The organism is Psychrosphaera aquimarina (genome assembly GCF_032461525.1).
Lineage (GTDB): Bacteria > Pseudomonadota > Gammaproteobacteria > Enterobacterales > Alteromonadaceae > Psychrosphaera > Psychrosphaera aquimarina.
In genome coordinates, this window is the sequence record NZ_JAWCUA010000010.1 from 749,730 (window position 1) to 807,400 (window position 57,671).

45 protein-coding genes and 4 tRNA genes (2 of these 49 cut by a window edge) are annotated in these 57,671 nt (G+C 38.6%); 30 read left to right on the forward strand and 19 right to left on the reverse strand.

Annotated features, from left to right (window positions below):
* Positions 1–955, reverse strand: the 5' portion of a protein-coding gene (cmoB, locus tag RT723_RS15440; protein WP_315947978.1) for a tRNA 5-methoxyuridine(34)/uridine 5-oxyacetic acid(34) synthase CmoB. It extends 14 nt beyond the left edge of the window; only the first 955 of its 969 coding nucleotides appear in the window; its start codon is at positions 953–955; its stop codon lies off the left edge, out of view.
* Between the two features lie 24 nt (positions 956–979).
* Positions 980–1,702: a carboxy-S-adenosyl-L-methionine synthase CmoA gene (gene cmoA, locus RT723_RS15445; RefSeq protein WP_216054955.1), complete on the reverse strand. Its 723-nt coding sequence runs from the start codon at positions 1,700–1,702 to the stop codon at positions 980–982.
* 301 nt (positions 1,703–2,003) lie between these two features.
* Here cmoA and aspS point away from each other — a divergent pair, with 301 nt between their 5' ends.
* Both aspS and ruvC read left to right on the forward strand, forming a co-directional pair.
* Entirely contained in the window at positions 2,004–3,767 is a 1,764-nt protein-coding gene (aspS, locus tag RT723_RS15450; protein ID WP_315947980.1) for an aspartate--tRNA ligase, read from the forward strand.
* A gap of 139 nt (positions 3,768–3,906) precedes the next feature.
* Positions 3,907–4,431, forward strand: a complete 525-nt coding sequence (gene ruvC, locus RT723_RS15455) for a crossover junction endodeoxyribonuclease RuvC (RefSeq protein ID WP_216054953.1) — start codon at positions 3,907–3,909, stop codon at positions 4,429–4,431.
* 16 nt (positions 4,432–4,447) lie between these two features.
* Here the strand turns inward: ruvC and RT723_RS15460 are convergent, their stop codons facing one another.
* Positions 4,448–4,870, reverse strand: coding sequence for a hypothetical protein (locus RT723_RS15460; protein ID WP_315947982.1), 423 nt, complete (start codon positions 4,868–4,870; stop codon positions 4,448–4,450).
* 158 nt (positions 4,871–5,028) lie between these two features.
* Between RT723_RS15460 and ruvA the strand changes: the two genes are divergently transcribed.
* From ruvA to RT723_RS15530, 14 genes are all read left to right on the forward strand, one after another.
* The gene (gene ruvA / locus RT723_RS15465; RefSeq protein ID WP_315947984.1) at positions 5,029–5,637 is read left to right on the forward strand and encodes a Holliday junction branch migration protein RuvA; all 609 of its coding nucleotides are present in this window, start codon (positions 5,029–5,031) and stop codon (positions 5,635–5,637) included.
* Positions 5,638–5,664: 27 nt separating this feature from the next.
* The gene (gene ruvB, locus RT723_RS15470) at positions 5,665–6,678 is read left to right on the forward strand and encodes a Holliday junction branch migration DNA helicase RuvB (RefSeq protein ID WP_315947985.1); all 1,014 of its coding nucleotides are present in this window, start codon (positions 5,665–5,667) and stop codon (positions 6,676–6,678) included.
* A gap of 457 nt (positions 6,679–7,135) precedes the next feature.
* Positions 7,136–7,537 carry a tol-pal system-associated acyl-CoA thioesterase gene (ybgC, locus tag RT723_RS15475; RefSeq protein ID WP_315947986.1) on the forward strand — a complete coding sequence of 134 codons (402 nt, stop codon included), beginning with the start codon at positions 7,136–7,138 and terminating at the stop codon, positions 7,535–7,537.
* Positions 7,527–8,210, forward strand: coding sequence for a protein TolQ (gene tolQ, locus RT723_RS15480; RefSeq protein WP_216054948.1), 684 nt, complete (start codon positions 7,527–7,529; stop codon positions 8,208–8,210). Before ybgC ends, tolQ begins: the two co-directional genes overlap by 11 nt.
* 7 nt (positions 8,211–8,217) lie before the next feature.
* Positions 8,218–8,640 carry a protein TolR gene (gene tolR / locus RT723_RS15485; RefSeq protein WP_216054947.1) on the forward strand — a complete coding sequence of 141 codons (423 nt, stop codon included), beginning with the start codon at positions 8,218–8,220 and terminating at the stop codon, positions 8,638–8,640.
* Positions 8,640–9,602, forward strand: coding sequence for a cell envelope integrity protein TolA (tolA, locus tag RT723_RS15490; protein ID WP_315947989.1), 963 nt, complete (start codon positions 8,640–8,642; stop codon positions 9,600–9,602). The genes tolR and tolA overlap by 1 nt, the downstream gene beginning before the upstream one ends.
* 1 nt (position 9,603) lies before the next feature.
* Positions 9,604–10,956 carry a Tol-Pal system beta propeller repeat protein TolB gene (tolB, locus tag RT723_RS15495; protein WP_315947991.1) on the forward strand — a complete coding sequence of 451 codons (1,353 nt, stop codon included), beginning with the start codon at positions 9,604–9,606 and terminating at the stop codon, positions 10,954–10,956.
* A 24-nt stretch (positions 10,957–10,980) separates the two neighbouring features.
* Positions 10,981–11,547: a peptidoglycan-associated lipoprotein Pal gene (pal, locus tag RT723_RS15500; RefSeq protein WP_216054944.1), complete on the forward strand. Its 567-nt coding sequence runs from the start codon at positions 10,981–10,983 to the stop codon at positions 11,545–11,547.
* 19 nt (positions 11,548–11,566) lie between these two features.
* Positions 11,567–12,301 (forward strand): tol-pal system protein YbgF, encoded by a 735-nt coding sequence (gene ybgF / locus RT723_RS15505; RefSeq protein ID WP_216054943.1) that lies wholly within the window; start codon positions 11,567–11,569, stop codon positions 12,299–12,301.
* A gap of 159 nt (positions 12,302–12,460) precedes the next feature.
* Positions 12,461–12,536, forward strand: a tRNA-Lys gene (locus tag RT723_RS15510).
* A gap of 16 nt (positions 12,537–12,552) precedes the next feature.
* Positions 12,553–12,628: transfer RNA gene (locus RT723_RS15515), tRNA-Lys, on the forward strand.
* Positions 12,629–12,663: 35 nt separating this feature from the next.
* A tRNA-Lys gene (locus RT723_RS15520) sits at positions 12,664–12,739 on the forward strand.
* Positions 12,740–12,863: 124 nt separating this feature from the next.
* Positions 12,864–13,919: a quinolinate synthase NadA gene (gene nadA, locus RT723_RS15525; RefSeq protein ID WP_315947993.1), complete on the forward strand. Its 1,056-nt coding sequence runs from the start codon at positions 12,864–12,866 to the stop codon at positions 13,917–13,919.
* 183 nt (positions 13,920–14,102) lie between these two features.
* Positions 14,103–14,192 (forward strand) — tRNA-Ser (locus RT723_RS15530).
* Between the two features lie 93 nt (positions 14,193–14,285).
* Here the strand turns inward: RT723_RS15530 and RT723_RS15535 are convergent.
* From RT723_RS15535 to RT723_RS15550, 4 genes are all read right to left on the reverse strand, one after another.
* Positions 14,286–15,059 (reverse strand): GNAT family N-acetyltransferase, encoded by a 774-nt coding sequence (locus RT723_RS15535; RefSeq protein ID WP_315947995.1) that lies wholly within the window; start codon positions 15,057–15,059, stop codon positions 14,286–14,288.
* Positions 15,049–15,507 (reverse strand): DMT family transporter, encoded by a 459-nt coding sequence (locus tag RT723_RS15540; RefSeq protein WP_315947996.1) that lies wholly within the window; start codon positions 15,505–15,507, stop codon positions 15,049–15,051. The genes RT723_RS15535 and RT723_RS15540 overlap by 11 nt, the downstream gene beginning before the upstream one ends.
* Before the next feature lie 31 nt (positions 15,508–15,538).
* Entirely contained in the window at positions 15,539–16,168 is a 630-nt protein-coding gene (locus tag RT723_RS15545) for an NAD(P)H-dependent oxidoreductase (protein ID WP_315947997.1), read from the reverse strand.
* Between the two features lie 142 nt (positions 16,169–16,310).
* On the reverse strand, positions 16,311–16,907 hold the full coding sequence (locus tag RT723_RS15550) for a Crp/Fnr family transcriptional regulator (protein WP_315947998.1): 597 nt from the start codon (positions 16,905–16,907) through the stop codon (positions 16,311–16,313).
* A 269-nt stretch (positions 16,908–17,176) separates the two neighbouring features.
* Between RT723_RS15550 and RT723_RS15555 the strand changes: the two genes are divergently transcribed.
* Positions 17,177–18,559 carry an ATP-binding cassette domain-containing protein gene (locus RT723_RS15555; protein WP_315947999.1) on the forward strand — a complete coding sequence of 461 codons (1,383 nt, stop codon included), beginning with the start codon at positions 17,177–17,179 and terminating at the stop codon, positions 18,557–18,559.
* Between the two features lie 87 nt (positions 18,560–18,646).
* Here RT723_RS15555 and katG read toward each other — a convergent pair whose 3' ends face one another.
* From katG to RT723_RS15570, 3 genes are all read right to left on the reverse strand, one after another.
* Positions 18,647–20,842, reverse strand: a complete 2,196-nt coding sequence (katG, locus tag RT723_RS15560) for a catalase/peroxidase HPI (RefSeq protein ID WP_315948000.1) — start codon at positions 20,840–20,842, stop codon at positions 18,647–18,649.
* Positions 20,843–20,957: 115 nt separating this feature from the next.
* Positions 20,958–21,848, reverse strand: a complete 891-nt coding sequence (locus RT723_RS15565; RefSeq protein ID WP_315948001.1) for a patatin-like phospholipase family protein — start codon at positions 21,846–21,848, stop codon at positions 20,958–20,960.
* Positions 21,849–22,062: 214 nt separating this feature from the next.
* On the reverse strand, positions 22,063–23,331 hold the full coding sequence (locus RT723_RS15570; protein ID WP_315948002.1) for a pectate lyase family protein: 1,269 nt from the start codon (positions 23,329–23,331) through the stop codon (positions 22,063–22,065).
* A gap of 275 nt (positions 23,332–23,606) precedes the next feature.
* On the opposite strand from RT723_RS15570, the gene RT723_RS15575 reads away from it, so the two are divergent.
* From RT723_RS15575 to RT723_RS15595, 5 genes are all read left to right on the forward strand, one after another.
* Positions 23,607–26,546, forward strand: coding sequence for a TonB-dependent receptor (locus RT723_RS15575; protein ID WP_315948003.1), 2,940 nt, complete (start codon positions 23,607–23,609; stop codon positions 26,544–26,546).
* 91 nt (positions 26,547–26,637) lie between these two features.
* Complete coding sequence (locus tag RT723_RS15580) at positions 26,638–31,050, forward strand: hypothetical protein (protein WP_315948004.1); 4,413 nt, start codon at positions 26,638–26,640, stop codon at positions 31,048–31,050.
* Positions 31,051–31,243: 193 nt separating this feature from the next.
* On the forward strand, positions 31,244–32,773 hold the full coding sequence (locus RT723_RS15585; RefSeq protein ID WP_315948005.1) for a pectate lyase family protein: 1,530 nt from the start codon (positions 31,244–31,246) through the stop codon (positions 32,771–32,773).
* 36 nt (positions 32,774–32,809) lie between these two features.
* Entirely contained in the window at positions 32,810–34,177 is a 1,368-nt protein-coding gene (locus RT723_RS15590; protein ID WP_315948006.1) for a glycoside hydrolase family 28 protein, read from the forward strand.
* Between the two features lie 73 nt (positions 34,178–34,250).
* Complete coding sequence (locus tag RT723_RS15595) at positions 34,251–35,174, forward strand: 6-phosphogluconolactonase (protein WP_315948007.1); 924 nt, start codon at positions 34,251–34,253, stop codon at positions 35,172–35,174.
* A 706-nt stretch (positions 35,175–35,880) separates the two neighbouring features.
* Here RT723_RS15595 and RT723_RS15600 read toward each other — a convergent pair.
* Positions 35,881–38,598: a TonB-dependent receptor gene (locus RT723_RS15600; RefSeq protein ID WP_315948008.1), complete on the reverse strand. Its 2,718-nt coding sequence runs from the start codon at positions 38,596–38,598 to the stop codon at positions 35,881–35,883.
* A gap of 436 nt (positions 38,599–39,034) precedes the next feature.
* Between RT723_RS15600 and RT723_RS15605 the strand changes: the two genes are divergently transcribed.
* From RT723_RS15605 to RT723_RS15620, 4 genes are all read left to right on the forward strand, one after another.
* Positions 39,035–40,501 carry a glycoside hydrolase family 28 protein gene (locus RT723_RS15605; RefSeq protein WP_315948009.1) on the forward strand — a complete coding sequence of 489 codons (1,467 nt, stop codon included), beginning with the start codon at positions 39,035–39,037 and terminating at the stop codon, positions 40,499–40,501.
* A gap of 34 nt (positions 40,502–40,535) precedes the next feature.
* Positions 40,536–41,978: a glucuronate isomerase gene (uxaC, locus tag RT723_RS15610; protein WP_315948010.1), complete on the forward strand. Its 1,443-nt coding sequence runs from the start codon at positions 40,536–40,538 to the stop codon at positions 41,976–41,978.
* Positions 41,979–42,008: 30 nt separating this feature from the next.
* Complete coding sequence (locus tag RT723_RS15615; protein ID WP_315948011.1) at positions 42,009–44,510, forward strand: DUF4861 family protein; 2,502 nt, start codon at positions 42,009–42,011, stop codon at positions 44,508–44,510.
* A 78-nt stretch (positions 44,511–44,588) separates the two neighbouring features.
* Positions 44,589–45,527, forward strand: coding sequence for an alpha/beta hydrolase (locus tag RT723_RS15620; RefSeq protein WP_315948012.1), 939 nt, complete (start codon positions 44,589–44,591; stop codon positions 45,525–45,527).
* 339 nt (positions 45,528–45,866) lie between these two features.
* On the opposite strand, the gene RT723_RS15625 is transcribed toward RT723_RS15620, so the two are convergent.
* From RT723_RS15625 to RT723_RS15660, 8 genes are read right to left on the reverse strand one after another with little or no spacing between them, the layout of a single operon-like run.
* On the reverse strand, positions 45,867–46,844 hold the full coding sequence (locus RT723_RS15625; RefSeq protein WP_315948013.1) for a family 43 glycosylhydrolase: 978 nt from the start codon (positions 46,842–46,844) through the stop codon (positions 45,867–45,869).
* 8 nt (positions 46,845–46,852) lie between these two features.
* Positions 46,853–47,650: a rhamnogalacturonan acetylesterase gene (locus RT723_RS15630; RefSeq protein ID WP_315948014.1), complete on the reverse strand. Its 798-nt coding sequence runs from the start codon at positions 47,648–47,650 to the stop codon at positions 46,853–46,855.
* A complete protein-coding gene (locus RT723_RS15635) occupies positions 47,638–48,666 on the reverse strand; it encodes a LacI family DNA-binding transcriptional regulator (protein ID WP_315948015.1) in 1,029 nt (342 codons plus the stop codon). Before RT723_RS15635 ends, RT723_RS15630 begins: the two co-directional genes overlap by 13 nt.
* Before the next feature lie 58 nt (positions 48,667–48,724).
* On the reverse strand, positions 48,725–50,023 hold the full coding sequence (locus RT723_RS15640; RefSeq protein WP_315948016.1) for a TRAP transporter large permease: 1,299 nt from the start codon (positions 50,021–50,023) through the stop codon (positions 48,725–48,727).
* Positions 50,023–50,505, reverse strand: coding sequence for a TRAP transporter small permease (locus tag RT723_RS15645; RefSeq protein ID WP_216054922.1), 483 nt, complete (start codon positions 50,503–50,505; stop codon positions 50,023–50,025). The genes RT723_RS15640 and RT723_RS15645 overlap by 1 nt, the downstream gene beginning before the upstream one ends.
* A gap of 10 nt (positions 50,506–50,515) precedes the next feature.
* On the reverse strand, positions 50,516–51,478 hold the full coding sequence (locus tag RT723_RS15650) for a TRAP transporter substrate-binding protein (RefSeq protein WP_315948017.1): 963 nt from the start codon (positions 51,476–51,478) through the stop codon (positions 50,516–50,518).
* A gap of 12 nt (positions 51,479–51,490) precedes the next feature.
* On the reverse strand, positions 51,491–52,336 hold the full coding sequence (gene kduI / locus RT723_RS15655) for a 5-dehydro-4-deoxy-D-glucuronate isomerase (protein ID WP_315948018.1): 846 nt from the start codon (positions 52,334–52,336) through the stop codon (positions 51,491–51,493).
* Between the two features lie 43 nt (positions 52,337–52,379).
* Entirely contained in the window at positions 52,380–53,144 is a 765-nt protein-coding gene (locus RT723_RS15660; protein WP_315948019.1) for an SDR family oxidoreductase, read from the reverse strand.
* Positions 53,145–53,319: 175 nt separating this feature from the next.
* Between RT723_RS15660 and RT723_RS15665 the strand changes: the two genes are divergently transcribed.
* The 4 genes in view from RT723_RS15665 to RT723_RS15680 are tightly spaced (at most 10 nt apart) and all read left to right on the forward strand, a layout consistent with a single transcriptional unit that may run on beyond the window.
* Positions 53,320–54,777 carry a tagaturonate reductase gene (locus RT723_RS15665; RefSeq protein WP_315948020.1) on the forward strand — a complete coding sequence of 486 codons (1,458 nt, stop codon included), beginning with the start codon at positions 53,320–53,322 and terminating at the stop codon, positions 54,775–54,777.
* Positions 54,778–54,780: 3 nt separating this feature from the next.
* Entirely contained in the window at positions 54,781–56,271 is a 1,491-nt protein-coding gene (locus RT723_RS15670; RefSeq protein WP_315948021.1) for a UxaA family hydrolase, read from the forward strand.
* Positions 56,271–57,200, forward strand: a complete 930-nt coding sequence (locus RT723_RS15675; protein WP_315948022.1) for a sugar kinase — start codon at positions 56,271–56,273, stop codon at positions 57,198–57,200. Before RT723_RS15670 ends, RT723_RS15675 begins: the two co-directional genes overlap by 1 nt.
* A gap of 10 nt (positions 57,201–57,210) precedes the next feature.
* Positions 57,211–57,671 carry the beginning of a pectinesterase family protein gene (locus RT723_RS15680; RefSeq protein WP_315948023.1) on the forward strand. The gene runs 601 nt beyond the window's last position, so only the first 461 of its 1,062 coding nucleotides appear in the window; its start codon is at positions 57,211–57,213; the stop codon falls past the right edge of the window.

Genomic DNA, 57,671 nt, shown 5'->3' on the forward strand with positions numbered 1-57,671 from the left:
TAAATATGGCACGAAGGGGAGCAGGGTAACCTTCAATGGTTTTAGTTGGATCGTTCGGATCTAAAAAATCTTCTAACGATTCAGTATCTATCCATTCGGTTTTACGTTGTTCATCCAATGTGGTTTGGTCAATGTTAACTAAACGTACATTTTTAAAACCAACTTTCTCTAACCACTTAGTTAATGCTTGGGCGCTTGGGATAAACCAAACATTACGCATTTTTGCGTATCTGTCTTGTGGCACTAAAACGGTATTTTCATCACCTTCAATAATAAGCGTTTCTAATACCAATTCGCCACCAGGAGCCAATTGTCTTTTTAATTGCTGTAAAAAATCCATTGGTGATTTACGGTGATACAGCACGCCCATAGAGAATACGGTATCAAAGGTTTTTAATTCTGGTAGATCGTCTATACCAAGTGGTAACAAGTTTACCTCTGGATTTTGCATAAAGTGTTGCACAGCCCAAAATTGAGCTAAGAATAATTGTGTAGGGTCAATGCCCACGACAAACTTGGCACCAGCCCCTTTCATTCGCCATAAGTGATATCCACTGCCACAGCCAACATCTAATACATATCTTCCCGTTAAATCTGAGATATGAGGAATTAAACGATCCCATTTAAAATCTGAACGCCACTCGGTATCAACATGAATACCATGTAGGTGATAAGGACCTTTACGCCACGGTTTCATTTGCATCAAATGGTGTGTGGTTTTTTTCTGTAGACCTTGACTCATAGTGTCGGTGGAACCAACGGAAACTGAGCTTTCAATATTAATATCTGACGGGACTACTTGTGGTAATAGTTCTATGTTTTTAACCCAATCTTTAAACTCACCATGCAGGGAATCTCGATACCAAGTGTTTAATTGGTTTGGTAATACATCTAACCAATGGGCAAGTTTGTTGTTGGCGATAACACTATAAAAGGTATTAAAAAAATGGGTCATAAATAGTCTTTAGATCTCTCGTTATTACTTGATGGCGATAAATGAAGCAAAGTTAAAGCACTGAAACCAAATAGAATGTTGTTTGAAACCAGCCGTTGCTAGTCGCTCTATATGCATTTGCTCAGTGTCTATTTTCATTACATTTTCTATGGCGCTACGCTTTTGGCTAATTTCTAATTCACTGTAACCATTTGCCCGCTTAAAGTCTAAATGTAGGTCATTAATCGCATTGTTAATTCCGGTATTTTCCCAACGTAGTTTTTCAGAAACAATCAAAATACCACCAGGTAATAAACTGTCGTAAATCTTTTGTACTAATGCTGCACGTTGTTCAGGCTCGATAAACTGCATAGTAAAGTTCATTACTACGACAGAAGCATTTACTAAAGGATAGTTTTGTATGTCGCCTAGTTCAATTGAGACAGGTACGTCAGACACATATGCTTTTATATGTAGTCGACACTTGTCGACCATAGCTTGGGAGTTATCAATACCAACTATTTGACAGTTTGGTTTAGTAACCGATTTTCGCATAGATAAGGTTGCGGCACCTAACGAACAGCCTAAGTCGTAGATATTACTATCCGCCTGATGAAACTGTTCACATAACTTACCAATCGTACTGACAATAGTGGCATAACCTGGAACACTTCTTTGGATCATATCCGGGAAAACTTCTACAACGGATTTATCAAAGGTGAAGTCGTCAACTTGTTTATGTGGCTGTGAATATATCTCGTCACGCATAAGAAGGTACTTTTTTACAAACAGAATTAATGGCCTATTTTATCTTAAATTGTGAATAACTGGCTATGAATTTGTTGAGTTTCTTTTTCCCGACAAAACACAGCTTATTAAATGACTCGATAGAAAAACAGTTTGTAAACTAGGTGGTTGTGCTGATCGATTGATAAAGTTAGTGAGAAATACTTCTACTTTAAGCGGTGACTTTATCGCTCAAGTCTTTATAATAAGCGCCATTTTATTGGATGTTCACCATCAAGTGTGGCCATCTTTTGTACAGATTAATTACAGCATAGGTAGATAAATGCGTTCTCATTATTGTGGTCAGCTTAATAAAAGCTTAGAAGGTCAAGAAGTTACTTTGTGTGGTTGGGTGAATAAACGCCGTGATCTTGGTGGTTTAATATTTATAGATATGCGTGACCGTGAAGGGATTGTACAAGCGGTTATCGACCCAGATGAAAAAGCAATTTTTGAACCTGCTAATAAATTACGTAATGAATTTTGCATAAAATTAACCGGTATCGTTCGTGCTCGTCCAGACAGCCAAATTAATAAAGATATGGCGACGGGTGAAATTGAATTGTATGTAAAAGATTTAGAAATTCTAAACGCATCTGCTCCAGTACCTTTGGACTTCAACCAAGATAACTCTGAAGAACAACGTTTAAAATACCGTTATTTAGACTTACGTCGTCCAGTAATGAACGAGCGTTTACAGTTCCGTTCTAAAGTTACGAGTGCGGTAAGACGTTATATGGATGATCACGGCTTTTTGGATATTGAAACGCCAATACTAACTAAAGCAACGCCAGAAGGCGCACGTGATTATTTAGTACCTAGTCGTACGCACAAAGGTCAATTTTTTGCGTTACCGCAATCACCTCAGCTATTTAAGCAGCTATTAATGGTGGCGGGTTTTGACCGTTATTATCAAATTGTTAAATGTTTCCGTGATGAAGATTTACGTGCTGACCGTCAGCCTGAATTCACGCAAATAGATATTGAAACGACCTTTATGTCTGGCAAAGAAGTCATGGGCATGACTGAAGGCATGGTTAAGTCGGTATTTAAAGAATTGTTAGATGTTGACTTGGGTGAATTCCCGTCAATGACCTACTTAGAAGCAATGACGCGTTTTGGTTCTGATAAACCAGATTTACGTAACCCATTAGAATTAACCGACGTTGCTGATTTATTAAAAGACGTAGATTTTAAAGTATTTAGTGGTCCAGCTAACGATGAAAAAGGTCGTGTGGCGGTAATTAAAGTACCTACCGGCGCTTCTTTGTCTCGTAAACAAATTGATGACTATGCAGCATATGCTGGTAAATATGGCGCTAAAGGTTTAGCTTGGATCAAAGTAAATCAAGCTAACAATGGCCTTGAAGGTTTACAATCTCCAATCCTTAAATTCTTATCTGCAGATGTCGCGAAAGCTATTGTCGAAAGAACGGGCGCTCAAGATGGCGACATCTTATTGTTTGGTTCTGACACTTATAATGTGGTTACTGATTCATTAGGTGCATTACGTTTGAAACTAGGTGAAGATTTTGGCTTAGTTGAAGACAAATGGGCACCATTGTGGGTTGTTGACTTCCCAATGTTTGAAGAATTAGAAGGCGGTGCATTAACACCGCTTCATCACCCGTTTACGGCACCAAGTAATATGACTCCAGAAGAGTTAGCTGCTAACCCAGCAACGGCATTATCTGATGCTTATGACATGGTATTAAACGGTTGTGAGCTAGGTGGTGGTTCTGTTCGTATCCATAAACAAGATATGCAAGCCCAAGTATTTAAAATTTTAGGCATTAGCGATGAAGAAGCTGAAGAGAAATTTGGTTTCTTATTAGAAGCATTACAATATGGTGCTCCACCACATGCTGGTTTAGCATTTGGTTTAGACCGTATGCTTATGTTAATGGTTGGCGCAGAGTCAATCCGTGATGTTATGGCATTCCCTAAAACATCAACAGCGGCTTGTCCGTTAACATCAGCTCCAGGTTTTGCTAATCCTGCGGCATTAGAAGACTTAGGTATTAATGTAATTAAAAAAGCAGATTAACTGTTTAATTACATAATTAATTCAATTGGTATAATACAAAGCCAGTTATTTAGATATAACTGGCTTTGTTGTTTTTACACATGTGATAAGTTAATTTTGCAAAGGTTGCATATCAGTTCATGGCGAGTTTAAGGTAATAATGACAATAATTTTAGGTATCGATCCCGGCTCTCGAATTACAGGGTATGGGATTATTCAGCAGCAAGGTTCTAAATTTCATTACATTGGTAGTGGCTGTATTAGGACGCCGGATGCTGATTTGTCTATTAAACTGGATACGATTTTTGCAGGCGTATCAGAAATCATCAAACAATACACCCCTGACACTTTTGCCATTGAACAAGTGTTTATGGCGCATAATCCAGATTCAGCATTAAAGTTAGGTCAAGCTCGTGGTAGTGCGATCGTTGCCGCCACGCAAGGTAAGTTACCTGTGTTTGAATATTCTGCAAGGCAAATAAAACAAGCCGTTGTAGGCAGTGGTGCCGCGGATAAAAGCCAAGTCCAACATATGGTCCAGCAAATTCTTAAATTGGATGGTAAACCACAAGCGGATGCTGCAGATGCATTAGCTGTAGCGATTTGTCATGGTAATACTAATCAAAGTTTGATTAACATGGCAGGTGTTGCACGTAAAACGGTACGAGGGCGTTTACGAAGATAACAATAGATTCAGCGGCTTAATTGGGTTGATAACTTTTAAGGTACTCAGAAACAAACTGTTTTGCGTCTTCTAATTCATCAAACAACACATCGCTTAAAGGCTCTGTCACATTAATACTGTCCCTAAGCTTTTTTACTTGAGAAATGGCGATAGCTGATTTTAAAACATATGCAGATTTTACACAGCCTGCATTATGGAAGTTTTGGCCAACGATGAATAGCTCTTTTAACGCATCTGGCGTCGCGGCATCGGCTTGCTCTGAATAACTAACATATCCCCAATGTGGTGTTTTAATCTTAGTTAAAGCGACTTCGGAGGCTTTGATAAAGTAAGAGACTATTCCGCTGGAAATTGCCCCTTTAAACTGTGCGACCATAATATTATCTTCAATAGTGAGGCTAACACTTCCAAATTGGTTTTTATAAAAAAGCACAGACATGATTCTCACTAAATATAATATTTTGCAGCTAGATAACAACTTGATTAATTATACATCAAAAATAAACCGCGATAACTAAATCTTTTAGATTTACACTTTCAACTTCCCTGATAACTGGGTATATTTACAGTAATTGCGAATAAACAAAGATCAAACACATGATTGGACGATTAACCGGCGAAGTCGCTGAAAAACAAGCCCCTGATATACTGCTCGACGTAAACGGCGTTGGGTATGAAATTCAAATGCCATTAACTAGCTTTTATGAACTCCCCGATAAGGGCGGAAAAGCGACTATATACACGCATTTTGTGGTGCGTGAAGATGCACAGTTATTGTATGGATTTGCATCCAAACAAGAACGCAGTTTATTTAGATTATTAATCAAAGCAAATGGGGTAGGCCCTAAGTTGGGATTAACAATTTTGTCTGGCTTAACCGCCGAGCAATTTGTTACTTGTGTTGAACACGATGACGTGACCACGCTTGTTAAATTGCCTGGTGTTGGTAAAAAAACCGCAGAACGTTTGTTAATTGAAATGCGAGATCGGATCAAAGCGTTGGATGTTTCTCCTGAATTTATGCCAAAAATGTCAATGGAATCATCTTTATTAAAAAGTAGTCATTCAGAATTTGATGATGCAGTTTCTGCCTTAAGCTCATTAGGGTATAGTTCGCAACAAGCAAATAAAGCAGTAAAATCCGTTTATGTTGAAGGTGAAGACAGTGAAATGTTGATCCGTAAAGCACTTAAGAATATGTTGTGATGCAATTAACAGTAGTAAAGGTTTCTAATGATTGATGCAGATAGGTTAGTGGGTGCAGAAGCCGTTCGGGAAGATGAAGTCATTGACCGAGCCATTCGTCCTAAATTACTCGAGGATTATCAAGGTCAACCTCATGTGAAAGATCAAATGTCGATCTTTATAGAAGCCGCGACCAAACGCTCAGAAGCACTTGATCACTTGTTAATATTTGGACCTCCTGGTTTAGGTAAAACGACGTTAGCAAACATTGTGGCAAATGAATTAGGTGTGAGTATTAAAACCACCTCTGGACCAGTGTTAGAAAAAGCAGGTGATTTAGCAGCCTTGTTAACTAATTTAGATGAAAATGACGTTTTGTTTATTGATGAAATTCATCGTTTAAGTCCAGTTGTGGAAGAGATTTTATATCCTGCAATGGAAGACTATCAGCTAGATATCATGATAGGTGAAGGGCCTGCCGCACGTTCCATTAAATTAGACTTACCTCCTTTTACACTCATCGGTGCAACCACGCGAGCTGGCGCATTAACCTCTCCGTTAAGAGATAGGTTTGGTATTGTCCAACGATTAGAGTTTTATAAAATTGAAGACCTAGCAAACATCATCATGCGTTCGGCAAATGTACTTAATATGGAGATGTGCGAAGTGTCGGCGTTAGAAGTTGCTAAACGTGCTAGGGGAACTCCTCGTATTGCAAACCGTCTACTAAGGCGAGTAAGAGACTTTGCTGATGTAAAAAATGAGGGTGTGGTAACAGTAGAGATAGCTAAAGATGCACTTGAAATGGTCAATGTTGATAGCCAAGGTTTTGATTATATGGATAAAAAGTTATTACTTACCATGATTGAAAAATTTGATGGTGGACCGGTAGGATTAGATAACATTGCAGCCGCCATTGGAGAAGAACGTGACACCATTGAAGATGTAATAGAACCATATTTAATTCAACAAGGTTATTTACAACGTACACCAAGAGGCAGAATTGCATCACCTAGGGCTTATACTCATTTAGGTTTTGATTTACCAGACCGTGAAAGTTAAAGCGGTCTGAGTGTGTAAACACTGTTTAAGCTTAAGTTTGAGGCAAAAAAAAACCCATTCAATAAGAATGGGTCAAAAGGAATAAATTCCAGGGAACATGAATAGAAGAAGTTACATAAATTAGTTACTTCGATTCTGAGTGGCTAGGCCGCCTCAGAAGATGCGAGCATTATAGAGACTAGAGTAAATACTTCAAACTAGAAAAATTGTTTTTTTGCATTATAAAAACTAATGTCAAATTGAGTGGGTTGTTCTGTATAAGCAATGTATAAAGTAAAAAAATAAATTGTAGGCCTTTATTAATAGTGTGTTGAATTATTTGTTTAAATATTAAACGCGTTAGTAATACTAATAACAATTATATTTTTTAATAATGGTATTTACATCGAATGGATATTCAAAAATCAAAGTGTTTAACGGATATTTATGCATAAAATATTACTAAGTAGGAGTTAGGTTGGGCTTTCAATTTCCGATACGAGTGTATTACGAAGACACAGATGCTGGCGGTATTGTCTATCACGCCAATTATTTAAATTTCTGTGAAAGAGCGCGTACTGAATATTTACGGTATTTAGGTATTGAACAAGATAGATATCTTAAGCAGAATATAGCCTTTGTGGTCAAGACGATGGAAATTGACTTTCGTCACGCTGCAAGATTTAATGAAATGCTTACTGTTGAAACCAATATTGTCCGGCTAAAACGAGCAAGTGTTGAGTTTTTACAACAAGTGATAAATGAAAATGAGCAACTTGTTTTTGTCGCAAAAGTACAAGTTGCATGTATTAATTCTTCGGTTATGAAGCCTATGGCAATACCGGCAGATATTTTAGAGGTTTTACAAAGTGCAAGCTGATATAAGTTTTTTTGGATTGTTTTGGGAAGCAAGTTTTATTGTAAAGCTGGTGATGTTAACTTTATTAGGTTTATCTATCGCATCATGGGCTTTAATTTTTCAACGTAGAAATGTATTGGCAAACGCAGAAAAACAGTCTAAAGAATTTGAACAACGTTTTTGGTCAGGTGTTGATTTAGGCCGTTTGTATAGTGAAATTACCGCTAAAGCTAGTTCCACTGGTTTAGAGTCCCTATTTAAAGATGGATTTAAAGAGTTTGCACGCTTAAAGAAAAATAGCGTTGGTGGCGTTCAGGTTTATATGGAAGGCACACACAGAGCTATGCGTGTTCGCCTTTCAAAAGAAACCGAATCCCTTGAGAGTCATTTGAGTTTCTTGGCTACCGTAGGATCAATTAGCCCGTATATTGGTTTGTTTGGTACCGTTTGGGGGATCATGAATGCGTTTTTAGCATTAGGTCAAGTTCAACAAGCAACATTGAGTATGGTTGCACCAGGTATCGCTGAAGCTTTAATCGCGACGGCTATGGGACTATTTGCAGCTATACCATCAGTACTAGCTTATAACAGCTTTGCTCGTCGAGTTGAAATGTTAGAAACTAATTACATCAACTTTATCGAAGAATTCTCCAACCTTCTACATAGAGAAGTTACAGCAAACGTTGCGGTATAAATAAATTATGCAAATTATTCGAACTAAACGTAAACCTGTGGCCGAAATAAATGTTGTGCCATATATTGATGTTATGTTGGTGTTGTTGATCATATTTATGGTGACAGCACCATTGGTGACTCAAGGTGTCAAAGTCGACTTGCCAAAAGCGACAGCCGAACCTTTAGATCAAGATTCAAAACCACCTATGATTGCCTCTATTAATGCGAAAGGTGAATACTTTTTAGCAACAGGTAGTGATAAAAATGAACCTATGTCAGCAACCGATTTAGCTGTGGTGGTTGCTGCTCGCTTACAAGTTGATCCAGACACACCTGTTATTGTTAAAGCCGACCGTTCGATTGAATATAATTATGTGATTGAATTAATGACATTATTACAAAGAGCGGGTGCCCCTTCGGTAGGATTAATGACGGAGCCTAAACAATAATGCAAGTAGGTGAATATATCATTCATATAATCAAATCTTTTGGTGTTCATATTTTCTTTGGCGTTATTTTAGCGCTAAGTTTTAACTTCACCGCACCTGAGAAAGAACCTGAAGTTCCCGAAATTTCAGCTATTGATGCTGTCGTTATCGATCAGGCGTCTTTGGATAAACAAGTTAGTAAGATTAAACAACAAAAGTTAGATGCAAAAGCTGCAGAAGAAAAACGTGTTAAAGATCTTGAAGTGAGAGCTGAAGAAGCTAAAAGAAATTTACAAAAGCTTGAAAAGCAGAAAACCAATAGTGAACGTGCTGCAGCAGATGCCAAAAAGAAAGCCGCTGAAGAAAAGAAAAAAGCGTTAGCTGAAAAACGTAAAGCTGAAAATGCGACACAAGAACGTATTAAACGTGAAAAAGAAGCAGATAAAGCGCAAAAAGAAGCCTTAGCTGCAAAAAGAAACAAAGAAGCGCAAGAAAAAGCGGCTGAAGATGCGAAAAAGAAAAAAGAAGCAGAGCAAAAAGCATTAAAAGAAGCTGAAGCAGAACGCATAAGAAAAGAAGAAGAAGCTAAACGAAAAAAAGAACAAGAAATACAAGAGGCCAAAGAACAAGCCATCAGAGAGAAAATGATGCAAGAGCAACTGGCCCAAGAACAAAGTGCTCGGAATAAAATACGTCAAAAATATGTACTAACTGAAAAACAAAAGTACACTGCGTTAATTATGGGACGTATCCAACAGTATTTAATTGTTGATGATTCTATGAAAGGTCAATCGTGTAGTTTAAATATTAAACTTGCATTTAGTGGACTGGTGACAAGTGTTAACATCATTTCAGGTGATAACAAAGTGTGTAAAGCAGCCGAACGTGCGGTGCTAAAAGCGGAAACATTACCAGTTTCAAAAGAACCAGATGTATATCAAGAATTAAAAGACATCAGTCTTAAAGTGGAGCCAAAGTTATAATATGAATCGAATAGGTTTAGTCATTTTATCAATCATTTGTTTAGTGTGGACACAACCAACATTAGCAAAGTTAGAAATTGTTATTACAGAGGGCGTTAACACAGCTCGTCCAATTGCAATTGTACCTTTTAAATATAACGGCACAGCAACGTTACCTTTAAATTTAGCTGAAATTGTAGCTGCGGATTTAATGCGTAGCGGTAAATTTAACCCTATTAAACAAGAAGACATGCCACAACTACCGCAAACCGATGGCGAAGTGGATTATTCATCTTGGGTATCAACGGGCGTTGAAGCTATATTAGTGGGCACAATAGAGGACGATACGTTAGATCGTTTTACGGTCAATTTTGAATTGATTGATGTACTTCGTGGTCAGATAACGGGTGGGAAAGTACAAGCATTAAAAGATGGTCGGTTAATAGAAACAAAAGACCATATTATGTTTGAACGAAAAGTAATCATTGCCACAAGCCAATTTAGATTTTATGGTCATAGGATCAGTGATATCGTTTATGAACAATTAACTGGCGAACGTGGCGCTTTTTTAACAAAAGTAGCCTATATAACCATTGAATATGAAGACTTATACCCATATAAATTAGTCGTTGCTGATTATGATGGGGCAAACGAGATTGAATTAGTTAAGTCACCAGAGCCATTAATGTCTCCTTCATGGTCACCTGATGGTAAAAAGTTAGCATACGTTACCTTCGAAAATAACCGTTCTCAGGTGTATGTCCAAGATATCTATACAGGTAAGCGTGAGTTAGTGACGTCTTATGAAGGAATTAATGGCGCGCCTAAGTGGAGTCCAGACGGTCAAAGTTTAGCGATGGTGTTATCAAAAGATGGTAATCCAGAGCTGTATTTATTGCAGTTAAGCAATAAAACATTGACTAGATTGACTAATCATAGAGCAATAGATACAGAACCTAGTTGGGCTCCTGATGGAAAATCAATAGTATTCAGTTCAGAACGTGGTGGTAATGCGCAACTTTATAGCGTAAATTTAGCAACTAAGCGAGTGAAACGCCTAACATTTGATGGTGATATGAATTTAGGTGGGTCGATAACGCCGGATGGAAAACATCTAGTTATGGTAAATAGAACTCGTGGTAATTATCATATTGCCAAAACAGAATTAGAGTCAGGAAACTTTCAAGTACTGACAAAAACTAGGCTCGATGAGAGTCCTAGTGTAGCGCCAAATGGATCAATGATTATATATAGTACTATGCACGGCAGTGGACAAGTATTAGCATTGGTCTCAATTGATGGACGCTTTAAAGCGAGATTACCGGCTTCAAAAGGGCAAGTTAAGTCGCCTGCATGGTCGCCATTTTTAAATTAACAACGTTTTATAAGGGTATATACAATGCAATTCAGTGCAATTACCAAAGGGTTACTAATCGCTATTCCTGCTTTAGTTTTAACAGCATGTGGCGCAACATCTGATTCATCAGCTGGAAAGTCACAAACTACTAACGCAGAAGCGGAACAAGCGCAAACTGAGGGTATGGATACTCAAACTGGCACAGTAGATACTGTTCAAGTTGATACTTTAGAAGTTGCTAAAACGCCTGAAGAAATTCAACAAGAAAAGTACGATACTTTACGTCAGCAACAAACTGTTTATTTTGATTACGACACTGCAAGTGTTGATGGCGAATACATGGAATTGTTACAAGCTCACGCAGATTATTTAACAAAAAATCCTGCTGCTAAAGTAATGATCGAAGGTCACTGTGACGAACGTGGTACTCCAGAGTACAACATCGCACTAGGTGAACGTAGAGCAAAAGCTATTGTTCAATATCTACAAAGCTTAGGTGTTTCTGCTAGCCAAATGACAACTGTCTCTTACGGTGAAGAAAAGCCAATTGATTTGTCTCGTACAGACGCTGGTTTCTCTAAAAACCGTCGTGCTGTTTTAGTATATTAATAGGTAAAAACTACACAATATGAAATTCTCTTTAATTTCTTTACTTGTAGTGACTGGTGCAGCGTATTCTGCTGCACCAAACAACGATATTTCGACCTCTGCCATGGCCGAGCAACTTCAACAATTAAAACGGTTGATGCAAGCTCGTGGTGCGGCTCAAGTGAATCTGCAGCAACAAGTCATTGAGTTGCAAGATGAACTTAGTGCATTAAAAGGTGAGTCGGAAACCCATGCTCATAAATTAGATCAAATTGTTGAACGTCAAAGAGAACTCTATATAGAGATTGAACGTCGTTTAACTAATATACAAGCTCCCCAACAGGCTCCAGTTGCAGTTGTTGATACAACGTCTTCGGCTGAAAGTTCTTATGGTGTCTCGTTAAGCGAAAGTGAAGCGTATGACCAAGCGGTAAATTTGATTCTTAAAGAGCGTCGTTACGATGAAGCCATTCCTGAATTTAAACGTTTTATTAAAAGTTTCCCTCAATCTGTTTATATCGCCAACGCACATTATTGGTTAGGACAGTTGTTGTTTAATAAATCATTGTTTAGTGATGCTAAAACTCACTTTGAACAAGTTATTCGTTTCTATCCAGATTCAAGTAAACGAAGCGACTCTATGCTTAAACAGGCAACTGTAATGCAGAAATTGGGCGACCAAGCTGCGGCAAAAGCGCTTTTTGAGCAAGTTATCAGCGAATATCCAGATTCAACATCAGCCTCATTAGCCAAATCAAGATTAGCTGGTCTTTAAATAGATAATTGTATTTTTTGAGCAGTTTGATTAAAAATAAGGCTAAAAGCTCGATAATTAAAATATTTGCTAAAATAACTTGCACAGTAAATTTAAATAAGTATTATATGCGCCCGCACCAACAGGAAGATTAATCTTCTAAATTGATGCGGATAGAGTGGGTCATTAGCTCAGTTGGTAGAGCAGTTGACTTTTAATCAATTGGTCGATGGTTCGAATCCATCATGACCCACCACTCTTTTTCCTGATATGGGTCATTAGCTCAGTTGGTAGAGCAGTTGACTTTTAATCAATTGGTCGATGGTTCGAATCCATCATGACCCACCATCAGACAAAAGAGTAACAAGTAAAAGTATTAAAGTGGGTCATTAGCTCAGTTGGTAGAGCAGTTGACTTTTAATCAATTGGTCGATGGTTCGAATCCATCATGACCCACCACTTTAATATCCCTCTTTAGTATGCAAAATCCCGTTATAAATTCACAACATCAAATTTGTTATCTCAAGTGACTTTTGAGAAATATCCGGTATAATCCCGCAAAATTTCAAAACATCTACACGCCATGAATCATATAGAAACTGTGCAACAAGAATATCCATTTCCTGCTAAACCAGCAGTGTTAAATGAAATTGAAAAACAAGAGTACAGAGATCGTATTAAATCTTTATTAAAAGAAAAAAATGCGGTGTTAGTTGCTCATTATTATACAGATCCTGAAATTCAAGCTTTAGCTGAAGAAACGGGCGGTTGTGTAGCAGATTCATTAGAAATGGCTCGATTTGGTAATCAGCACGCCGCAGATACATTAATTGTAGCTGGCGTTAAGTTTATGGGTGAAACTGCTAAAATCTTAACACCAGAAAAAACGGTGTTAATGCCAACATTAGAAGCGACGTGTTCTTTAGATTTAGGTTGCCCAATTAAAGAGTTTTCTGAGTTTTGTGACCAACACCCTGATCATACAGTTGTAGTATATGCTAATACATCTGCCGCGGTTAAAGCTCGAGCGGATTGGGTGGTGACATCCAGTATTGCTTTAGACGTTATTGAATACATTGATGCGCAAGGTAAACCAATTATATGGGGTCCAGATCGTCATTTAGGCGGGTATATTAATAAACAAACTGGCGCTGACATGTTGTTATGGAACGGTGAGTGTATCGTCCATGATGAGTTCTCAGCAAAAGCGTTGTTAGATCTTAAAAATGTCTACCCTGATGCAGCAATCTTAGTTCACCCAGAATCTCCAGCATCGGTTGTTGAACTTGCTGATGCTGTTGGCTCAACATCACAGTTAATAGCTGCATCGACAAAAATGGAAAACGATACCTTTATTGTTGCCACAGACCGAGGTATCTTTTATAAGATGCAGCAAGCGAACCCTGAAAAAACCTTTATTGAAGCTCCAACGGGCGGTAACGGTGCAACGTGTAAAAGTTGTGCTCATTGTCCTTGGATGGCAATGAACGGCTTAAAAGCGATAGAAGAAGCACTTACTGATGCAACAGGGCATGAAGTCTTTGTTGCTGAAACGTTAGCTGAGCAAGCAATGAAGCCGTTAACTAAAATGCTTAACTTTGCCGCTGACGCTAAAGTAACCGTAAAAGGCAATGCGTAAGGAATATAGCTACGAGTATGTAGTGTCGAGTAATGAGATGCGAGCTCCGTGAAAAAAATGGTGTTAGCGTTGAGTTAGAGTGAAATATAACCAGTTGTTTAGACAGGTTAGATTTCTTCTTGTTATTAGCGCCGTAATTCAATATTATGGCGCCGCTTATTAAATCCTATTAATAAGCATTGCGGAGAGGTGGCTGAGTGGCTGAAGGCGCACGCCTGGAAAGTGTGTTTAGGGTAAAACCTAACGAGGGTTCGAATCCCTCTCTCTCCGCCATTTCAAAGCTTCTGTATTTTATATCCCTTATATCCAACTATCATTTAACCTCATATATCTTGTTTTATTAGCATTTAAATACGAATTCAGTACTTACTCTTTAATATAACTCCTAATTAAAAATTGTGTTTTAAAACCCAACTTATCATAGAGGGGTTTACCGGCTTTTGATGCTTGTAAAACAATGGAAGACGCGCCCCATGTTTTGCATAAGTAAATTAACTCTAGCATTAACAAACGTGCTATCCCTTTTCCTTGAAATTCGGTCGATACACCAACTTGATGCACCCCGATTATATTTTCCGTTTTATATAATAGGCCAGTCGCTACAGCTTGTTCATTGTAATAGGCCAAGTAGAACTGCATGTTTGGGTCATCAATTAAATTTGCAATCACGGACAGTTCAATTTTATAACCAAAGGCTTTACTAGCAATCGTAACCCACAAGTTAATTTCGGCAATCTTGTTGATCCTTTTAACAATAAAGTGGGGTTGTGATTGTTCAATGATCGATGAGCTAAATTTTTCGCGTGGTAAATACATCGCGGTTTGTTCAAGCTGACATTGCCAGTTGTGATTTATTAGATGTGTTTCTAATGGATTTTGATTTGTGATCCTCGGATTAATTTTATTTCCGTCAAATATTGGCCATACCGATAATATGGTTGATTTTTCCAATTTTGTTAACCAAGCATGATCATCCGAGCAGGTGTCGCTTTCTATCCAGCAGCGATGAGGCCAGCCATTGTTTATATGAATAGTCGATGAATAAGTGTTCGTTAAGCTTGTTTTTTGTTGCAGCTCGTTTGCACCGTATTTTTTCCATAATTGAGTAAGGTTAAAAATATTAGCTAGATCAATGTGCATATCCAGACTCCGAATTGATTAATAAAACGCTGATGATCAACAATGCAGCCCCAACTAATTTTTCAAAATTGATTGGTTTTTCAGGGAAGTTAAACCAACCGAAATGGCTGATTAACATGGCAAATAATATTTGACCTGCTAATGCAAAGGACATCATCGAGCCAACGCCAATTTTGGGAATTAAATAATAAAATACACCAACGCCAAATGCACTTAACATACCTCCGGTAAACCAAAGGTAAGTTGGAACGGCCTTAATATCTATTATGTTTGGGTATTGATTGCTGTTAGAAAACATAGCGGACACTGTAAAAATAAAAGCAACCAAAAAGGCGATGCTCGTGCCCAACATCGAATTTTTAAGTAATACGCCAAGTTGAGCATTCATTGTCGCTTGTACTGCAATAGCGGCCCCTGCAGTAAATGCAAGTAAGTATAAAATATTCATAATAACGCTCCGTCATCCATTGTGGATCCAATTAGCTTTTAAAGATCATCAGCTCATCAAAAGCGAACCTTACTTTTGGCATTGCGGCTTGTGCGTCGTCTTGGCTACGATAACCAATAGGGCAAATGACGGAGGCTGTTAGTCCTTCACTTTCTAACGCAAGAATGGAATCGTATTTTGTTGTGTCAAAACCAGTCATCGGGCAAGTGTCTATTTTCATTGCGGCTGCACAAGTTATAAAATTGCCCAGTGCTATATACGCTTGTTGATGCGCCCACTGCTGTTTTTGTTCATCGCTTTTTTGCTTTAATGCCATTTTCATATGATTGGCATACGGGGCTAATTGCTCAGACGTTGAATTGGTTATTTGATTATGTTTTGTAATATAGCGGTCAACGGTTGCATTACCTATTTCAGTTTGAGCTGCAAATATAATTAAGTGTGAACTATTTGCTACTTTATCTTGCCCGTATGAATAAGGCACTAGTTGCTGCCGGATAACGGCGGACTCAATAACGATTATTTTATAAGGCTGTAATCCATAAGAAGAAGCACTTAAACGAGTTAACTCTAGCAGTGTGTTTAGGTTCTGCTGTGAAACTTTTTGTTCGGAAAACTGTTTGACTGAATAGCGCCACTGTAATGCGTTTTCTAATTCCATCTTATACCTTCTTTATTTTGTTGTGTTAAATGCTCGGTAGTAAAGCCGAGAGGGCTTAACGACTCAGCGAAGAAACGCATATTAAAGAGGGCTTAAGTGAAACTCATTTACATAGGTTGATATTTAGATAAATAAGCAGAAGTTAAATGTTTTTTCTAATTCGACTTAATTGGGTAGGGGTAATACCTAGATGAGAGGCTATATGGTATTGCGGTAATCGATGGACAAGGTTGGAGTATTGTTCAACAAATTGTAAATAACGAGCTGTGGCATCACGTTGTACGATTTCTATTTCGCGTGCTTCTTTCGCTAATACCCAGTTTTTTTCTAAGTAATAGATTTGAAATAGTTTTAATTCGTGATTTTCAACAAGAAGTTTCCGATAGGCTTTAAAATCTATTTCAATAATTAATGAATCTTCCAACGCCTCACAAGCTAACATAGATGGTGTTGATGTTAGCAAAGCGGTCATTGAACCTGGGAACATGCCTTCATCAAAAAATACTTTGTTGTACTCATTGCCTTTTTCATCAAAAGTAAAGCCTCGGATTAAGCCCTGATAAAGGTACGCATAAGAAGTAGGAACTTTATCCAGGTGATAAAGCGTCTGCTGTTTATTAATCGATCTCAATTTACAAATCGCTTTAAACTCAGACCAAGTATTATAACTGATTGGTGCGTATGACGTAAGAGAAGCTCTTAAAGCGTTAAACGCAGAATTTATCTCAATCTCAGACATATAACATTATATTTAACCTAAAAATCAATGATATCGGTATGCTTTAACAAAATACAGCCTTTAGTGAAAAGATAAACAGGCAGTGAATAACAAGTAAAAGTCGAGTTAATAAAACGTTGTAATTTTATTATTCACTTTCTATTAAAGATTAGGGGGAATAAGGGGAGTAGCCCAATTTCTACAATTATTAGTTGCGATTAACTCAATGCAATAAAATATATTGTAGGTATCCTTGTTTTATTTTCTAGGTTGAACAAGCTACTTTTCTTATGTTATCAATTCAAGCGTTAGAGCACCCCAAAATCCAAGTGAAACAATGGACATTAACGCTAGGTGAGTCCTGTGCGGTATTAGGTCGAAATGGTGCTGGTAAGCAATATCTTGATATGATTTTGACTGGAGAGTTAACGACACAAATAAATGCTGATACGCTTATTCTGCCAGACGTGAATGACGTTGCTCTCATTTCTCATGAATCCATTGTAGCTGTTTATGAACATGAATTATCAATAGAACAAACCGATATGACGGATGAATTTGACTTTGGCACGCCGGTAAAAGAATTTTTACCTAAACACGAATTGAACAATGACATTATTGATAGATTTAACCTTAGGCATCGTTTAGACACTGGGTTTCGGTTGTTGAGTTCCGGAGAGGGGCGAAAGTTATTCATTATTAAAGCCCTGCTGGAAAAGAAAAAGTTACTTGTATTGGATAACCCATTTGATGAGCTTGATCTGCAATCTAGAGCCGATTTAGCCCAGCAGTTAAGTCAGTTATCAGGTATGGGCATATCCGTTATTTTTATGCTCAATAATCCAGTGGATATTCCTGTTTGGGTTACAAATTTGATGTTACTTCAAACAGGAAAACTTTTGTCATTATCTCATTTAACTGAACGTGAACAACAAACGACGCTAGAGCAGGCGTTTTCGGTAACCGATCTGGATGAGGCATTTATAAAAAACAACTTTCAATCTCAAACTCTTGAGTTAAATCCTTTAGTGAAAATAATAGAAGCTACGGTAACGTTAAGTCGAAAAGTTATTTTCGAAAACCTAAGTTTAACCATTTTACCAGATCAGCATACATTAATTATTGGTCCTAATGGTTGTGGTAAATCAACCTTGTTAGGGCTTATAACTGGGGATAATCCACAATGTTATAGTAACAATGTTACCGTAATGGGTTATAAACGTGGATCAGGGGAATCCATCTGGGATGTGAAAAAACACTTAGGGATAGTGAGTCCGGATTTACATAGGAACTACCGGGTAAATAGTTCGGTTTTGACCATTGTCCTTTCGGGATTCAAAGATTCAATTGGCTTGTATTCACAAGTGACCAGCCTACAAAAACAAGTGGCTATTGACTGGATAAAACAGTTTGATTTATTTAATAAAGCTAACGAACCATGGCAGTCATTAAGTTATGGGGAACAACGATTAGTCTTAATTGCCAGAGCACTAGTTAAACAGCCTAAATTATTGGTACTTGATGAGCCTACCCAAGGACTAGATCAAGCAAATCGATCGCTAATCCTTCAGTATTTAACAAAGATCGCAGAACTAAAAGTGTCAACCATAGTAATGGTAAGTCATCGTGTCGATGAGCATTTACCTTTGTTCTCACAAGTTATTAAGTTTTAATGGCTGTTATCGTCGTTAGATTAAGTGCATAAAAAACCGAGCTTACCGCTCGGTTTTTAATCAAATAAAAGTAGTGTTATCTGCTAATTAAGCTAAGTCAAACCTGTCCAAGTTCATTACTTTTGTCCAAGCTTTGACAAAGTCTTCAACAAATTTCACTTTCGCATCGTCACTGGCGTAAACTTCAGCGATGGCTCTTAATTCAGAGTTTGAACCAAAGGCTAAATCAACGCTCGTTGCAGTCCATTTTTCTGAACCTGTTTGTCTATCAAGCCCAATAAAGTGAAAACGTTTATCGGCTTTTTGCCATTTTGTATTCATGTCTAATAAGTTAACAAAATAGTCATTGTTTAAAATACCAACTTGCTCAGTCAACACGCCTAAATTATTATCTTGATAGTTTATTTTCATTGTTCTTAACCCACCAACAAGCACAGTCATTTCTGGCGGAGTTAAGGTTAACAATTGAGCTTTATCTAATAACAGTTCCTCCGGCGATATTGATGAAGCCGCAGTAATGTAATTACGAAAACCATCCACTTTAGGTTCTAACACTGCAAATGAATCCGCATCTGTTTGCTCTGTACTTGCATCAGTTCGGCCAGCACTAAATGGCACAACCACGTCTACACCGGCCGCTTTTGCCGCTTGTTCTACAGCGTAATTACCGGCAATTACAATTAAATCAGCAAGAGATACTTGTTTATTGTTTTGTTTAGCATTAAATGTACTTTGAATTGTCTCAAGCGTGTTCAAAACGGATTCTAGTTGTTCAGGTTGATTCACTTCCCAGTTTTTTTGTGGAGCTAATCGTATACGAGCACCATTAGCGCCACCACGTTTGTCTGAATTTCTGTATGTAGATGCAGAAGACCATGCGGTATAAGCCATTTCAGAGACAGTTAAGCCTGAATCTGTTAATGCTTGTTTAAGTAAGGAAATGTCATTGTCATCAATAAGTTGATAATTCACTACAGGTACAGGGTCTTGCCAAATTAACTCTTCCTCAGGTACTTCTTCCCCTAATAAGCAAGTCTTTGGCCCCATATCTCGGTGTGTTAATTTAAACCAAGCTCGAGCAAATGCATCGGAAAATAACTCAGGGTTAGCATGAAAACGTTTTGAAATAGTGGCATAACTTGGATCCATTCGTAACGCCATATCTGCGGTGGTCATGATAGTGGTTACTTTTTTAGATTGATCATGCGCGCTTGGGGCTAAATGTTCGCTATTCGGATTAACTGGAACCCATTGCCATGCACCTGCTGGGCTTTTCACTAAATCCCAGTCATAACCAAATAATACATCAAAGTAGCCCATATCCCACTTTGTTGGGTTCGCTGTCCAGGCACCTTCAATACCACTGGTAATCGTGTCATCACCACTTCCCGAACCGTGTGAGCTGATCCAGCCAAGTCCCATATTTTCAAGTGGTGCAGCCTCTGGCTCTGGGCCAACATGTGCCGCATCACCCGCCCCGTGGCATTTACCAAACGTGTGACCTCCAGCAATAAGAGCAACCGTTTCTTCATCATCCATTGCCATACGAGCAAAAGTTTCTCTAATATCTTTAGCCGAGGCAAGGGCACTTGGTTCACCATTAGGTCCTTCTGGGTTTACATAAATCAATCCCATCTCTACCGCTGCTAATGGGTTTTCTAGATCACGCTCTCCAGTATAACGTTTGTCCGTTAACCATTCTTTTTCTGCGCCCCAATAAATATCTTCTTCTGGGTGCCAAACGTCTTCACGTCCACCGCCAAATCCAAAGGTTTTTAAGCCCATAGACTCTATCGCACAGTTACCTGCAAGGATCATTAAATCAGCCCAAGATATATGTTTGCCGTACTTTTGTTTTATTGGCCATAACAAACGTCTGGCTTTATCTAAGTTGCCATTATCAGGCCAGCTGTTTAATGGTGCAAAGCGTTGTGTGCCTGTTGATGCACCACCTCGTCCATCGGACGTTCTATAGGTTCCGGCACTATGCCAAGCCATTCGAATAAAAAGTGGACCATAATGGCCATAATCAGCTGGCCACCAATCTTGCGAGTCGGTCATTAGTTCATACAAATCACGTTTTATCTGTTTTAAATCTAACTGATTAAATGCGGTTGCGTAATCAAAGTCATGAGCCATTGGATCAGACTTAGTGTCGTTTTGACGTAGTATTTTTACGTTTAACTGTTCAGGCCACCAATCCATATTTTTTGTGCCGTGGCCACCCACTTGTGTATTACTACCATGGCCAAAAGGGCATTTACCGTTAGTATTGTTTTCCATTTTTTTATCCCCTTAAAGGAATTACTGATAATGTTTGTTTATCAAAGATAGTTGAGAGTGTGTCATTTACTAATTTGTAAAATCGATTGCGTAATGCATAAAAATAAATGACGGTTTAATGTGTGACTAAGTTAGTTGAATGTTGCTCAATAAAGGCTTTGCCTAGTTCAAGACCATGTTTGTAATCATGAATAATCTCTTGTTGTGAACTGCCTAAAACCTTTGTTTTTAAAGGTTTTGTTGGCCTTATTGCCATTACTTTTACACCTATGGGAGGCGTTTGAATAAATTGTTCCGCTTGTCTGTAGGTTGTTTCATGTTTATCTAACAATTTAATAAATTGAGGGCAGTGGTTTTCTCTGCACAATAGGGGTTTTAATTGTTTAACCGGTTTAGGTATAACCTCTTTGGTCTCGTCACTTGTCCTAATGACTAATATATTGTGAGCACCAAGCTGATAGGCCTCATGAACTGGAATAGGCGCGGTAACGCCTCCGTCGACTAAGTCTTTTGACTTATATAAATATGGAATAGCGCTAGAGTGTTTTAATGCGTTTTGCCAGCCATCCTCAACGGGATCAATTAACTCTGTGGTCAGCTTGGTCAAATTAGCCGCAGCAAAACGCACTTTGCGATTCACCGCGTTTATGTCTGCCTGAACATAGTCAAATAGGTATCTGCTTTTTTGGGTTTGTTCAAAGTACCAATCAAGATCCATCACATTGTTATTACTAAATACACGCCATGGATTAAAAAACTGGATATTACGAGTTAAGTCGTTGATCAAGCTGTAGGCATAACCCGTTTGGTTACTTATGTAACTCGCTACATTTTGAGCTCCTGCGGATGTGCCCACTAAAATTTCGAAGGGATTAAACTTTGCCACTTGCCAATAATCTAAAACGCCAGCAGTAAAAGCACCACGTTGTCCACCGCCTTCGGCAACAAGTGCTAATCCAGGTATTGGTGTTGTATTGTTTAATGTGCCTACTTCTGCTGTTTTCATGATATACCCTACAAGTTCATTCTTGGCTTAATAATCAAAGACCACTGTGATACCTTGGGTAAATACTATTATCTGAGGTAGGTTTAGTAAATTTGAAAAAAGTTAAGAGTATGTTCTATTTAATTGAATAATAAATAACAAAAGGAAGGGAGTTGTTTAGCCCTACTTGTCTTCCTTCGCAAGGCTAAATGTTTATTTGGTATAACCATTAAACTTATGACTTGCTTTGAAACTCCATGTGGTATTTTGCAATTGATTCAATTTGCTGTTTTTCATGATCAAGAATGCCCGAACTGAGTTTATGACCTGCTAATGAACTTTCAATTTGTTCAAATACTTGTTGATCTACCGAGTCATGAAATTTGCCACTTTTAGTTTTAAAAGCGCCTACATTTCTTTCATCAATAAGTTGTTTATAGGCAACTTGTGCAGTTAAAGGAGTGGTAAGTAATAAACTGTTCTTGCCAAGTTTTATCGGTTTGTCACTGAATAAACTTGGCACAGAGTTTCCTGCTATTTTCTTTTTATTTTTGTCACGCAATATAACACCTAACAAGTTATCGTCTTGCCAGTTCTTACCTTGGTAATAATTGCCATGAATATAGGCTTGTGGATCCGCTATTTTATCACTAAACCAAAGGTCTAACATGCGCTTTGCTTTTGTGTCAGGCCCTGGTAAATAATAATTGTTAACTAGGCTGAATCGGCCATTTTCACTACCATAGACTGAATTACTGCCCCAGTTGTAAATAATGTTATTGACCAATTCTACGTATTCTTCTTCAGCAGAGTAGGGCGATTTTAAACGGTGCCCATTTAATCTAGGCGTACGACTCATATGATTAGCCACTAAGTTATTGATAAAAGATGCATTACGCCCGCCCCAAATACCGCCGTATCCGTGATCACCTTTTGGGTGGATAGATTTGTTTAAACTGTTGGAGATAATGGAATTTTGCAAGGTGAAGTTAGTATTGTTATATAAACTTGCCGTTTCGTCTGTGCCCCAGCTAATTGAACAGTGGTCAATAATGACATTGTGGCTATTGCGTACTGTTAGCGCGTCATCAGCATAACCATATGTGCCTAACCTAAAACGTAAATGTTGAATAATAACTTCATTGGCCGACACACTAAAAGGGGCGCCAACTATGGCTACACCATTTGGAGAGGTTTGGCCTTGAATTGTAATATGACCAGTATTTATTTTAAGTGGCTTTGTTAATTGGATTATTCCAGAAACGGCAAACTGAATAATTCTAACTTTCTTTTGTTTAATTGCATGACGTAAGGTGCCTTGTTGCTCAGAGTCCGATAATGAAGTAACCGTATAAATTTCGCCTCCTTGCCCACCTTTAGTCTGTTGACCAAAACCTAAAGCACCTTCAAATGCGGGGTCTTGAGCATGACTAAATAGAGAGAAAACAAAAGAAAAAAGTAGAATTAATGCGCTGTAAATAAATTGTTTAGTACCTCTAGTCATGATCTTTTCTCTTATGTAATCAATGGAATTGTCCCTGAAAAATATATATTGACAAACTAATTAACATAATGCTAGTTTTTTATGCCACCGGTGGCAAAATATAATAATAAAGTATAAATATTCTTCTGAATTTGATTTGTTTAGACCAAATTACAGTGAATGTCGCACTTTCGAATGTCATTGGTATTCAAATAATAATAATAGAATGTGGTATTTACGCAGTTGCCACGGAAGTCAACAGGAGCCTCTTTAGAGAGGTATTTGGGGTATATAGTATGGCTACAAAATTTCCATACAAGGCTCTTTCAGCTTGTATTTTTTTAGCGATGGGTGTCAACGCAAAAGATAATGAGCCAGAGAGTAAAGATAAAAAAGAACAAGATGTAGAAGTCATTGAAGTTAAAGGTGTCCGCCTTGCTGATCTGAAAGCCCGTGGCATGGAGCGTGATAATGATGCTTATAGTTCTGTGGTTGCAACGGATGATTTAGGTAACTTTGTTGATCAAAATGTAGCTGAGTCATTACGACGTTTACCAGGCGTAACTTTGGAACGTAATGAAGGGGAAGGAACCCATGTTGCCATCCGTGGCCTTGGTCCTAACTTTGTCTCGGTTTCAATGAATGGTTCTGAATTGGCTGGTGCCGGTGACGACCGAAAAGTTGGTTTAGATGGTATTACCGGTGATTCTTTAGGGGCCATTGAGGTATTTAAAACGTTAACACCTGAAATGAACCTTAATTCAATTGGTGGCTTAGTTAATGTAAAAGCAATTTCTGCATACGATAAAGGCAAAGATTCTTTTAAATTAAAACTACAAAATTCATATCAAAACCTGAGCCAACAACACTCTCCTAAGTTTACCTTCGATGGGACGTCACTTTTGTTGGATGACACGATAGGTATCGGTTACTCAGCTGGTATAGAAAACCGTAAAACCCACGTCGAAGAATTTCGCCAACATGATACCACCGCAATGACCTTTAGACAGACCGATGTTGGTTATGTAGATGGCAGTGTTACCAGTGTCACTCCGTTTGGTGCAACTATTATTGCCCCGAGTCAATTTGAAAAAAGATTAGAAGATGCGGAACGTGAAAGAGCAACAGCAAATATAAATCTAGAGTTTCGTCCAACTGACTTAAGTCAATATTATATTCGTGCTAATTATTCTAGTTATGCCGACAACGACATCGCATTACGTGAAAAATTTGACTTCGCTGATGCTGATCCTATCGGTGGTGGTGAGACTGCTTACGTCAATGGTACCACTAAAGAATTCTTAGTGACGGATATCGATTTACAAAATCAATATTTCATCCAAGAAGGCGATAACGTGACCACTACTTTTAGTATTGGCGGTAAGAACTTACTTGGTGAAGCAACCACCATTGATTATGAATATGCATTTTCTGAATCTGTTTCAGAAATAAAAGATGGCCGTCGAGCGCAGTTTCGTGAACGTGATTTAATCGTTTTGGGTCAAGGGTTACGAGATCACATCAATGCACGTGTTGTCTCACCTGAAGAAGCTGCATCAATTTCGGGATTAGATGCTGCTGTATTTGTTGGTGGTAATAATGCGGATGTACAAGGGGATGTGAGCCAATTATCTAATTTTGATTTGGATAATATCTTTCTTGAAGACAGTGAACGTACCGACGAAATTGAAAACTTTAAACTTAATATAAAACAAGAATTTGATTCTGAGTTTGTTAATTATGTGAAAGTTGGTGGTACATCTAGCTCTCGAACGCATAAACGTGGCAAAGACCGTTGGAGCTTTATTCCTGCAGATGGTGATTGCAATGAAAATGCAGCTTGTATTGCTATGCAAACATCAACATTAGACGACTACATCAATGAAATACCTAGTACGGGCAACTTCTCATATCCATTGCCAATACGTTCAGAAGTAGAGAATATTACTGCACTTGGAACCGATTTAGCCTATTCAGCTACGGCTGGTGGCACGACTTTCGAAAGCACCCGTGATGATTATTCTATCAGTGAAGATGCGTATGCTATTTATGCAATGACAGAGCTTCAATTAGCAGATGATATGTCGTTGATTACTGGCGTTCGTTATGTCCATACTGAATTTTCATCGACGGGGTATTTGTCGATAAATAACGATAAATTTAATTTTGGTGGTGACAATAGTTTAGACATTAATGTTGCATTACCAGATGCCAAAATAACCTACAGTGAATACTACCCAAGTGCCCATTTACGATACGAACCAACAGAACAAGTGTTAATTCGGGGCTCTATTTGGACTAGTTATACACGCCCATCGTTTAATCAAGCTCGTGCCTTTGCCCAGTTAGATAGTCGAATTGTTTTATGTGACCCACATGATTTAACTAATTGTAATGATAACCCAGGAGATCTAGGCAGCCCGAATGCAATTGAACTTCAAGGTTATGTGTTAGGCAGTGAAAATGCGTTAAAAGTAGGTAACCCTAATCTTGTAGCCATGAGCTCTACTAACTTCGACTCTTCAATTAGTTGGTATCCAACAAAAGATTTATTTTTAGAAGCGTCGATCTTTTATAAAAATATAGACAATTTTATCTATGATGCGGTTGGTATTAAAGACAGGATCAATAACTTACCACTAAGTTTACCGGTTGATCATATTAGTGCCTTTGCTATTCCTCAAGACTTAGTTCTTAACGATATTAATATTACCCTAAATGGTGATAAAGCATCTGTAATGGGCATTGAATTAAGTTACAACCAATTTTTTGAATCCGGTTTCTTTATTCAATCCAACACCACATTTTTAGATAGTGAAGCTCAGGTTGATGAAAAAATCAGAGCGGAAAAAATGAAGATGCCAAGCCAAGCTGACATTACAGCAAACTTAGCAATAGGTTGGGAAAATAAAGGGTTCTCGGCGCGGGTGATTGGTAATTATCGTTCCGAAATTCTTGATGCTATTTCTGCATGTCCTTCAGATGCCGACCTTTCTGACCCTACAGAATGTAGAGCCTGGGGAGATCGCTACATCGATGCTATATCTACCGTTGATTTTAAAGTTAAGTACGATATCAGCAAAAATTTATCCATGTATTTTGACGCTATTAACCTAACCGAAGAAGTGGACTTACGTTACATAGAAGGTAACGAAATGTCGGGTGGTAATGTCGCGTTTAAACATGAGTTTTACGGCTCATCATATCAATTGGGACTGACTTATAAGTTTTATTAATCAATAACAAAAATAATAATTTGAGTAATAAATTTTAAGTTGTGGGTAGAGCGAAGCGTTCGCTGTATCTACTCATCCTCAGGAGGGATGTATGAAGAATAAAAATAAATTAATGACAAGTCTATTAACAGCACTTGTGTTAGCTGGTTGTGGTGGCGAAAGTACCATAAATGTTGTAGAAGAACCGGCGCCGCCGTTAGTTGGCCAATTTGTTGATGCACCTGTAGCTGGTTTGCAATATAAAATTAACAGACAGGCGAGTGGGGTGTCTGAAGTAATAACTGGTGTGACTGATGAGAATGGTAATTTTGATTACTTTCGAGGTGATTCAATTACTTTCCATATAGGCGAAATTGAGTTCCCTGCGACATCGGGTGCTAATTATGTAACCCCGTTGCAAGTATTTAAAACGGACACAGTATTTAATCAAAGTGTGACAAATACATTACGTTTATTGCAAACATTAGATGCCGACGGTGATCCTAATAACGGTATTACGATAGCCGCTGATGCCATTAATGCAGCGACAATGAATCTGGCCGATGGTGAGACGGCACAAGACTTTTTCAATCGTGAAGATGACGATTTTGACGCTGAATTTGAAACTTGGTTGCCCAATGCTGGCACGGTCAACTCGACCATAGTTAGCAAACAAGTGGCCGTTGAAAACTTTGTGGATTATGTCGATGCCCAGCTTAGTTTAACGCAACCAAATGCATTTGATGTATCCAAGTTTAATGGGGTCGTTTTTAACCCGACTATTGTTAATCAAACTGCTGTTACAAACCAATACAATTTTACACCAACAGACGATAACGGATTAGATGGTACTTATACCTACACAGATTCTGATTCTACTTTAGATTTAGTAACCGTCAGTGGCACCTATAAGTTCGTTTTTGGTAAACGAGTGATCGAATTAACGGTAGGTGAGCAAGTGAGCTATTTGATTTCTCGCTCTTACAATACGGTTGATGATGTTTATAGTTTATGCCAATCAACGGCGTCAACTAATACAGAGTTAGCGACGTTAGTTAATGATTGTGCTTTTGACGAAGACTTGAAGGTCAACTTATTTACCTTCACAACCTCGCAAACCGAAATAGAGTTAGTCAGTTTAGAAGCTAAGAAAGACGATGTGGGTGTTGAATTGATTGAAGACTTTTCAACAACGACGGAAAATTTTTTCACTTCCTCTCATAAATTTTTATCTAAAAAGTTAGCTGACAGACCACTTTATGTTAAATCGGGTGGGAGTCCAGAAGTTGACGCAACTAGTGGTGTTTTACAATTAGCGGCCGCGCGTTTTGTCATTGGAAATGCAGCACCATTAAATGACAGTGGTACTCAAAACGAAACGGATGTGACTGATTCCGTGGGAACAGGTATTTACAATATAAGCGAAGGATTTACCATTAGTTTTGATATTGTGGCCCATGGTGTGGGAGGCGGTTTGTCGTTATATATAGACAACAACTCAACTAGCCAAGCTAAATCAATCCATGGTGACGCTTCTAAGTTTTTCGGAAAAAGCTTTTCTGACTTAACATCTTGGACTGAGTTTACAGCAGATGAATCAGTGGGGGTTGGTAAATTCTCTTACACTTATTTACCGGGCGAAGACGTCGTTAATGGCGCTAATTCAGATCCAGCTACAGACCGAGGCATATTAAATACAAGCATTACCAATTCATTCTTCCAGTTTAGAACCGATAGTGCTGGCGATATTACCATTGATAATTTGAGAATAAATACGGTGGCTGATTCAATCGATGCAAGTGATCTGTTTATCCCACCAAGTGCTATTTCGTTTACTGAGACCGTAGATTTAACTGCTAATTCAGAAATAGACGTATTTTCCCCTGAATACTTAAATCTAGCTGGCGTTGCTAGCGCAGGAGACGATCAACCTGGCGAGGCTGATAATATTGCTATGTTTGCTTTAACCAGTGGCACTGTTACCCAAGAAGCTGGTGGTCTTGCATTAACGGGCGGTCGTTTCACAATGGGCGACTATCTCCCAGAAGAATCTACGCTTACATCAGACAGCAACAGTAGTGGTGTATTGGATTTAAGCAGACCTTATCAAATCGTATTAACTATTGACTCAGTCACTCAAGGCGACGCGAGCGACTCGTTTGAGATCTATGTTGATAATGACACTTCATCAGCAGAAAACTCAATGCATGGAAGTGATTCTTTAATTTTCCAAACTGACGTGTCGGCAATCACCGCTGGTGAAATGATCATTGATAATAATGGCGCAGGAATTGAAGTTGGAACGGCAAAATCCTTTTTACAATTTGCATCTACAGGGACCAGTAAAATTGTGATCAGTTCGATCACCATTGAACCTTATGTTGCGCCTGTTCCTATTAAAGTTTCTTTGCCATATAGCATTGATTTTACCCAAGCCGCAGATGCTGAAACCTTATTTACTGCAGAGTTTCAATCTGTAAATGGTGAAGTTGGCATGACAGGAAGTGATACACCGATGTTTTATAAAACCGGTGGCACAATTGAAATTGACTCGAACAGTATTGTGTTAGACAACAGTCGATTCACTTTGGGTAATCATACCCCAGAGTCTGGTGGTAGCAAGTTAGAAACCTCCGCAGATGATAGTGTAACAACTGGTGTATTCGACTTAAGTAGACCATACAAAATAAGCTTCGATGTCATTAATGCAACCAAAACGGATGCTGAAGATACCAGTACTAACTTCATGATTTACGTTGACAATAATACATCAAGTAGCGGTAAATCTATTCATGGTAGTGATTCTAAGTTCTACTCAGTGGATGTTGAATCGTTATCAGCAGGTTCAACCGTGACACTCGATGGTTTTATTGCAACGTCAACATCATTTATTCAACTGCGTGCAGAAAGTGGTGCCAAAATTGAGCTCAACAATTTGAAAATTGAATACGCAGATCCTAATGTATTTTTTGAAGAAACATTTGAAAATAACGGATTAGATTTTTTCACAGCTGAATACAAATCGCTGCCAGATGACAGTTCAACACCAATGTACTTTAAAACGGGAAGCACGGCGGTAGTCACTGAGTCCAATACGTTATTGATTACGGCTGACCGCTTTACGATAGGGCACTCTATTGGCGAAAAAGATACAACAACAGAGACAGATACCACTACGGTTGGTGTATTTGATTTCAGCAAACCTTATAAAATTGTATTTGACGTTATTAGTGCAGAAGAGCCAGATGCGGAAGATCAAGGCAACAGTTTCATTATTTATATGGACAACAATACGTCAAGCAGTAATAAATCAATTCACGGTGCAGAATCAAAATTTTACTCTGTCAAAATTGCAGATTTAACGCCTGGGACTATTGAAGTGGATGGATTTATTGGTACCGCCACTTCATTTCTGCAGTTCAGAGCCGAAAGTGGCGGTAATGTCGAGATTGATAACTTACGTTTTGAGTACGTATCAAATAATGAATTGATGAGCGAAAGCTTCAATACAACATCTGAAACCTTCTTTACGGCGGATTATGCATCATTAAGTAGTGATGACACGCTGCCATTATACAATGCAACCGGGGGCAGCAGCCGATTAACCATTACGGATGGTCAGTTAACCATCGATAATGCTCGATTCTCAATTGGTGAAACGGCACCTGATGTTGAGACGGCTGACACGGATACCACAGTCAGTGGTGACTTGGACCTGAGTAAAGCTTACAAAATTAGCTTTGATGTTATCAGTGCTAGTGAGCCGGATGCTGGCGATCAAGATAACAGCTTTATGATGTATGTTGATAACAACTCATCAAGCAGTGGTAAGTCTATTCATGGTGGCGATTCTAAGTTCTATTCAGTCAAAGTTGCAGAGCTATCTGCAGGAACAATAGAGATTGAAGGGTTTGTTGCTACTGAAACATCCTTTATTCAACTTAGAGCGGAAAGCGGTGCAGTTGTTGTCATTGATAACTTTAAAATTGAATATGTTGAAGTACAACCTGTGGTTTCTGAAATGTTTGAAACGACCGCTGATGTGTTTTTCACAGCCGATTATTCGTCAATTAGTAGTGATGACACGCTGCCATTATACAATGCAACCGGCGGTAGTAGCCGATTAACCATTACGGATGGTCAATTAACTATTGATAATGCCCGTTTTTCAATTGGCGAAACGGCACCTGATGTTGAAACCGCTGACACGGATACCGCAGTCAGTGGTGACTTGGATCTGAGTAAAGCTTACACAATTAGCTTTGATGTTATCAGTGCCAGTGAGCCGGATGCTAGTGACCAAGACAACAGCTTTATGATGTATGTTGATAACAACTCATCAAGCAGTGGTAAGTCTATTCATGGTGGTGATTCTAAGTTTTATTCAGTCAAAGTTGCTGAGCTTTCTGCAGGAACAATAGAAATTGAAGGGTTTGTCGCTACGGCAACATCCTTTATTCAACTTAGAGCGGAAAGCGGTGCAGTTGTTGTCATCGATAACTTTAAAATTGAATATACCGAGTAACTAAATACCAATATAACCAAACTTAAGCTGAGCCTTAACATATAAAGATTGTGTCAATGTTAAGGCTTTGCTTTTTTGCCTCTCACTACCAATAAAATGTAGTAGAAATATTGCAACCTCTATCAGTATTGATAAGTGAAACGATAGATAGTCTAACGCTAATCAAATGTTCCACTTTGACTAGGAAATTATTATGAATAATCTACTCAACCCTCTTTTGATCTGCCTTTCATTGTGTTTTATGACAGCTTGTTCAGAGGTTAAATATCCGTCGCAAACAGACCAAGAAACAAGGGTTAATGACGATGAGAATAGCTCGGATGAACAAACAAACAATTTTAATGCAGGCTGTGAAGAGTTAATGAGTAATGATGCAATTAATTGGCGAGAGTCTGCTTTGCAAACGGATCAAGAGATCGTTGCTTGTTTATCAGAGTCATTAGGAGTACCTGTTGGTTACGGCGAAGATACCACAGGGGGATATAACTCCAATGGTGGTTCTAAATTGATTGTGATTACCAAGGATAACCCAGAGGAACAGATTTTATCGGCCATTTCATCGTCTGAATACAACTGGATCGTTTTTGATAAGAAAGATTTTGCTGATGAAACGTCAATTATGATGTATCGGCCATATTGTTCTGAGTCATTAGCATCCTCACTTGGTGTTGATGAGGCAACTTGTCGTGACCCTTATGCCTGGTGTTCTTTAAAAGGTGTTTCAAATAGCGACTGTTTATCAAGGTTTTTTAACACTGAATTGAATAACAGTAATTTACCGGTCGGTAATTATATGATTGACAGTAATACCACTATAGATGGACGTGGCGCTAAGGTTAAATTTGTATTTAATGGCTTTAAAATAGGTTCGGATTCAAGTGGAATTTCCACTCATATAAGTGACAACATCATTATTACTAATAATTACTTTGTTGGGGCAGGTCACACAGAAGATCATGCATTGGACCCTGATATGATCAGATCAACAGGTGGTTCTCATCATATCTGGATCCATCAAAACACATTTGATACAACGGGGGACTCTGCATTTGATGTCAAAGTGGGGGCGCATGATATTACCGTATCTTTTAATAAATTAATTAACGTTAAACGTGCGGCTTTGCATGGCTCAAGTGACAGCCGAACCATAAACCAACAAATCACCTCTACTTTATTAAATAATCTGTTTGTGACTTCGGATGAATATTATGCAGCCAATTCATTTAATACCATGCGCCGAGTTCCTTTACTTCGCCGTGGCCAGACGCATTTGATTAACAATGTTTTTTACGGTTATCGCAAAGATATTATGAGTATCAGAGTTGGTGGCCGTGTGGCGGTTGATGCTAATTTGTTTATGAATCCAACCATTAATGACAAAGGTGATGAGTTAGCTGATTGGACTAATAATATTTTAGGCGATGTGGTTGAAGAGGGGCATATACAGGTGAGTGACAGTGTTGTTTTCGAATCCGATAGCAGTTGTCGGCCAAATGGTTCCTCGTCTTCGGTTGATATACTCGTTGGTACTGCACCATATATGTATGGTGATTATAGTACAGAATCAAAACTCGCCCTTGACGCAAACAAACTCCCTGCCGGTGAGGCTTTACGTGATTATGTTCTAGCTACAGCTGGCAAAGACGGTTTAACACCTTGGTTGTCGGAATATACTGTCGGTTTTGACGAAATCATTGCCGCTGCGCCGACGACTTGTCAGTAACAACAAATAATAAATACATTAGTTATAGGAGTAGGTATGAAATATATTGCTAACTTTGTGATGGCTTTATTGTTGGTTTTATCGGTAAGTCATAATCTTGTTTTTGCTAATGACCCATGGTTAGAGGCAGATAAAATAGTTGCGGCTATTCAAAAGCCTAATATCCCAAACAATGAATTTAATATTATAAAGTTTGGCGCACAAAGTGGAACAGATAAAGACGCTCGTCCTGCCATTTTAGCTGCGATAGAAGCTGCTATTAAAGTGGGAGGCGGGAAGGTTATCGTACCTGCTGGACTATGGACATCTAAAGGCCCTATTCATTTAAAAAGTAAAATTAATTTACATCTTTCAGAAGGTGCCCGAGTTGTCTTTTCTGGCGAACCAGATGATTATTTACCAGCGGTTAAAACACGCTGGGAAGGCACAGAGGTATATTCTTACTCCCCTCTCGTTTATGCCGCTAATGTTGAAGATGTCGCTATTACAGGAAAAGGCACGTTAGATGGCAATGAAAAAAGTCAATTTATTAATTGGATGTCCAAAGCAAAACCTAGCTATTTAAAACTACGAGAAATGGGCGCAAATTTGACACCGCTTGAACAACGTATATTCACAGTTGGAGAATACCTTCGCCCGCCTTTAGTCCAGTTTTTTAATGCACAACGAATATTGTTACAAGATTACTTAAGTGTGAACTCGCCTTTTTGGGTGACACACTTAGTTTATGCTAATAACGTAACGGTGCAGGGGATTCGGGTTGATAGTCATATAGGTAATAATGATGGTGTTGATGTTGAGTCGAGCAGTAATGTATTAATTGAGAACGCTTGGTTTCGTACAGGGGATGACGCGGTTGTTATCAAGTCAGGACGTGATTTAGATGGTCGAACTATTGGTGTTCCTAGTACTAATATTGTGGTTCGCCATAACGATATGGGAGGAGAAGATGGCATTGCAATTGGCAGTGAAATGTCAGGCGGTGTGAAAAATATGTTTTTTCACAACAACATTTTGAGAAAAGGGGACTCCGCATTTCGATTTAAAGCAAATTTAGACCGAGGTGGGTTAGTTGAAAACATTTATATCCGAGACTTTATGGTGGAGAGTTTTCATAACCTCTTTTGGTTTCAACTTAATTACCCACGACAAGGTGTCGATAAATTCCCTTCCACATATAACAACATAGTGTTTGAAAATATACGCGTAATAAACGCGACAAATGTTTTGGAAGTACATGCACCTGAGGAACAACCCTTAGGTAACGTAACATTTAAAAATATCCAAATTAACAAATTCGACACCTTATTTAATGTCGAAAATGCGCAAAATATTAAGTTTAATAATTTTGTGGTTGGCGACCAACGGATTGATGGCATCTTGAGTTGGCAACTGAGTAAATAATCCCCTCCTTCCCAATACGCTCAGTTAAAGTAATGAGGGGAAACGCGTTAATTAAATTATACAGGTGAATACAATGTCGAAACATTCAGCGTTTATTAGATTTGAAGAGAATCACAACTTATGGTTATCAAGGGATACTGACCTCTCGTTGTCGTTAATTGATCAAGGGCTTACCCCTGTGGTGTTAGCATCTGAAGCGGACGTTGGTTTAGCTATGTTAAATGAGTTGTTTGATACAGCTCAGACCAAACATGGCGATATTAATATCGCATTACTCGGTGGACGTGGAGGACAAGAATTTCACCGACTGTTAGGAGAATTAGCAAAAAACACTGAGCATGACGCTCTATTATCAAGGTTGAATGTGTTTACACAAGACGCATTGGCGCCGATGAGTATGGATAGCGGCTTTAGTTTTGTACGTGACTTTGAGCGAATTTTAGGTCTCGCTTTTTTTACAAAAATTAAACGTTTTATCCCTATGCAAACGGATTGCACCGACCTAGAGCAAGCTATGACGGAGTATTTAAATAAAATGGAGGCACTTGGCGGATTAGATATATTTTTTATCGGGCATGGTCCTGAAGAGAATCAGGCTTCTCATCTGGCTTATATTAAGCCGTATTCTGGCGCTAAAGCTGATCATGTTGCTGGAATTATTCCTATTTCAAGTAGTATATTGGAGCACCATATCAGTAAGTTTAAAGCTGGTGGTGCTAAGGTGAGTGCTAAAGATGAAGCTGTGTGTCGTAGTGCAAAGTACATACTTACATTAGGGCCCGCAACCATTTTACAAGCTAAAAAACTAGTACAAGCTGTGGTTGATGCCGATACCGCGCCGGCCAAAATAACAACCTATAGGAAAGTTTTAAACATGACTATAAGTAAAGATACAACTGAAGCTGCCGGTCAATTGAATGAGAATCCTGGACTTTGGATAAGACTTCATCCAAATGCGAAGTCTTTTGTACTGCCAAATTTAAATGTAGGGAATTAACCCAATTAGAGGACTAACTAAAATTTGAGGTCTAGTTGAATCGAGAAACGTCAATATTACTGTTTAGTATTTAACACTATCTTAATTAAGTAATTACACACTTACTCAGAGGTAAAAGACTCAGAGGCATTGGTTAGTTGTATCCATAACTAACTCAGCAAATCTATATAGAAGAGGCTTTGATGGAAAAGGCTCCCTCCTTTTCCTCAAGCAATTAAGAAAAAGCGTTCATACATTATCAGCTTACTCACATCTATTCTCGGCAGATGGTCTAAGAAACTTAAATCCCTAGCATTTATGAGCTCATCTATCAGCACAACTATAAGCTGATTTGATTAGACGATTTATATGTTTCATAGTGGGGTTGTAATCGTCAGTCTGGATAACATTTATCGCTTTTTACCATACCTTTAACCCTTATAATTCGCATTGGTAACACGTTTATGACGTTTCCAATATATAGCGAGCGAGATTAATAAACTATTCAATTTCATCCTTTGATAAAAATTGATCTATTGTGAAAAAGGTTGTGGTTTTTGAATACCAATCTAATGTTTTTATAGGTATTTTGAATTTAAACGACAGCGCTAACGATGAGTTGTATTAAGTAAAAGTTATTAAGAAGTAAATATCTAAATATTCTAAGTAAAAAAAAGCCACTAATCAGAAATTAGTGGCTTTGTAACTATCACATGAATTTTAATGTTTAGAAAGTAGCGCGAACACCAAACATAAGTTCAGTACCGTTGGTGTTGTACTCACGAACTAAGTTTAAGTCACCCGTTGGGCCTGTTGTGAACAAACGTTCTTTCTCATTAGTCAGATTGATGATCTCTAATGTGGCAGTAAAGTGTTCATTGATGTTATATGAAGACGAGAAGTCGACACGAGTAGGGCCGGTATTATTTTGGCTGACGTTACCGTCTGCAGACCCACCTGTTTGATAGTCATCACGCGCGTTTACATACAAACGAGCACCAAATGTATCATTTTCATAAAACACACCTAAGTTATAAGCATTTTCAGATAAACCTTGAACAATGTCATCACTGTCAATTTTTGTATAGTTAGCATCAACACCTAAACCTAAAGGGAAAACATAACGAGCTGCAATCTCAAAACCAGAAATATTGTCAACTTCGGTAGAGTTTGATTGAGTTGTAAGGTTCCATGAGTTAGTTGCATACGCATCTACCGCGCTTGGGTCATAACTTGGACTGTTTACGTCATAAACTGGGTCTGTGGCAATAATGTCTGCATATTCTTTTGGTAAAGTGACAGAGTCAGCAGTTGAACTTGTGATTGCATCTGTAATTTCTTTTTGGAAATAAACAAAAGCAACATAAGATTCATCGGCAAAATACCATTCAGCGCTTAAATCGGTTGAGGTGATAGTTTCTGGGCCCACCCCTGGATTAGAAACGGTTGCGCTTGCATTTATTGGTGTTCCATTAACTTGACCTGTTAATGATTGAGGGTTAGGTCGAACTACGTTTTCTGACCATGCAGCACGAAGTACAACGTCTTCCATCATAGTATAAGTAAGGTTAAATGCAGGTAAAGTATTATTATATTTACCTTCTATGTCGCTGGCATCACCTTTAACTTTAGTTTCTACATAACGTAAACCTGCGTTTATGACTAAATCTTCTAGGTAATAATCGACATCAACGTAAAGCCCATCAGTATTTTCTGTTACAAGATAATTGCCGCTGCGATCGTCTGGTAAAAACTTACCCGCGCCATATTCTTTTTTGGCAACACCAATATCAGCAATTAACCAGTCTGTAAACATGCCACTTGGTGCGCCAATGGTATCACCAAAGTCAGGGGCTATATCAGATAAGCTATTTGTATTAGTACCGCTTACTGCATTTGGATCAGTCAAATCAGCTGGAGCTCGTGTATGAGTGGAATCAATGATACGAGTGTTAGACGTAAACCCAGCGCGCAATGTTGAACCTTCATCGTCAAACTCCCAAGCAATGTCACCACGCATCGTTTCATTTTCACGAGTTACATTGTCGCGGCGATGATGCGGACCTGTCCATACAAAATTGGCTGGGTCAGTGATGTCATAACCGTAACTCATTGTCGGAATATTTTTATCTTTAGAGAAATCATATTCAAATGTCGTTGGCCCACCGGTTAAGTTATAACGATACTGTTCTTCGTTATGTTCTGATGTAGCTGTACCTGACATAAAAGTTAATGTAATAGTATCTGTTAACAGATATTCGGCATCAAAAACAACTTGGTTAAATTCACTGGTGGAATATTGCCCACGGCTTTCAGAGCGTGGTTCAACACCACTAAATGTGCCTGCTGTGATGTAACGGCCTGTAGGGTCTAAGGTAATTTCATTTGGTGTTACCGATCCAAATACATTACGGAACTGAGCAAAGAAGTTGTAAGACTCAACATCAGCATCACGAGACGAATCTAATATGTTTAAGCCTAATTCTAATCCTTCTACTGGACGAGCTTGAAGTGACACTAAAAAGCTATTTCGATCTTGTTCTTGGTAAAATAAATCGGTGCGAGGTAAGCGTGGAGCCCACATTGAGTCCAATGGGTCATCAGTTGCAGAATTAAACTCAGGATTGTTCGCCGACGGGTTAGGCGTGCCGTTAACAACGGTAGAGCTGGTATCTGCCCAGCTTCTATTACCGTTATCGAAAGGGCTGGTCCAACGAACAGAACCAAAACCTTCTTGTTCTACAGTACGTTTACTGCTACTTACACCAACTAAAACACCAACGGTATCTTCTAAAAAGGTATTGCTGACAAAACCATTAAAGAGTGGGTTGGTATTGCCGTTTTGTAAGTTATATGAAGATTGAATAGAACCGGTTGCATGTAAACCAGGTTTGTCTAAAGGACGAAGAGTATGCAAAGAAACTGTAGATGCAACACCACCTTCTTCTAATCTAGCAGAATACGTTTTATTAATATCCATTTGTCCAAATAGATCAGAACCAAACATATTAAAATCAAATTCACGTCCACGGTTTACACCACCTGATGAGTCTAATCCACCAGTAGAGGCTGGGATCTGCATGCCATTTAATGTAACTTGTGAATATGTCGCTCCCATCCCACGTACGGTAATGTTTCTACCTTCACCACCTTCACGTGTGATAGCAACACCAGGCACACGCTGCAAAGATTCTGCAAGATTAAGATCAGGCATTTTACCTACATCTTCACTCATTATGGTTTCTTTCGAATTGGTCGAATTACGTTTTTCAAAAAGCGCACGGTTTAAAGAACCTCTAAAGCCCTTAACTTCAATTACTTCTACATCCGATTTGGCTTTTTTTGTATCTTCTTGTTCTTCAGCAACGGTTGCCAGAGAAGTTGATAAACCTCCAGCAAGTATCATAGATGTCATTAACCTGTTGAGTTTGTAGTTTGACTTCACGATGGTCTCCTCGTGTTTTTTATAATTATTATGTATTTAGAATTTTTTTGTAATTATTTTTAGTCCCGGTTATATTTATTTAGATTATTGCCACCGGTGGCACAAATTGATTTAAGCTCAAAAAGTAATCCCTTGTCAATAAAAAAATTAAAATAAAATTAAGAATGTATTTTGCACCTGATTAATGCGCATTATTAACAATTTATGTGAAAGTATTTTATTTAATTTTTGGAAAGTCATTAATTATCAATTATTTACGTTTGTGTTTTTTGTATTTGCACGAATAGGGTAAAAATTAAGGTTTGACAGTGAGTATGAAATTTTGACAATATCACTCACCGATGCCACCGGTGGCAGTAAAAGTGTTATAGTAAAGCTATACGAGTTCTGACTAATAAGTATATTAAGCTCTATTTAGCTAATTTCAGGAGCAGAAATGACAGACATATCATCAACGGGGTTAAAACGCCGTAATTTAATAAAAGCGCTAGGGGCTGCCTCAGTGTATTCAGCTTTCGCCCCCAATACGTCATTTGCCGGTTGGTTATTTAATAACGAACAAAAACAAGATGATTGGATTAAAGCCGCGACTATTCGGGCAAATGTAATTCGTCCGACTTTCCAAGATAAAGTCTTTAACCTTGTTGATTATTTTGAGATTTCAGATGTTGATTACGAACAAGCATTTCAACGCTCTATACAAGCTTGTCATGCTGCTGGCGGTGGTCAAGTCGTTGTGCCAAAGGGAGAGTATCTGACAGGTCCAATTCATTTATTATCCAATGTAAATTTGCACTTAAATGAAGGTGCTGTGGTTAGATTTGTTACTGACCCCAAACGGTATTTGCCTGCAGTTATAACACGTTGGGAAGGTATGGAGTTAATGGGCTATTCCCCTCTGATATATGCCTATAAACAAACAAATATTGCCATAACGGGTAAAGGAATACTTGATGGTAGTGGTGATAATAACACTTGGTGGCCTTGGAAAGGCCCACATAAAGAAGGACATTGGGCACTTATTGAAGGCGAAGATCAAAAACCTGCACGCATGAAATTAATGGCAGATGTGGAAAACAATGTGCCAGTAAATCAGAGGCACTATGCAGAAGGTGCGTATTTACGTCCTCCGTTTATCCAACCGTATTTATGTCAAAACATTCTAATTGAAGGTGTCACCATCACCAACTCACCGTTTTGGTTAGTGAACCCAGTTTTGAGTCAGCACGTGACTGTGAAAGGTGTGAAGTTTATAAGTCATGGACCTAATTCAGATGGCTGTGACCCTGAGTCTTGCGATCATGTATTAATCGAAGATTGCATGTTTGACACTGGCGACGATTGTATAGCAATTAAATCAGGTCGGAATGCTGACGGCCGACGCATTAATATTCCAAGCCAAAACATTGTTATTAGAAACTGTTTGATGAAAGAGGGACATGGTGGTGTTGTAATTGGCAGTGAAATTTCTGGTGGGGTGAACAATGTATTTGTTGAAGATTGCCAGATGGATAGCCCACATCTTGAACGTGCAATTCGAATAAAAACAAATTCAATTCGAGGTGGTGTCATAGAACATCTCAGGTACCGAAATATCAATGTAGGTAAAGTTAAAAATGCCATCGTTGTAAATTTTTATTATGAAGAAGGCGATGCCGGTAAGTTTGACCCAACGGTGAGAGACGTTGTGATTGAAAACTTGCGCTGCACAGAAGTATTAAACCAACCATTAAACTTACAAGGCTTTGAACGTAAACCCATCAGTGACTTTCATTTAATAAATTGTGAATTTATCCAAGCTAGTAAAGCATCTACAGTTAAGAATATCACTAATTTCACGTTAGAAAATGTAACCATTAATGGCCAAGTAGTTAGCCCAGAAGCGTTAATAAACGCGAGTTAAGCTGAATTATAGATATGTTGCACAGGACAAATTGATGAGCAAAAATATACAAAAATTAACACTTCACCCAGATAGATTATTTTCTAGTGATGACAAAGTGATTGAAGTCGCTAGAAAGTTATATGAAAAAGTTAAAGATTTACCAATTATAAGCCCACATGGCCATACTGACCCTAGTTGGTTTGCAGATAATAATAACTTTGAAAATGCGGCAGATTTGTTAATTCGTCCTGATCATTACGTATTTAGAATGTTATACAGCCAAGGTATTAGCCTTGAGTCTTTGGGTATTCCACAACATGGTGAAAAAGGCGATTTAGCGGGGTCTCGCCAAGTTGACCCTCAAAGTATTTGGCAGATATTTGCAGATAATTATCATTTATTTGCCGGCACACCATCGGGATATTGGTTGGATGCCACCTTCTCTAATGTATTTGGTTTCACCGATAAGTTATGCAACGAAAACGCCACAGAATATTACAATGAGATCAATAAACAATTGGCCACGCCAGAGTTTAAACCTCATGCATTAATGGACCGATTTAATATTGAATTAATTGCCACGACTGAAGGGGCGTTAGATCAATTACCACACCACCGTAAACTTAAAGATTCAGCGTTTGCTAAACGAGTGATCACTTCATTCAGACCGGATGATGTCGTTGACGCAAGTCGTGAAGATTTCAAGCAGAATGTAGCTAAATTAGCTGAATTAACTGGTGAAGATACCAGCGATTGGCATGGATATTTAGCAGCAATTCGACAACGTCGTGCTTATTTTAAAGAGCATGGTCGTGCCACCGCAACGGATCATGGTCATCCTACGGCACTTACGGCAAATTTGAATGAACAGCAATGTCAGGCATTGTTAGATAAAGCTTTAGCAGGAACCGCAACGGAAACAGAACAAGAATTATTCCGTGGTCAGTTATTAACAGAGCTGGCAGGCATGAGTATAGAAGATGGGTTGGTTATGCAAATTCATCCGGGGGCGCATCGTAACCATAATCAAGGTTTGTTCGAACGTTATGGACGTGACAAAGGCGCGGATATTCCAAGTCAAACTGAATATGTCAATGCGCTTAAACCTTTATTGGCAAAATATGGCAATGATCCGCGTTTAGATATTATTTTATTTACCCTTGATGAAACGACTTACAGCAGAGAACTCGCGCCATTAGCTGGGCATTATCCGAGTCTTAAACTCGGTCCAGCTTGGTGGTTCCATGATAGTCCGGCTGGCATGTTAAGGTTCCGTCAACAAACGACGGAAACGGCGGGTTTTTATAATACCGTTGGCTTTAACGACGATACTCGTGCGTTTTTGTCTATTCCCGCTCGTCATGACGTAGCTCGTCGGGTTGATTGTCGTTATTTAGCTGAGTTGGTAACAAATCATCAAATCACCTTAGGTGAGGCTCATACTTTAGCGTATGAGTTGACTTATGGGTTAGTGAAACAAGCATACAAATTATAATAATTAAAAGCAGTTGTTTGAGGTAAGGTTATGAAGTTTAAGTTAAGTTTATTGTCGCTAGTGAGTTTGTCATCTTTGTCATTAATGACAGGCTGTAGTCCTGATAAGTCAGATTTAATGGACAAAACAACTCAAGATAATTGGATAGCAACAGCTGAAATCCACAATCCTTCAAACTTTGACCGCCCAGATCAAACATTATTTTTTAGTTATTATGATTTAGGTTTACCTGCGTCATTCGAACAATCTTTATTATTCAAAAACGATAAAAACCAATTTAGCTCTCAGGCCATTGACTCCGACTTTGATGGTGACATGGATGGTGTTGTTGTGACTGCCTCCATGACAAGTGGTGAAACTCTCACACTTGATGCATTTGTTGCTAGCGACCCGCGCTACGCTGCAACTAAACGTACTCAAGCTGAAATTTCACTTAAAGTCGGAGGTCAATGGCAACCTCATTCTAAATACCCTGATACTCAATTTGAAGAATATGTCGGCGGGGAGTTTAGTAATGTAGATAGTGTAGAACCCGAAAGTAAATACACAGATCATTCTAATTGGTTACGTTATGAAGGCCCTGGTATTGAATCGGATAAGGTGGGCTACCGAGTTTACTTAGATTGGCGAAATGGTTTTGATATTTTTGGTAAATTAACTGATAAACCAGTACTACAAAATGTAGGGTTTGATGGTTATGAGTCATATCACCATGAGCAACCGTGGGGAATGGATATTCTTAAAGTTGGTAGTTCATTAGGCAGCGGTGGGTTTGGGTTATGGCATAAAGAGCAAGTTGAACGCATTACCAAAGCGGACTCACGCAAAGTCACAATTAACGCCAATGGAGATCTGTTTTCAGCTTTTACCATTAACTATAAAGGTTGGCAAAGTGCGGTTGGTAAACAAAACCTAGATGCTCATATATCTATGTCGGCAGGAAGTCATTTAGCAAATATAACATTAGATTTTGAACAGCCTGTTGAGACTATAGCCGCAGGTATTGTGAAACATCCCAATACTGAGTTAATCACTGGCGACATGGACATTACTGGAAAAGCTTATAGTTATATTGCCAGTTGGGGGGCGCAGTCTCTTGACGGTAACATGTTAGGTATGGCGGTTTTCTTCAAAAAAGAAACATTAAAACAAGTTACATCGGATAAAAATAACTATTTAGCTATTTTAACACCAAAGGGCAACCAACAGATTTATAACAAAAATACCCAGCAACTGGATTATTATTTTGCTGCATTGTGGCAGCCTGAAAGTGGGATTGATAACAAAGAAGCTTTTACGAAATACCTTGAGCAGCAAGCTGAGCGTTTAACGGTTAAACCGAGAGTTAGACTTAAAACTAAAAAGAGTTTAGCTGCCAAACAACAAAAATTAACCAGTAAAGTTGCATTAGATTGGGCTATTAAATTAGCAGACAGCGAGTTAAATCGTAAAACGTATACTTATGAATACTCGGGATGGGATATCAATCGTCGTCGTTTACCAAAGTTTGAATATGATATTGTTGGTTTGTACCCACATACTTTAAATCGTATAACTGAAGCAACCGGTGATAAAAAATATCAAGATGCATTAACGAAGATCACAGGCTCATTTATTGATGAACAAGGCAATATTAAACGGTTTAAAAAATCTAATTATAATATCGATAGTGTGGCGCCTGGGCGCGCGGTATTAAAATTATACCAATTAACCAAAGATGAAAAATATAAAAAAGCGGCGGATTTATTACGTCAACAACTGGCAGAACATCCTAAAACAAAAGAAGGCGCTTTTTGGCATAAGAAAAAATATACCTCTCAGGTGTGGTTAGATGGTGTTTATATGGGCATGCCGTTTTTAGCTGAATATTCAAACAAATTTGAGAATGGTCATAGCCTAGAAGAGGTGGTTAAAGAGTTTACGTTAACTTATAAATATCTTAAAGATCAGCAAACTGGTTATTATTATCACGCATGGGATGAGCAAAAGCAGCAAGGTTGGGCTGATAAGAATACAGGTTTATCTCCTGAGTTTTGGGCCCGAGGTATGGGCTGGTTAGCCATGGCACTCGTAGATGTGTTGGACTTAATCCCTGAATCTGAAACAGAATTACGTTTGCCTCTTATTAAGATGTCACAAGAGTTGGCCGCGTCACTTAAGGTATCTCAAGACTCGGAAACAGGGACATGGTGGCAAGTGTTAGATAAACCTAATCAATTAGGTAACTATCGCGAATCTAGTGCATCAGCCATGTTTACTTACTTTTTAGCAACGGCCATTGATGCAGGAATTATTAGTGATGATTATAAGGACACAACATTAAAAGCATTTAACGGTTTGGTGAATGAATTTGTATTAGTGCATGATAATGGAGAGATCAGTTTAACCAATTTATGTTATGTAGCAGGGTTAGGGTTTGGCCGTGATGGCAGTTATCAATATTATATGAGTGAGCCGGTTGTTAATAATGATCCCAAAGGGACTGCACCATTTATGTTAGCCGCACTGGCCGTGCATGACCTATTAAAATAACTTACAGTGATAGAGTAAGTTAACTTGAAAATTATATTGTTAAATTTGAAGCCCAGACAACTCTGGGCTTTTTTCTGTTTGATCTTATTTCAGCTTAGTCATGCAGCTGAGCCAATACAGGTCGATGATGGTTATACAGTTTCTAAACGATTTGAAAAGTATAGGAAATTGGACACCACAATTAGTCTACCTAAGTTAAGTTTTACTGAAGGTCAGTTAGTGGAGTTTGATCTACGCTACGCTCAGGTAGGACAAAGAGAATTACATTTAGACCTGTTTCATGCAGTACCTAATAAGCCATCAAAAGGTTTGATTATTTTTATACACGGCGGTGGTTGGCGAGCCGGTAATAAATCACATTTTTATCCACTGGCAAATTTGTTAGCTCAACAAGGTTATAATGTAGCGTTGCCTGAGTACCGCTTATCCATAGCAGCACTTTACCCAGCAGCGGTTGATGATATTGAACAAGCAACGCAGTGGTTACTTAACCATAGTTCTGAATTAGGTATTAGTACCTCGCCGCTTATTATTGGGGGAGGGTCTTCTGGAGGTCATTTAGCGACACTGATTGGTTTTAAAAATAACAAACAAGCGCATTTGTTAACGGATAAACCAATTCCGTTATATAACGCGGTGATTAATTTAGATGGCTTATTAGATGTTACATCTGAGTTAGCTCTGAAATTTGAGAACCGCAAAGGTAATGACTCGGCCTTAGCTAAATGGTTAGGAGGACGTTATGAGACAATACCGGATTTATGGCATCAGGTATCACCAGTTAATTATATTAATGAGGACGCCCCAGAGTTATTAATTATAAGCAGTGGACAAGCAAGATTTACCGCAGGTAAAGATAAAACTAAACGTTTATTTAACGAAAACGGACGAACGATTACCATTATTGAACATGAAAATATCATACACACCTTTTGGTTATTTGAACCTTATCTAACTAATCTTGCTGCGGATATAGCGGAATTTTTAATGGATGTAAGCAAAATTGAACAAGAATAAATGCAGGTAATTTCCTAATATAATTACAAACAGGTTTAAACAATCTAATCTATAACTTCACGCAGTTACTTAATTATCGAAGTTAGGGTTTTTTAATAGTCACCCCACTTCGATTGCAGCACTAAAGATATTAAATTTAAACAAGCGTAAAAAGCTGTTTTTATATAATCCATATTTACCCAAATGGGTTCCACTTATGCAGGACAAATACTGGTTACAACCTTGGCCTGAACATGTTTATAAAGACCAATGCAGTTAAGAGACCAATGTAATTAAGTGAGCAATGTAATTAAGTGAGCAATGTAATTAAGTGAGCAATGTAATTAAGTGAGCAGTGGGTTAATCCGTTCTCTGAATTTTTTGGATGGTGCCATCGGCATTAAAAATGACGTTTTCCATCGCACTATGACGTTGTCGTTTACCACAAAGACTATCTTTTGCATTTATCCAGCGGTGATAAAATAAAATCCACTGACCGTTGAACTTAACTATTGAATGATGGTTATTGGCGTTATTTTCTTGCTCCATAAATACGCCTCGATAAGTCCAAGGTCCAGTAGCAGACTTAGCTGTGTAATATGAAAGTTCACGATTATTTTCTGGCATAGTGTAGTAATAAAGATCATTACGTTTAAACACCCAAGGGCCTTCCATTTTGGGCTCATACCCTCCCATATCCATTTTTATAAACTCACCATCAATACTTAATAGGTCATCTTTCATTTTGGCTACATAATAGTCATGGTCTTTACCATGAAAATATAAATACGTTTGCCCGTTATCATCTGTAAAAATACTAGGGTCGTTTGCGTAAGGCTCGCGCCAAAGTGGTTTGCCTATGGCGTCTTTAAAGGGCCCAGTTGGTGATTTACTAACCCCAATCCCTAATCCCATCCACTTGGTGCTTTTACTTGGTGTTTCTCTATCCTTATAGCCATTGCCGGCTGGAAAAACTAAATAATATTGACCATTTTTATAAATGGCATCGGGGGCCCAAGCGTAGTTATCAGCCCAAGATAAATCGTCTAATGACATGACTGAGCCATGATTAGTCCAAGTATTCAGATCACTTGAGGAAAATACCATCCAGTCTTGCATATGGAAGTCTTGTTGGCATTCAAGATCATGGCTGACATATAGATAGATTTTGCCATCCTTCCAAACATGAGCGGATGGATCCGCCGTGCGTAAATTAGGCCCTAAATCTAGGATCTTTGCATAGGTTGTATTGCTAATTAACACCAAGGAAATCAACATGGAAATACACATGATAAGCTTGAATTTATCTAGCGATACGTTGTGGATTTTTGAGTACATAATTTAATCTATAACCCTTTATAAGAATATGTTAAATGTTTTGGATCCGGTGTACGTAATAATTTAGATAAAGGGTGTTTTTGTGCTTTTAATTCAGTTAATACAAGTTGCGCGACTTCTCGGGCTCCTAATTGATTTAAGTGGGTATTATCGGTGATGCCATTAGGATAATTAGGGTGTAAGTCTGGTTTTATATGCATAAAACGCAAGGCTGATAAGGTAAAACCTTGCTGTTGAAAATGTTCCCGGGTAAGGGTTTCCATATCTATAAAACTAACGTTAGTGTCTTTGGCTATGTTTCTTACAATATCAGCGTAAGGGTGGGTCAGTTTTAGTTGGGCATTATCGTCAAAGTGACGGCGGGTTATGGGAGTCATTAATATAACACTAGCCCGTTTATTTTGTGTTATGTGGATCATGTTTCTGATATTAGATTCGTATTGCTCAGGTGAAGTGTAGCGGTCAACTTTATGTTTGGATTGGTCATTATGGCCAAATTGAATAAATACAAAATCACCAGGTTTCAGGTTTTGTTCTATCTTGTCCCATAATCCTTCTGCGATAAAGGTTTTGGTACTTCGACCATTTTTAGCTAAGTTGGTCACCGTAACGTCTTGCGCAAAGAAGTGGGCAAATGGCATTCCCCATCCAGTTTCTGGGTAGTCTTTGGGATCTTTAATGGCCATGGTGGAGTCACCGGCCATAAATACTTCAATTGCTAAGGCGTGAAATGAGAAGAGGGTAATGAAGGAGCTTAATGCTCCCATTAATAAGGCTGAGGATAGTCGATTGGTTAATTTGGACATTGTTTAGTTGATTCCCTAGTTATCAGATAGGGTTTGACCACGATTTTTTCGTGCTCAGCACCTTGATCTGGTGAAATACTTTGAATGAGTTTTTGAGTAGCTAAGCGTGCAATCTTTTGTACTGGGCGCTTTATCGTTGTCAGTGATGGAATGATCCTAGAGGCGATAATATTGTCATCAAAACCAGCAATGGATAAATCATTTGGAATTTTTATTCCTAAGTCGCTCGATACCCTAACTGCTCCTGCTGCCATTTCATCGTTATTAGCAAAAATAGCAGTTGGTCTAGGTGTTTGGGTTAATAATGCGCGGGCACATTCAATACCAGTCTCATAGGTATTTTCGCCAAACTGGATTCGATTTTCTGGCAAGTCTAAACCATTCACTCTAAGTGCGTCTTTAAAGCCTTCAAAACGCTCTTTAGATGAATGGAAAGCCATTGGTCCTGTGATCATAGCAATGTCAGTATGTCCGAGTTCTATCAAATGCTCGGCAATATCTGTCATAGCACCACGGTCATCAGATATAACAATATTATCTGGATCACCAAGGTCTGTTGATGCAATACGAATACAAGGTAACTTAATGGATTTAAATGCTTCTGCTAATTTGTCACTCTCTGAAACAGGTGGTATGACTATAATGCCATCAACTCTTGAGCGACTAGCAAAGTTTAAGCAGTCTTCTATAAAGTCATCAGATTGCCATTGGCAAGGGTGAACTACCAGTTCAAAGCCTAATGAGGAACATATATCTAATGCCCCTCGTTGCACTTGGTCTATATAGAGTGCATCGGGATTGTCATAAATTAACCCCAACAAATACGAACGATTAGAGGCTAAACCTCGAGCTTGTTTATCTGGCTGAAATTTAACTTCTTTGATTATTTGTTCAACACGCTCTCGAGTAGCTTGACCAACCATAGGTGAGCCATTAATAACTCGTGAAATAGTTCGTTTTGATACACCGGCAATGCGTGCAACATCATTGATCGTTATGTTGGTTTTCGTTTCCATTATCTTTTCCAGTTTTAACTGACTAAACTAACGTGTTTAGTCAGTTTAAAATTCAGTATTAAAGTAAGCCTAATATTCTAGGGAGTGTCTCACTTATTGCTGGAACATACGTCACTAACATTAACACCAAAAACATAACAAAATACAAAGGTATCATTGGCTTAATGATTTTGTGGATAGACGTTTTAGCAACTGCACAAGAGACAAAGAGAACACTGCCTACAGGAGGAGATACTAACCCAATTGACAGGTTTAATACCATCATAATACCAAATTGTATTGGTCCCATTCCAAGTTCAGCTGCCACCGGTAGAAATATTGGGGTGAAAATTAATACGGCTGGAGTCATATCAATAAAAGCACCAACTAAAATCAGTATTAAATTAATCATTAATAAAATAACAATTGGGTTATCGCTGTATTGTAAAAAGAAGTCACTAATTCCCTGAGGAATATGGGCATAAGATAACAACCATGACATAGCCGAAGATGCGCCTATGATTAACATCACTATAGCGGTCGTTTCGCAGGCTTTTAAAAATAACGCTGGCAATGATTTGGTGGAAATTTCTTTATAAATAAACACCGATAAAACCAAAGCATACAATACCGCGACAGCGCCAGCCTCGGTTGCTGTGAATACGCCACCGATAATGCCGCCAATTACAATAAAAACTAACAATAAACTCGGTAATGCCGCGGTGACTTTTTTGGCAACTAAGTTAAAGGGTAAACGTGCAGATACCGGATATTTATTTTTAATGGCGTACAACATACATACAGTCATTAACGCTAAACCCACTAATATTCCCGGAACATAACCAGCAACAAATAAAGCGGCAATAGACACACCGCCGCTGGCGATGGCATAAATAATAAGAATGTTACTTGGTGGTATTAACATGCCAGTGGTTGCGGCCGATGCGGTAACTGCGGCTGCGAAGTTTTCATCGTAACCATGCTTTTTCATTTCTGGCACCATAAAGCTACCAATCGCAGACGTGGCGGCTACGGCTGAGCCTGATATTGCACCAAACATCATGCAAGACATGACATTTACCAATGCTAAACCACCAGGTAGAGCACCAATTAACGCCATCGCACATTCAATAAGACGTTTAGCAATACCACCTTGTCCCATAATAAGTCCGGACAAGATAAAAAATGGAATGGCTAATAACGCAAAACTATCAATGCCTCCAGCCATTTGTTGAGCGATGGTGGTTGTTGCGGCTGTAAAGTCGATGTGCATTAACAAAGACACTAACGTGGCTAATCCAATACAAATTGAAATAGGTACGTTGATGAGCAACATGGAAAAGAATACGAGTAATAAAATAAGCGCAGTGATATCCATTATATGCTCTCCTTGTTAGTTAAAATGGTACGAATATTAAGTGCGGCAAAAAGAGTAATAAGCATGCCTGACAGTGGGATGACGGAGTAGACCCAACCCATTTGTAAGCCAAGGGCTGCTGAAGTTTGTTTTAACTCTAAGGTTAATATCATCAAAGATAGGCCTCCGTAGACCATAACTAAGGTCGCAAATAAGAGCACCAATATTTCAATTAAGACCAAAGCGTAGTTTTTTAATTCAGCAGGCAGTTTTTCGACAAATAAGTCTAAACCTAAATGGGCTTTTGTTTTATACGCATAAGCGGCACCTAAAACGCCAATCCAAATAAGTAAGTAACGAGATAATTCTTCTGTGTATGAACTTGGGGATCCTAAAATAAAGCGTGAAAATACTTGCCAGCTGACGGTAACCACTATGGCTAACATCATTAACATTAATAGTTTTTCCAGCACGTGATTGATTTTTGATAGTAGAGAATTCATGAACCCAGCCTTACATTGATTTTATTTTTTTGATCTGTTCTGCAACAGGGCTGTTGTCGAAAGTTGCATGAAACGGTGCAACTTGTTTTTGGAATGCAGCTTTGTCAGGGTAGGTGACTTTAACGCCCTCTTTGATCACTGCAGCCAACGCATCATCTGAGGCTTTTTGCCATAATGACTTTTGAAAAACCACGGAGTCCGCCATTGCTTGTGATAACCAATCTTGTTGTTGTTTATCTAACGAGTCCCAAACCGGTAAGCTAGCCAAAATGATGTCGGGCACAAAAGTATGTTCATCTAAGCTGTAATAACGGGCTATTTCATAATGACGGGATAAATAGTAACTTGGCGGGTTGTTCTCAGCGCCGTCAACGACACCTTGTTGTAAGGCCGCGTATAATTCCCCCCAGGCTATTGGTGCTGCAGCGCCGCCTAAGGCTTTAACCATGTCCATTGCCGTAGGGCTATTTAATACACGGATCTTCTTACCAATTAAGTCTTCAGGTGTGTTTATTGGAGCGTCAGAAGTATAAAAGCTTCGGCTACCGGCATCGTAATAGCCCATGCCTTTTAACTTAGCAACGGCGGTTTTATCTAAAAGAGATTGGCCAATTTCACCTTCTAAAATTTTCCAGAAGTGCTCACGGTCACGAATAAGATATGGAATGCTAAACAACTTCATTTCCGGTACAAACCCTTCTAATGGACTGACCGATACTTTTGTCATCGATAAACTGCCAATTTGCAGTAATTCAATCATTTCTCTTTCTGAGCCTAATTGCCCACCTGGGTAGATAACCAGTTCCATTTTTCCGTTGGAATAATGGTCAAGTCTCTCTCCCATATGGACCATAGCTAGATGCACAACGTGTCGTGTATCTAATGTATGCCCTAAGGTTAAACGTGTTTTACCCTGTTTTTCACCGCAGCTGGCTAAAGTGAACATGGCGATGATTATTATTAGTATGCGCATGTTTGTACCTTGTTATCGTAATTGGTTAGGAGCGTGAAAATCCATATCACTGTAATCTAAATTCTCACCAGCCATACCCCAAATAAAGCTGTAATTTTGTGTGCCACAACCTGAGTGTATAGACCAAGGTGGCGAAATGACCGCTTGCTCGTTATGCACCCAGATATGTCTGGTTTCAGTGGGTTCCCCCATAAAATGACAAACCGCTTGCGACTCAGGGACTTCAAAATAGAAATAAACTTCGTTACGTCTATCATGCTGATGGGCTGGCATCGTATTCCAAACACTGCCATCTTTTAAACAAGTAATGCCCATCTGTAACTGGCAGGTTTCAACCACAGAATTGATCATAGATTGATTAATGTCTCGTTCATTACTGGTAGTTAAACTGCCCATTTGCAGTTGTTTACCACCTCCAAAAGGAACTCGTTTATTGGCGAACGATTGATGGGCAGGTGCTGAATTTAAGTAAAATCTTGCAGGTGTTGTTCTTTCAACACTGCTAAATGTTACTTGTTTGTTACCACTGCCCAAATATAAAGAATCTTTGTAGTTAAGTGGGTACTCTACCCCATCTGCCGTCACAACTCCTGCACCACCTACATTGATAATGCCAAGTTCTCGGCGCGATAGAAATGTGTCTGCTTTTAATGCATCTAACGTTTCTAATGTGAGTGTTTCATTAACGGGGACAGCACCACCAACCATAAATCGTTCATAATGGGTATACACCCAATTAATGGTATCGTCTTGCATTAACGTGGCCGCTAAAAATGCATCTCGAAGTTGTTGGGTATCAAACCCTTTCACTTCGTTAGGACCAATAGCGTATCGGTTTTCAAAATGAGTTTTTGTCATAACATAAACCTATATTTATTTTTGTTAGTGTTTATTTTTATGTTTAGCGAGCTAACCAACCGCCATCCACCGCTAAAATATGTCCATTGACATAATCACTGGCTTTTGATGATAAAAATACTGCAGCGCCGACTAGATCTTCTGGGTTACCCCAGCGTCCAGCAGGAATGCGGTTTTCTATTTCTTTGTTTCGAATAGGATCATCTTGTAATGCTTGGGTATTATCGGTACGGAAATAACCTGGTGCGATTGCATTAACTTGAATGTTGTGTGACCCCCATTCATTAGCTAATGCTTTGGTAACGCCTGCGATAGCATGTTTACTAGCTGTGTAAGCTGGCACTGTTATGCCACCAGAGTATGAGAGCATAGAAGCGATATTGACGATCTTACCTGAGCCTGTTTTGATCATTTCTGGCGCTAACTTTTGTGCCAATATAAAACTTGCGTCCAAATTAACCGCCATCACCTTATGCCATTCATCTAATGGGTAATCTACCGCTGGGCTTCTGAAAATTGTGCCACCCACATTAATTAAAATATCAACTTTACTGGCGATAGCTAACGCTTGTTCTGCAAGTTGAGTGACTGAATTACTATCGGCAAGGTCGGCACTTATTTCAAATCCCTGTTGTCCTGTTTGGTTTATAAGCTCTAACGTCTGTGAGCAACCACCTGAACGACTGCTACTGCAAATTACATTTGCACCATTTTGTGCTAACCCCAAAGCTATTTTTTGACCTAGTCCGCGACTAGCGCCTGTGACAAGCGCCGTTTTACCTGATAAGTTAAATAGTAAGTTTTCCATCTGTAACCTTTAGTACTGTTAGATATTTATGGTGTGAACAATGGATTTAGTTCGCACTTAATAATGATTGATTAGTATTCTTTGCCACCGGTAGCAAAATGTCAAACAAAATATGTTGCCACCGGTGGCAAATTGTCGTAATGTTACAAAAAACAGGTATTAATCATGGTGATATATGAAACAATTAAATCGACAAAACTTTCCATCTAATCGTTATCCTACAAAGATAATGCAGTTTGGTGAAGGCAACTTTTTACGTGCTTTCATCGACTGGCAAATAGACCATTTAAATAAAGAAACGGATTTAAATGCGGGTATTAGCATCATAAGACCCATAGATTACGATGCACTTCCATTGTTAAATACCCAAGATGGTTTATATACCACCTTGGTTCGCGGGCTTAATGAATCCGGTGAGGCTGTTGAACAAGTTAATGTTATTGAATGTGTAAACGAAGAAATTCCAATTTACAAAGAGTTTGATAAATACATGGCATTAGCAGAATGCGAAACGCTTAAAGTTATCTTTTCAAATACCACAGAAGCGGGCATTGAGTTTATCGCTACTGATAAATTATCCGATGCACCTGCAAAAGCATTTCCGGCTAAATTAACACAATGGTTATATAAACGTTTTGTTCATTTTAGTGGTGATAACGATGCTGGTTTAATGATCATTCCATGTGAGTTGATTGATTATAACGGTGACAAACTAAAAGAGATCGTACTTAAATACGCTGAGTTGTGGCAATTAGATACTACATTTATCACTTGGTTAAATGATGCAAATCATTTTTGCTCAACCTTAGTGGACCGTATTGTTACCGGTTTTCCACGAACTGAACACGACGAGTTACAAACAAAGCTTGGTTATTTAGATAACTTTATGGTGACGTCAGAATACTTCCACTTCTTTGTTATTCAAGGGCCAAAACAATTAGAAGAGGTTCTATGTTTAAAAGACATGAGTTTAAACATTTTAGTCGTTGACGATATCTATCCATATAAACAACGTAAGGTTGCCATTTTAAATGGTGCTCACACTGCGTTGGTCCCTTTAGCTTATATGGCTGGCATTGATGCCGTTGGGGAGGCTATGGATGATACCTTGTTCTCAAAATACGTTGAACAACTAATGTTTAATGAAATTATACCTACTCTAAACTTGCCGAAAGATGAGTTAGAACAGTTTGCATCTGATGTTATAAAGCGTTTTAAAAATCCATATATTCATCACTTATTGATCTCTATTTCATTAAATAGCATGACCAAATTCCATACTCGGATATTACCGCAACTTTTAACATATGTTGAAAACAAACAACAAGTGCCTACGCTTATGGCACATGCCATTGCAGGACAAATATTAATGTATCGTGGAACTCGTGATGGTCAAACTATAGAGCTGAGTGACTCGGAACAATGGATGACATTATTTAGCGATGTATGGCAGCAACATGAAGCCAGTAAAATCAATACACATCAATTAGTAGATGTAATATTAGGTGCCGATTGGCATTGGGAACAAGATCTAAATAAAGTTGCTGGATTAACTGAAGCTGTAGCAAACAGTCTTGACGGCTTTTTAGAAAAAGGTGTACGTGCCGTTTTAACTCAATCTTTGGAAGCATAAATTATGAAACATATTATCCGTTTACACGCGACAGATAATGTCGTAATTGCTTTGACGTCGTTGACTAAAGGCCAAACTTATCAAGATGGCGATGTTTTTGTAACGCCAATAAGCGACGTGGATAAAGGTCATAAAGTCGCTATCATTGATATTGCTAATAGTACACCTGTTATTAAATATGGTGCCCCTATTGGCAATGCGGTTAAAGATATTGTTGCGGGTCAATGGGTGCATACGGATGATGTGAAAACCAATTTAAACGACGAATTAGAATATCGTTACCTGCCAGAAAATATACTGTCTAAATTTCAGCAAGATGATTCGCCAGAAGTGCAATTATACCGCAGAGATAATGGCGATGTAGCGATAAGAAACGAATTGTGGTTAATCCCTACTGTGGGGTGCGTAAATGGTATGGCGCAACATATGGTAAAAGAATTCTTGCGTCGTCATCCAGAGTTAGAAATTGATGGTGTTTACGTATTTCCACATCAATTTGGTTGCTCACAGCTTGGAGATGATTTAGAAACCACACGTGTGCTGCTTCAAAATATGGCCAAACATCCCAATGCGGGCGGGGCGTTAGTTGTAGGTTTAGGTTGTGAAAATAATCAAGCCGTAATATTCGAAGATGGTTTAGGTGATTATAACCACGATCGAATTAAGTTTCTGATCACCCAAATGGTCGAAGATGAAGTTGAAGCAGGGGTTGCTTTGATGGAAGAGATTTATCAAACCATGCGCCAAGATAAACGCCAACCGGGTCGATTGTCTGAAGTTAAATTCGGCTTGGAGTGTGGTGGCAGTGATGGTTTGTCAGGTATTACCGCAAATCCGTTATTGGGACAGTTCTCTGATTTTTTGATCAGTCGTGGTGGTACAACAGTGTTAACCGAAGTGCCGGAAATGTTTGGTGCTGAAACCATTTTAATGTCCCGCTGTAAAGATGAAGAAACCTTTAATGACTTAGTTGGTATGGTTAACGGCTTTAAACGTTATTACAAAGATCATAATCAACCTATTTATGAAAATCCGTCACCGGGTAATAAAAATGGCGGTATCAGTACCCTTGAAGATAAGTCTTTGGGGTGCACGCAAAAAGCGGGATTGAGCCCAGTTCAGGCTGTTTTAGAGTATGGAGAGATCATGACAACTCCAGGGCTTAATTTATTAAATGCGCCTGGTAATGATGCGATCGCAACAAGTGCATTAGCTGCTAGTGGTTGTCATATGGTGTTGTTTACCACAGGTAGAGGTACGCCTTATGGTGGTTTTGTGCCGACCCTTAAAATAGCCACCAACAGTGAAATGGCCACTAAAAAACGTCATTGGATAGATTTTGATGCTGGCCGTTTAGTAACAGATACCAGTATGGAAGAGTTGTTATCTGAGTTTATTGATTTATTGGTGCGTTCTTGTAATGGCGAACCGGTGAAAAATGAAATAAATGAATTCCGTGAAGTAGCAATTTGGAAAAAAGGAGTAACCTTATAATGAGCGAGTTTAAACTTGCCATTATAGGCGAGTGCATGGCTGAAATATCTGGCCGTGTGCTCGGCACCATGCAACAAAGTTTTGGTGGCGACACACTAAATACCGCCATATATTTAAAAACCCTATTACCTGAAGCCGGTATGGTTAGTTTTGTCACAGTGATGGGGAATGACCCATTAAGCACTGCCATAATTAACCGTTGGCAGCAGGCTGGAGTTGATACCTCTTTAGTCTTGATAGACCCTGACCGTCAGGTTGGTTTATACATGATTGAAAATGATGAAAGAGGAGAGCGTACTTTCCAATATTGGCGAGACGATTCTGCAGCTAAGTACTTATTACAACATGATAAGTTTAATGCTGCTTATACATCTATGTCTGACTACGATGGCATTTTTTTGTCAGGCATATCATTGGCGATTTTGCCCGACGAAGACAAGTATAAACTTATTGAAAGGTTAAAAGTACTTAAACAGCAGGGTGTCCAAATCATTTTTGATGGTAATTATCGTCCTAAGTTATGGAACAATAAGGACACAACACAGTTATTTTACAATTTGATGTATGACATCGCCGACCTGGCGTTAATCACCTTTGATGATGAAGAATTATTATGGGGTGACAAAAATTTAGATGCTTGCCGTACAAGATTATTGCAACATGATATTAACCATTTGGTGCTAAAAGACGGTGCCAATGGTTGTTATTATACGCATCTTGGTGTGACAACTCATATATCGACTACTCCCGTAACAACCGTCATTGATACCACCGCCGCTGGTGATTCATTTAATGCTGGATTTTTAGCTGGATGGTTTAATAATAAACCAGCTAAACATTGCGCTGAATTAGGCAATGCACTTGCTGGTCAAGTTATCCAACAAAAGGGTGCAATAGTGCCTGTAAATATTGACCTATTAAATTTATAGAGCCTTTGATATGAATCGAGTCATTATTATCTTTTTAGGGGTGGTGTTTAGTTTTATCGCTGAAGCTGCATTTAATGAGCAACAAACCAAACTCTATATTGTTGGTAAGCATCAACAATATACAAATATTCAAAGAGCTATAGATGCCAGTGTTGAAGCATTAAATGCCGTTATTTTTATAAAACCTGGTGTTTATGAAGAGCGGTTGTTTATTACCCGAAATAATATTGCGTTAGTGGGGGAATCGTCTAAGAATACCATTATTAAAACGTCAATCTTACGGTCGGACTGGCGCAAGACACATCCATCGGATTGGGGCGCAGCTGCGGTTAATATTAATGGAACCGATATCGCCTTAGTGAACCTGTCTATTGTTAACGAGTATGGTTTGTTAACTGGCGATCATGAACATCAGTTTGCAGTAAGAGGGTTTGAGCTTAGCGATAGGATCATCACTCATAATTGCAATAT

Bases quoted from the DNA above. Each gene is read 5' to 3' on its own strand.
- cmoA (WP_216054955.1), bottom strand. From the start codon at position 1,702: ATGCGTGACGAGATATATTCACAGCCACATAAACAAGTTGACGACTTC.
- aspS (WP_315947980.1), top strand. From the start codon at position 2,004: ATGCGTTCTCATTATTGTGGTCAGCTTAATAAAAGCTTAGAAGGTCAA.
- ruvC (WP_216054953.1), top strand. From the start codon at position 3,907: ATGACAATAATTTTAGGTATCGATCCCGGCTCTCGAATTACAGGGTAT.
- RT723_RS15460 (WP_315947982.1), bottom strand. From the start codon at position 4,870: ATGTCTGTGCTTTTTTATAAAAACCAATTTGGAAGTGTTAGCCTCACT.
- ruvA (WP_315947984.1), top strand. From the start codon at position 5,029: ATGATTGGACGATTAACCGGCGAAGTCGCTGAAAAACAAGCCCCTGAT.
- ruvB (WP_315947985.1), top strand. From the start codon at position 5,665: ATGATTGATGCAGATAGGTTAGTGGGTGCAGAAGCCGTTCGGGAAGAT.
- tolR (WP_216054947.1), top strand. From the start codon at position 8,218: ATGCAAATTATTCGAACTAAACGTAAACCTGTGGCCGAAATAAATGTT.
- tolA (WP_315947989.1), top strand. From the start codon at position 8,640: ATGCAAGTAGGTGAATATATCATTCATATAATCAAATCTTTTGGTGTT.
- tolB (WP_315947991.1), top strand. From the start codon at position 9,604: ATGAATCGAATAGGTTTAGTCATTTTATCAATCATTTGTTTAGTGTGG.
- pal (WP_216054944.1), top strand. From the start codon at position 10,981: ATGCAATTCAGTGCAATTACCAAAGGGTTACTAATCGCTATTCCTGCT.
- ybgF (WP_216054943.1), top strand. From the start codon at position 11,567: ATGAAATTCTCTTTAATTTCTTTACTTGTAGTGACTGGTGCAGCGTAT.
- nadA (WP_315947993.1), top strand. From the start codon at position 12,864: ATGAATCATATAGAAACTGTGCAACAAGAATATCCATTTCCTGCTAAA.
- RT723_RS15535 (WP_315947995.1), bottom strand. From the start codon at position 15,059: ATGCACATTGATCTAGCTAATATTTTTAACCTTACTCAATTATGGAAA.
- RT723_RS15540 (WP_315947996.1), bottom strand. From the start codon at position 15,507: ATGAATATTTTATACTTACTTGCATTTACTGCAGGGGCCGCTATTGCA.
- RT723_RS15545 (WP_315947997.1), bottom strand. From the start codon at position 16,168: ATGGAATTAGAAAACGCATTACAGTGGCGCTATTCAGTCAAACAGTTT.
- RT723_RS15550 (WP_315947998.1), bottom strand. From the start codon at position 16,907: ATGTCTGAGATTGAGATAAATTCTGCGTTTAACGCTTTAAGAGCTTCT.
- RT723_RS15555 (WP_315947999.1), top strand. From the start codon at position 17,177: ATGTTATCAATTCAAGCGTTAGAGCACCCCAAAATCCAAGTGAAACAA.
- katG (WP_315948000.1), bottom strand. From the start codon at position 20,842: ATGGAAAACAATACTAACGGTAAATGCCCTTTTGGCCATGGTAGTAAT.
- RT723_RS15565 (WP_315948001.1), bottom strand. From the start codon at position 21,848: ATGAAAACAGCAGAAGTAGGCACATTAAACAATACAACACCAATACCT.
- RT723_RS15570 (WP_315948002.1), bottom strand. From the start codon at position 23,331: ATGACTAGAGGTACTAAACAATTTATTTACAGCGCATTAATTCTACTT.
- RT723_RS15575 (WP_315948003.1), top strand. From the start codon at position 23,607: ATGGCTACAAAATTTCCATACAAGGCTCTTTCAGCTTGTATTTTTTTA.
- RT723_RS15580 (WP_315948004.1), top strand. From the start codon at position 26,638: ATGAAGAATAAAAATAAATTAATGACAAGTCTATTAACAGCACTTGTG.
- RT723_RS15585 (WP_315948005.1), top strand. From the start codon at position 31,244: ATGAATAATCTACTCAACCCTCTTTTGATCTGCCTTTCATTGTGTTTT.
- RT723_RS15590 (WP_315948006.1), top strand. From the start codon at position 32,810: ATGAAATATATTGCTAACTTTGTGATGGCTTTATTGTTGGTTTTATCG.
- RT723_RS15595 (WP_315948007.1), top strand. From the start codon at position 34,251: ATGTCGAAACATTCAGCGTTTATTAGATTTGAAGAGAATCACAACTTA.
- RT723_RS15605 (WP_315948009.1), top strand. From the start codon at position 39,035: ATGACAGACATATCATCAACGGGGTTAAAACGCCGTAATTTAATAAAA.
- uxaC (WP_315948010.1), top strand. From the start codon at position 40,536: ATGAGCAAAAATATACAAAAATTAACACTTCACCCAGATAGATTATTT.
- RT723_RS15615 (WP_315948011.1), top strand. From the start codon at position 42,009: ATGAAGTTTAAGTTAAGTTTATTGTCGCTAGTGAGTTTGTCATCTTTG.
- RT723_RS15625 (WP_315948013.1), bottom strand. From the start codon at position 46,844: ATGTACTCAAAAATCCACAACGTATCGCTAGATAAATTCAAGCTTATC.
- RT723_RS15630 (WP_315948014.1), bottom strand. From the start codon at position 47,650: ATGTCCAAATTAACCAATCGACTATCCTCAGCCTTATTAATGGGAGCA.
- RT723_RS15635 (WP_315948015.1), bottom strand. From the start codon at position 48,666: ATGGAAACGAAAACCAACATAACGATCAATGATGTTGCACGCATTGCC.
- RT723_RS15640 (WP_315948016.1), bottom strand. From the start codon at position 50,023: ATGGATATCACTGCGCTTATTTTATTACTCGTATTCTTTTCCATGTTG.
- RT723_RS15645 (WP_216054922.1), bottom strand. From the start codon at position 50,505: ATGAATTCTCTACTATCAAAAATCAATCACGTGCTGGAAAAACTATTA.
- RT723_RS15650 (WP_315948017.1), bottom strand. From the start codon at position 51,478: ATGCGCATACTAATAATAATCATCGCCATGTTCACTTTAGCCAGCTGC.
- kduI (WP_315948018.1), bottom strand. From the start codon at position 52,336: ATGACAAAAACTCATTTTGAAAACCGATACGCTATTGGTCCTAACGAA.
- RT723_RS15660 (WP_315948019.1), bottom strand. From the start codon at position 53,144: ATGGAAAACTTACTATTTAACTTATCAGGTAAAACGGCGCTTGTCACA.
- RT723_RS15665 (WP_315948020.1), top strand. From the start codon at position 53,320: ATGAAACAATTAAATCGACAAAACTTTCCATCTAATCGTTATCCTACA.
- RT723_RS15670 (WP_315948021.1), top strand. From the start codon at position 54,781: ATGAAACATATTATCCGTTTACACGCGACAGATAATGTCGTAATTGCT.
- RT723_RS15675 (WP_315948022.1), top strand. From the start codon at position 56,271: ATGAGCGAGTTTAAACTTGCCATTATAGGCGAGTGCATGGCTGAAATA.